We start from the raw sequence: 51,592 nt of genomic DNA on the forward strand, positions 1-51,592 counted from the left end.
ACCGGCAAACTGATCCGGAACATCGACACCCGACACCGTCGTATCTACCAGAAGATAAGGGGTGCAATCGTTATCAACAATCCATTCATACAGTGCCCTGATAATATAAGGGCGACTGCTGGTCATACTCATTGAATGACTCCAGATTTATTTCCAAACACGCAAAAAAGGGGGCTTGCCCCCTTTAGTGTATGCCAATCTCAGCGATCAGATACGCATTTCCTTCTCAACATCTGAGAGGCTTTCACGGAAAGATTCACGCTCAAACAACCGCTCAGCATAATCCGTAATCGCTTTGGCCTGCGGCGGCAATTGGATATCCATCGCCTCCAGGCGCCAGAGAATCGGTGCCACACAGCAATCAACCAGCGTAAACTCTTCACTCATAAAGAAGGGCTTCTCAGCAAAGATGGGTGCAATGCTGATCAGACTTTCACGCAATTCCTTACGCGCCTTGACTGCGGCTGCATCCTTGGTCTTGGGATCCAAAATAGTATCAGCCAGGACACACCAGTCTTTCTGGATACGATGCATCATCAGCCGGCTCTGGGCCCGAGTCACCGGATAGACCGGCAGCAGTGGCGGATGCGGGAAACGCTCATCCAGATACTCCATCATGACATTGGGCTCATAGAGCACCAGATCACGATCCAGCAAGGTCGGCAGCGTGTTGTAGGGATTGATATCAGCCAGTTCCTGAGGTCTGGAATCCGGATTAACATCCTGAATATCGACAGCGACACCCTTTTCCGCCAACACAATACGAACACGATGGCAGTAGTGATCAGCCGGGTCAGAAAAAAATGTCATTGAGGATCTTTTGGCGACTACGCCCATTGATCTACCCCCACCTGAGGTCATACATGAAACCAAAAACGCGCGCAGCCACAAGAGTGACTACGCGCCAGATAACAAATTTTACCAGATTATAGAAGTTAGTGAACGTCCTTCCAGTACTCCCGCTTCAGCAAATAAGCTACGACGAAGAAAAAGGCCAGGAATAACAGCACGTAAATACCGATTTTCTGGCGCTCCAGCTGCATCGGCTCACCACTGTAATCCAGGAAATTCACCAGATCATATATCGCCTGATCATAGGCCTCCGGGGTCATACTACCCTTATACTCGGAATCCGGCACCAGACCACATAACTTCTCACCGGTCAGCGTATCAATCTGACCCGCCGCATCACCCGCACAGGTATCAATCAAACCACCCTGCAACTCCAGCAACACATGCGGCATTGCCACATCCGGGAACACCTTGTTGTTAACACCCCAGGGGCGCTTGGGATCCAGGTAAAAGGTGCGGAGATACGTATAGAGCCAGTCAGCACCACGAACCCGAGCAACCATGGTCAGATCAGGTGGCGCTGCACCAAACCATTGCTTGGCCTCCTTTTCCACCATACCGGTTTTCATCAGGTCGCCAATCTTGGCATCCGTAAAAACCAGATTATCCAACATGAGATCATGAGGGATACCCAGGTCATCCGCCACCCGCTCATAGCGCTGGAACTGTGTTGCATGACAGCCGGCACAGTAATTCATGTAAAACTTTGCCCCCCGCTGCAGAGACGCCTTGTCACTGACATCCGTCTCAATGTGATCCAGCGGATAGCCCCCACCGCCAGCAGCGAACGCAGCCACCGGCAGCAACACAAACAGCCAAGTAATGAATATTTTTTTCATTAGCCGGTCACCCTCTCCGGTACAGTTTTAGTCTTCTCAAAACGGGTGTAAAAAGGCATCAGCAGGAAGAACGCAAAGTAGAACAGGGTTGCCACACGTGCAATATTGGTCAGCAAGCCTGTCGCTGGCTGCGTTCCCAGCCAGGTCAGCAATATATAATTGAGACCAAAGACAACGATGCAGGTCTTGCTGATCAACCCCTTATAACGCCAGGACTTCACGGGGCTCCTGTCCAACCACGGCAAGACAAACAGGATCGCAATCGCGGCCCCCATGGCAACGACGCCCAGCAGCTTATCTGGAACCGCCCGCAAAATCGCGTAGAACGCACCAAAATACCAGACAGGCGCGATATGCTCTGGCGTCTTGAGACTATTCGCCTGCTCAAAGTTGGCATGCTCAAGGAAGAACCCACCCATTTCAGGGAAGAAGAACACCACGCTACAGAACACGAAGAGGAAGACAACCACACCCACGATATCCTTGACGGTGTAGTAGGGGTGGAAAGGAATGCCATCAACCGGTATACCATCAGCATTCTTGTTTTTCTTGATTTCCACGCCATCCGGGTTATTGGAACCCACTTCGTGCAGCGCAATGATATGCATGACGACCAAGCCAAGGATAACAATTGGCAGCGCCACTACATGCAAGGCAAAGAAGCGGTTCAAGGTAATACCGGAGATCAGGTAATCACCACGAATCCACTGCTGCAGATCAGGGCCAATCACCGGAATTGCACCGAACAGGGAAATGATGACCTGCGCACCCCAGTAGGACATCTGCCCCCAAGGCAGCAGATAACCCATGAAAGCCTCAGCCATCAGCGCAAGGTAGATCGCCATACCGAAAATCCAGACCAACTCACGAGGCTTTCGGTATGACCCATACAACAGGGCGCGGAACATATGACAGTAAACCACTACAAAGAAGGCCGATGCCCCGGTGGAGTGGAGATAACGAATCAGCCAACCGTATTCCACATCTCGCATGATGTATTCAACAGAGGCGAAAGCACCTTCCGCACTCGGCACATAGCTCATGGTCAACCAGACACCGGTCAGCAGCTGATTTACCAGAACCAGAAGCGCCAGAGAACCAAAGAAATACCAGAAATTGAAATTCTTGGGTGCGTAATATTTGCTGAGATGCTCTTCCCACATCTTCGTCAGCGGAAAACGCTCATCCACCCAGGTCAGTAATTTGCTTCCCATCAGGCAGCCTCCTCATCAACACCTACAGTCAGGATGTCGTCCCCTTCAAAGGAATAAGGCGGCACTTCCAGGTTCGTTGGCGCCGGCACCCCCTTGAACACACGACCCGCCAGGTCAAACCTGGAACCATGACAGGGGCAGTAGTATCCACCCACCCAATTCGCATCAAAGTCCATTGGCTTCACTTCAGGCGTGAATTTTGGCGAACACCCCAGATGCGTGCAGAGCCCCACCAGAACCAGTATATCTTCCCGGGTGGAACGGAATTCATTCTGCGCATAACCAGGCTGCTCCGACTCCTGAGAGCTCGGATCTCTAACTTTGTCGTCTACCTTGCGGATATTATCGAGCATCTCCTGCGAACGCCGCACGACAAACACGGGTTTGCCACGCCACTCCACAATTACCTGCTGACCAGGCTCCAGCTTCGATATGTTGACTTTGACAGGTGCGCCCGCCGCCTTGGCCTTGGCGCTTGGATTCCAGGATTTGATAAACGGTGTCGCAACTCCCGCAGCCCCCACTGCACCAACTACCGAAGTAGCTGCAACCAGAAAGCGGCGCCGGCCCACATTTACGCCGTCTTGACTCATTCGGCTTTCTCCCCATCAGAGCGTTAGCTCATTTATTCTGCATGCCAGGCAAAGCGGTGGGCATATTAGTTAAACTCGGAATTACTGGCAAGCAACCGCAATTCCCCTTAGCACCCCACCAACAATCCGCAATGATATAGGGTTTACCCCTTAAATTAAATGGATGAGATCCATACTGGCGCACTTTCATGGCCTTTGCCGACAAAAAATGCCCACTTTTCAGGCATGAAAAAAAATAGCAGACATAAAAAAAGCGCCGGTCCGAAGACCAGCGCTTTTGCAGTAATCCAAAAACGAATTAACGCTTGGAGAACTGGGGACGCTTACGAGCTTTGTGCAGACCGACTTTCTTCCGTTCAACCATACGGGCATCACGGGTGACATAGCCTGCCTTACGCAGAGAAGGACGCAAAGTTTCGTCATATTCCATCAGGGCGCGGGTGATACCGTGACGGATCGCACCGGCCTGACCGTTAGCACCACCACCTTTTACGGTGATCATGATGTCGAAATTTTCCGTCATCTCAACCAGCTCAAGCGGCTGCATAACAATCATGCGGGACGTTTCACGACCAAAGTAGTCCTGAAGCGTACGACCGTTGATAGAAATGCTGCCAGTTCCCTTACGCAGGAAGACACGAGCGGTAGAGGTTTTGCGACGACCTGTGCCGTAGTTCTGAGTTACTGACATGTTGACCCCCGATTAAATAGTCAATTGCTGAGGTTGCTGTGCAGCATGCGGATGCGTGGATCCGGCATAAACTTTCAGCTTACGCTGCATATCGCGACCCAGCGGGTTACGGGGCATCATGCCTTTAACTGCCAGCTCGATGACACGTTCAGGCTTGTGAGCAATCAGCTTTTCAAAGCTCATTGACTTCAGTCCACCCGGGAAGCCGGTGTGGCGGTGGTACATCTTGTCAGATGCCTTACGACCGGTCACACGCACTTGCTCTGCGTTGATGACAACGATGTAATCGCCGGTATCAACGTGAGGAGTGTACTCAGGCTTGTGCTTACCACGCAGGCGACTGGCAATTTCTGTAGCCAAACGACCGAGCGTCAGCCCGGAAGCATCTACAACATACCAGTCGCGCTTAGCGGTTTCTGGTTTAGCGCTAAAGGTTTTCATCTATCTATCCGCCTCAATGCTCGCTAACGCGAGTTGAATTCAAACATCACGGCTGTTTAGCCAGCCCACGAACCAACGCAAGGGCTTTAAAACCACCGCGGTTCAAACATTGGGCACTCATTATGGGAAACGGGAGCGGTATTATAGCCAGATCGAACAGGAAAAAAACCCCGCTAACGGTCAATTGCGGCTATCCACCAGTTTTTTACGGCTAAAATGTCTCTCACAGCCGGAATGAACGATCGAGCCCTACCATGTCCAAGAGCGTTCTTGTGCCTGTCGCGCACAGCATCGAAGAGATAGAAGCGGTCACCATCATTGATACGCTTCGTCGAGCAGGCGCCACTGTCACGGTAGCGAGTTGCAATGCGGATAGCGCTATCAATGTGGAGGCGTCCCGGGGCGTGCGCCTGCTGGCGGACTGCCCTATCAGCGAGTGCCTTGACACCCATTACGACATCATCGCCCTGCCCGGCGGCATGCCCGGCGCCGAACACCTGAGAGACTGCCAGGCCCTGACCGATCTTCTGATCAGCCAGAAACAGATGGGGCACTGGATTGCTGCCATCTGCGCTTCGCCCGCCATTGTTCTGGCACATCATGGCCTGCTGGAAGGCATTCGGGCAACAGCCCACCCCAACTTTCAGTCACAACTCACCGGCGCCGTGGCGATCAACGAACCGCTGGTAATCGATGAAAACACCAAAATCATCACCAGCCAGGGGCCGGGCACAGCCATGTATTTTTCATTGAACCTGGCCAAAATACTCTATGGGGAAATCGTTTTCCGGGAGCTGGCCACGGCTATGGTCGCCCATTGGGCGCTCTGAAAGCACTTGCAACCGGGTTATTGGCACCGTATAAAAAATAGTAATGACAAGCCGATATATCTCACAACACGCACAAGGCAAACAACAATAAAGAGGTATCTATGGAACTTGTTTGGCTACTGACCGGCGCAATTGCCCTCTACTGGCTTGACCGTTATCAGGACAAGATCGCCGATCGTATGGCCGGGGAAGCCTTTGATCAGGTCTCAGAAACCCGCAATGGCAAAACCTATAGCGGTAAGACCGCCATTATTCATCGCAAAAAGCATATCGGGCATGTCTTCATGCCACTTTTCCCCTCTCTCGACCATGACATCAAGGCGCTGTGCCAGACAGAAGACAACCACTGGTTCTGGTATCACGCCCAGATCAAGAACATGAAACTGGTGCATACCGAAATCAATCCTGTCTCCATTGAAGCGGCACTGGAAGCCATGGACGAAGACGAAACGGGCACCTGTCGCGAAGAAAAAAGCTAATTCTCTTCCAACGGTGTCAGCCCATGCTGACACCTCATTTCCAGCCATACTTACTACGAGAGTCAAGCCATCCTCCCACTTCCTCCAGCAGCGTCTCGCGATAAAATTGACAGACCAACAACCAATGCGGATAGTTACCCGCAAGACAGCAGTAGAAATCCTAAAAACACATGACATTGCCACTTCCTCTCACGCTCCAGAAAAAGCTCAGCAAAATCCCGATGCTTCGAGCCATGGAAATCGACTATCGGCTTTATGATGGTAAACAGCTGCAACTTGCCTGCCCTCTGCCTCCCAACATCAATGACAAGGGCACCTTCTTTGGCGGCAGCATCAGCGCGCTTGCCACTATCTGCGGCTGGACCATGACCAGTCTCAAGGCCCTGGAGGTCGGCACCAACTGCGATGTCGTCATTGCAGAACAAAACCTGCAATTCCTGACACCCGCCTGCAGCGAACTGACTGCAACCTGTGAGTGCACGGTACCTGAAACCTTCAACGGCCGCCTGCAGGCAGGCCGCCGGGCGCGCCTTGACCTAACGGTGTCACTGCACTCAGATGGTGAGCGTGTTGCCAATTTCAACGGACGCTATGTCGCTGTACCCACATAGGAAACAACGGAATGGATATAACCCTGATCTTACTGGCCGCCGCCATTCTTGCGATTGCCGGCCTGACCGTATGGGCGGTCAAACTCTGGCTTGAAGTGTTTCGAAACCGTGCCAGCATCCGGAAATCCAACGAACAGCACCGACAGTTTCTTTGCTCCAGCCTGACCATACTGGCAAGAAGTCTGGTGCATGAACAGGTTAATCCAACAGAAGGCTGCATCCGGATAAAAACCATTCTGGATATGGTGGATCCTGCCCTGGGTAAAACCGAGGAATACCAGATATTCACAACGGTCTATGACGCAACCACGCACATGCCGATTGGCGAAGCACGAAAAACCATGAAACTGAGCGCACGCAACCGTCTGGATGAAGAACGCGAACGGCTGGAACAACAACACCAGGAACGCATAAAACAGGCAGCTCAAAGCCTGCTGACACAATTCAATGCAGAAAGTATCTTTAAAGAAGCATGAAACAAGCGTTCGACATCGGCCCGCTCAATCGAAACCTTACGAAAATGCACCCGGAAGCACGGGTACTGGTTCAACCGCTGCCCGACTGCCCTCAAGTACAGTTGGCTCTTCTTGACCCAACACCGATGAAGCATCGCCCATTCACAGAAGAAGAAATTAAAACCATTCAAGATTACCCGGCTTACTGGGCATTTTGCTGGGGCAGTGGTCAGGCTCTGGCGGCTCAAATACTGGACACACCAAGCCTGGTAGCGGGAAAGACGGTAATGGATTTTGGTGCAGGTTCCGGCGTCATTGCGATTGCCGCCAGCCTTGCGGGCGCCCGCGAAGTGATTGCCTGCGATATTGATCCGGATGCACTGATTGCTTGCCAAATCAACGCACACATCAATCAGGTCAGCTTCCGACTCCATGATGATCTGTTCAGCTTTGATGAGCCGCTGGACCTGTTAATCGCAGCCGACGTCCTGTACGACAGAAACAACCTGCCACTGCTGGAACAGTTTCACTCCATCGCCACCGAAGTACTGGTCGCCGACTCCCGTATCAAACAGTTTGATTTTCCGCCCTATTGCCGCTTTTCCAGCCGGGAGTGCGGCACGGTCCCCGATCTTGATGAAACCCGTGACTTCAACAACATCAACTTCTACTGTAACCGCCCTATTCGGACGGACCGCCGGGTTCCTGCCAGCCAGGAACCTCTACCGATTTAAGCAAGAACTATAGAAACGCAAAACTCTCTTCTTTCATTCGCGTCAGTGTACGCGGGCAGGCGAGCATCGTTTTTGCGTGCGCCTCAGCGCGCGGAAGAATACGGGAAAAATAGAATTCAGCCGTTTGTACCTTGGCTTTGTAAAAAGCCTGCTCACTGGTGCCTTCAGCAAGCTTACGCTGTGCCGCCACCAGCATTTGCAACCAGTAATACGCCATCACGACATAACCTGAAAACATCAAGTAGTCGACCGACGCTGCGCCCACCGCATCACGGTTGCGGGCAGCCCGGAATGCCAGACGATAACTCAGATACTGCCATCTCAGCGTTAACGCAGAAACCTTACCAACAAACGGCAAGACTTTCAGGCGAGGTACTCTGTCATCCGCCAGCACCGACTTACAATATTTGAGGATTTGTCCTGCCAGTCGATTCAGATCCTTACCCTTGGACAACAACACCTTACGCCCCAACAGATCCAGCGATTGAATCCCCGTTGTACCTTCATAAAGGGTCGATATCCGGGCATCCCGTATTATCTGCTCCATGCCATGCTCACGAATATAACCGTGCCCACCAAAGACCTGCACACCAAGGTTCGCGGCTTCAAGACCAGCCTCCGTCAGAAAGCCTTTGAGGATTGGCGTCAGCATACCCAACTCCTCATCAAGCCGGTTACGCTCAGCCTCAGTTTCAGCCGTTATCATCCGGTCAGCCAGCTTGGCGGCATCGTACAACATGGCACGACCACCCTCGGCAAACGCCTTCATGGTCAGCAGCATACGACGGACATCCGGATGAACAATCAGCGAATCCGCGACCTTGTCAGGCTGCTTGGCACCCGATAGTGAACGCATGGACAATCGCTCCCGGGCATAAGGAAGCGCCCCCTGGTAGGCCAGCTCGGCGGAAGCCAGCCCCTGTATTCCGGTGCCAATACGCGCGGTATTCATAAAGGTAAACATACACTGCAAACCTTTATTCTCAGGCCCGATCAGGTAGCCTTCCGCCTCATCAAAATTCATGACGCAGGTCGCAGAGGCCTTGATCCCCATTTTATGTTCCAGGGATCCACAGGTGACACCGTTGCGCTCCCCCAGCGAACCATCCGGATTCACCTTGAACTTGGGCACAATAAAGAGCGAAATACCCCGCGTTCCCTCAGGAGCGTCCGGAAGCCGAGCAAGCACAATGTGGATAATGTTCTCGGTAAGATCATGCTCTCCGGCAGAAATAAAAATCTTGGTACCGGACAGACGGTAAGTCTCACCGCCATTCGGTATTGCGCGGGTTTTGACCTGCCCCAGATCCGTACCGCACTGAGGCTCTGTAAGACACATAGTGCCACTCCACTCGCCGCTGGTCATGCGAGTCAACCAGGTCTGCCTCTGCGCTTCGGTGCCATGTAAAAACAAGGTGTTCATCGCCCCAAGGGTCAGGCCAGGATACATCCCCCAGGACCAGTTGGCCGTCCCGACCATTTCCGAAATCATGACTCCGAGGGACATCGGCAACCCCTGCCCGCCATACTCAGGCGGATGAGAAAGCGATTGCCAGCCACCCGCCACATATTGCTGATAGGCGGCCTTGAAGCCTTTTGGCGTTACCACCTCCCCATCCTGCCAATGACACCCTTCCTCATCACCCGAACGATTCAGTGGAGCCAGCACATTCTCGGCAAACTTCGCCCCTTCGCTGATAATCGCATCGACCAGATCAGGGGTCGCTTCTCCACCATTCGGCAACGTTTGATAATGCGCCTGCATATCCAGAACATCTTCTGCCAGAAATTTCATATCCCTGACAGGCGCCTTGTATTCAGGCATAGACCATCTCCTGATGAGAAAGTGATTAGACGCTGAGCATTTTGTCGAAAGGAGAAGGTAGTGAGATTGGCAGCAATGTCACCTGACTGTCACTTTTCAGCCAGCTTGATGACAAGGCAAAAAAAATACCACTGCCCGAAAACCGGTACGGTGGCATTTTTTCAGTGGGACAATAACTATCAGCTAACCGCTTCGCGCTTCTGCAATTCTTCAGCACGTAGATCCTTACGCAGAATCTTGCCAACAGGCGTCATAGGTAGCTCTTCACGGAACTCAATCTGCTTGGGCACCTTGTAGGCAGTCAGGTTCATGCGACAGTATTCTTTCATCTCATCCTGACTCAGAGAACTGTCACTGGGAATCACAAACAGCTTCACCGCCTCACCGGTTTTACTGTCTGGCACACCAATCACTGCGCAATTCTCAACCTTGTCATGCTGGGCTACGACATCCTCAATTTCATTGGGATAAACGTTAAAGCCTGACACCAGAACCATATCCTTGATCCGGTCCACAATGGCAACAAAACCGTCTTCGTTGATAACGCCGACATCACCGGTCTTGAGCCAGCCATCCTCATCAAAGATTTCTGCTGTCGCATCAGGGCGTTTCCAGTACCCTTTCATGACCTGTGGCCCTTTCACGCAGAGCTCACCCCGTTCACCAACGCCTGTTTCGCTGCCATCATCGGCAACCGTCTTCAACAGGGTGTTTGGTACAGGCAAACCGACCGTTCCAGTCTGTGCGAGGTCACCTGCCGGGTTCATACAGACAGCCGGCGAGCACTCTGTCAGCCCATACGCTTCAGATACCCCGCAACCGGTAAACTCTTTCCAGCGACGTCCTGTATCTGCCTGCAGGGCCGTGCCGCCCGACAGTGTCAGCTTCAATCCACTGAAATCGCACTTGGCGAATTCCGGGTGATTCAGCAGGCTGACAAACAAGGTATTCAAACCAATGAACGCCGTAAAACGCCAGGGCTTGATCATCTTGATAAACATGGCTGTGTCGCGCGGATTGGCAATGAGAATACTGTGATTCCCCAATTCGACCATCGCCATCAAATGCACGGTAAAGGCGTAGATATGGTAGAGCGGCAGGGGTGCAACGATGGTCTCCTTGCCGGCCTCATGCATGGGATTGCCAGCCTCATCCTGCTGACTCAGCATGGCCTGCGCCTGCAGCATATTAGAGATCATATTTCTATGGGTCAGCATGGCCCCTTTCGCCACACCGGTTGTGCCGCCGGTATATTGCAGAATTGCCACATCATCCGGCCGCGGCGCAGGCGGCTTCCGGTATTTTCCTGCATCCCCTTTTGCCAGCGCCTGCCGGAAACGGACGACACCAGACAGTTTATAGGGCTGAACCATCTTCTTGACGTATTTGGCCGCCACATTGATCAGCTGGCGCTTCGGCGCCGGCAGCATATCCGCAATACTGGTGACAATGAGATGTTCAACCGGTGTATCGCTGATAATCTCCTCCACCAGGTGCCCGAACACATCCATGAAGACCAGCGCGCGGGCGCCGGAATCATTGAACTGATGATGCATTTCGCGGGCGGTATACAATGGATTAGTGTTAACGATGACCAGACCCGCCTTAAGGGCGCCATAAACTGCGATGGGAAACTGTAATAGGTTCGGCATCTGGATAGCGATGCGGTCACCAGGTTTAAGATCTGTCTGGGTCTGAAGATAGGTGGCGAAACGGGTACTGTAGTCGTCGATATCCTGAAAGGTCAGGGTATGGCCGATACCGGTGAATGCAGGTCGTTGGGCATACTTACTGACGGATTCTTCAAAGACTGCCAGTATGGAACCGTACTCGTCCGGGTTGATGATATCGGGCACACCGGGTGCGCGCTTACCATGCCAGAAACTCGCTTCCATATTCTTATCACTTTTTTGTTATGTAGTTATGCGACAACCTGACATTACTGTCCCTGCCCAGACATGTCACGGCATTGACATATCTGCCAACTCCCCCGAGTTCGACAGCCATTGGTTGTCCCCTGACTCTTTGTCAGCCTGATGAATCAGACAACGACGGCCTATCATAGCCTGATTTGCGACACAGTTCATGGGTAAGTTGTTGTATTTCGTGAGTGTTGGCTAAAGAAGCCACTCTCGCGACAGGCAGCTTCCCGGGGGAGTACACCATGACACTGAACGCCACAGGGATTGCGCTTTCCCTGGTCAACCGATTCGCAGGATCGGAACTTGCCAGCCGCTACAAACTCCGAAAGCCCGCGGAACGACTGGCCTATCATGTGACACGAACGGGTTTTCGTCTGGCGACATCGGGCCAGCAAACTCTGACAAGAAAGCGTCGTACCCACTCATCAGCAGCGAGTAAAGAAAACCGTAAGCTGTTCGATCTTTCCCTCTCAGAAGAGCAACGCCTGATCGTTGAAAATGCAAAGAGGCTTGCCAGCACCCTGAGAGCACAATCCGATCAGGCTGAAATCGCACACTATCCAACCGAAACTGTAATATCAGAATCAGAGGCACTGGGACTCAATCTGTTTGTACTGCCTGAAGCCTGGGGCGGTATCAGCGCAGAGGCGCCAGCTGAAACCATGACCCTGATCACGGAGCAGCTGGCATGGGGCGACATGGGTCAGGCACTGGCACTGCTTGCGCCAACCGCCTGTCTATCCGCGATCAGCCGCTGGGGGAATGCGGCTTTGCAGGCACAATGGTTACCCCGGTTTGCTGAAGGCCATTTTCTTCCTGCAGCGATGGCTATTCATGAGAACAACGTTGATTTCTCCCCAGAGCAAACCCGCTGTACGGCAACCCGTCACCGCAAAAGCTATCGCCTTAACGGCCAAAAAACACTGGTACCATTGGCACAAACGGCAGAGTTCTTTCTTGTCAGTGCCAGGATAAACAAGAACACGCCAGCCCTGTTTCTGGTTGAACGAGACACGAAGGGCCTTCAGATTGACACTGCTCCAGCTATGGGACTGAGATCGGCTGGACTTGGAACGCTGATACTATCCAATGTACAGGTCAGCCCTGACTCCCGTCTTGATCGCAACTTTCAACTTGACGACTGGCTTTCCCGTTCCCGTATCGCAGTCTCCGCCCTCGCCTGCGGCACCTCCCAGGCAGTCGTTGATTTCACCATCCCCTACTGCAACGAGCGACAGGCATTTGGTGAGCCCATCAGCCATCGACAAGGCGTCGCCTTTCTGCTGGCAGACATGGCCACAGAACTCGACGGCATGCGTCTTATGAACTGGCGAGCCTCCAGTCGCTGTGATCATCAGCTGTCTTTTGACCGGGAAGCCTGGCTGGCTCACACCCAGTGCAGCGATAAAGGCATGCTGATTGGTACTCATGGCGTACAGCTGCTTGGCGGCCACGGTTTTGTGAAAGAGTACCCCGTCGAGCGCTGGTATCGTGATTTACGCGCCATTTCACTCCTCTCCGGTTCGGTGCTGGTATAAGGGACTCTGTATGTATCTGGAAACACCAAGAAAATTCAAAGGTCTGGTGACCCAGGCCAACCAGGTTGCAAGGGCAGTATTGCGCCCTATCTCGCGTAAATATGACAGCAGGGAACATGACTACCCCGTCGAACTCGACATGCTGGCATCCCTACTGGATGCCATGAATGATGGCGCAGACAGTGGAACTGGCGCGGGCCGCCTGAATACCGCCAAAGGCGACAGTCATACGGTAGTTAATGGCAGCAACCTCTCTACCGTGCTGGGCTTGACAGAACTCTGCTGGGGAGATGTCGGCCTGTCCCTGAGCCTTCCCAGACAAGGACTCGGAAATGCCGCTATTGCGGCTGTTGCAGACGATGAACAAATGAAAAAGTTCGGCCACCTGTGGGCAGCAATGGCCATTACTGAACCGGAGGCCGGTTCTGACTCTGCGGCTATCCGAACGACAGCAAAACAGGATGGCGACCACTACCTCATTAATGGTGAAAAGATCTACGTAACCTGTGGTGAACGGGCAGATGCGGTGGTGGTATGGGCCAGTCTTGATCCCAGCCTTGGTCGTGCAGCAATCAAATCCTTTGTCGTTGAGAAAGGCACGCCCGGCATGGAAGTCGTAAGACTGGAAAAAAAACTCGGCATCAAAGCGTCCGATACAGCGGCGATTACCTTTACCAATTGTCGTGTGCCTGCTTCACACCTGCTGGGCAATCCGCATATTGACATTCAACGGGGTTTTGGTGGTGTTATGCAAACCTTTGACAATACCCGCCCGGTTGTTGCCTCCATGGCCGTTGGCCTTGCCCGCGCTGCGCTAGAGCGCACCCGGGAATTACTCAAAGCACAAGGTATTGAACCTTCCTATAAAGGGATGCTTTATCAGCGACCAGCGCTTGAGAAGGAGCTGTTGATGATGGAAGCCGAGCTGGAATCAGCTCAGCTGTTAACGCTCCGGGCTGCCTGGATGGCTGATAATGGCCAGCCCAACTCCAAGGAAGCTTCCATGGCTAAGGCCAAGGCAGGTCGCACGGCCAATGCCATTACTCTGAAATGTTCTGAACTCTGTACGGTACGCGGCTACACCGAAGATGAGCTGCTGGAGAAATGGGCCCGAGACTCGAAAATCCTTGATATTTTTGAAGGTACCCAGCAGATTCAGCAATTGATCATTGCACGACGACTATTGAATAAATCGTCTGCAGAATTGAAGTAACAAACCATCTAATAATAACAATAATGCCAACACGCACAGTCAGCTTTGCCAACATACTTCGCTCTGCCCTCGCCCTGGCGCCAGAGCTTCCACAAATGACAACCGGTCTGGTGAAGCTGGTGTCGTTGCACCCGGAGCGGCGGTTATCCATTGGTCGATTACTGGAAAAGCAGGCGCAACGGTACGGTAAACGTCCTTTTCTTAAATACCAGGAAAAAACATGGTCATACGACGCAGCCAATCGACAGGTCAACCGCTTCAGTCATGCATTGGCACAGGCAAACATCCAGCCGGGTGACCGTGTTGCCATACTGATGGAAAACCGCCCTGAAACACTGCTGGCCACACTGGCTATCTTAAAGCTTGGCGCCATTGCGACCATGCTCAATACCAGTCAGCGAAATAATGCCTTATTGCATAGCCTCACAATTACAAAACCAACGGTGTGCATTGTCGGTGAAGAATTAACTGAAGTCTTTGATGATATTAAACACAAGCTATCCGAAACGCAGGGACAGTCCCATTTCTTTGTCAACGATAACAGCACCACCCACACACCAGACGGCTACCAAAATTTAGCTGAAGTCTCGGAGGACATGCCAGATACCAACCCTGATATTACCCGTACGCTGAAATTATCTTCTCCGGCACTGTATATTTTCACCTCCGGCACAACCGGCCTTCCCAAAGCCTCTGTAATGTCACATTTCCGCTGGTTCAAGGCCATGGCCGGCATTGGGATGATGTCTCTGCGGCTCAAACCAACAGATATTCTCTATTGCGCACTACCCCTCTATCACAACAACGCATTGACCGTTTCACTCAGTGCTGTCATGGGAAACGGGGCATCGTTAGCGATTGCTCGGAAATTCAGTGTTAATCGGTTCTGGGACGATATACGTCATTACGGTGCTACCAGCTTCTGTTATATCGGTGAATTCTGTCGCTACCTGCTTAACCATCCCACCAGACCCAATGATGCCGACAACCCAGTAAGAACCATCATCGGTAACGGGCTGCGACCCGATATCTGGGAAACCTTCAAGGAACGCTTCCGAATTCTATCTATTAGCGAGTTTTATGGCGCCAGCGAAGTCAACCTGGTGTTTACCAATGCACTCAACCTGGACAAGACAGCAGGCACCTGCCCAATGGCTTATGAGGTTGTTCGTTACGATGTTCAAAACGACTGCCCTGTTCGTACATCCAATGGTTTCATGGAAAAAGTCAATAAAGGAGAAAGCGGGCTATTGCTCACCAAAGTTACACGCCGCATGCCGTTTGATGGTTATACGGATAAAGACGCATCACAGAAAAAGCTGTATCGCGACGTTTTCCGAGCCGGTGACTGTTATATCAATACCGGCGACCTCGTTGTTCGTCAGGGCTGGCGACATATTGCCTTTTCTGACCGAATCGGGGACACCTTTCGCTGGAAAGGCGAAAATGTCGCCACATCCGAGGTTGAGGCAGCATTTACCAGTTTTTCTGCCATTGAGCATGCCGTCACATATGGCATCAGCCTGCCAGGCGCGGATGGCCGCGCCGGCATGACCGCCCTGGTAGTCTCAGAAACAGAGGAAAACCTCAACCTGGAAGCTCTGACCCAGCATGTCTGCAGACAGCTACCTGGTTATGCCATTCCACTGTTTCTCAGAATCTGCGACTCACAACAAATGACGACAACCTTCAAATACCAAAAGACCACCCTGAAAAAAGAAGGATTTGATACCAGCCAGTTCAACGATCCGGTGCTGGCATTACTGCCCGGAAATCAACACTACCAGCCCCTGAAAACCAAGGATCTGGAGCAAATTCACGCCGGAAAAGTACGCTTCTGACCTATGCCAGAAGCAAGCTGGCCCTAAACTGTCAAATAATTACACCAGCCCCGGTTAAAAATACGATAACCCATTGTTTTTTCGGGCCGCTCAGGCTATCCGGTGGAAATATCCCCCACCATCACATACGCTTTTTTTAGTAGTCAGCGTTTCAACGTTTACGCCATTTTCAGCCGCGCGCCAGGGATTGGATCATGTGCGGGCGAAAGGCCCATCAGGCATCACTTTCAATGAATATGGCGGCGCTCTGCCACTGCAGGTAATGGACAACAATTTATGGCAGACCAGGTCTGGGTTTTAAAGATTCTGTCCGGCCCCCATGTCGGCGCAGAAATCACTCTGGATGCAGGCCAGTACTCACTGGGCCGGCACGAAGAGTGCGACCTGGTGCTCACCGATAACACCCTCGCCGATTATCACCTGGAAATCTTGGTTTCAGAGGATGGCGTTGACATTCGAAACCTGGCCGAAGGTCAGGGTATCTACCTAAATGGGCTGGCACAGGAAAACCTGTTTACGCTTCAGCCCTTTGTCATCGTAACCGCTGGCAACCTGCATTTTGCCATGGCGCCAGAAGGCGCCAAATGGCCCGAACTGACCATGCCAGACCTGACGGCGCCTGCACCAGCATCTTTTACCCCCGCTGCAGAAGAAACCGCCCATTCGGATACGTTTCAGGAACAGCAGGATGGCGAAGACATTCCGGTTCTTGACGACAGGCTGTCCGACGATGAACTGACGGAGCTCGATGAGCAGCATTCATCCGGCCCGGGCCTTATGGAACGGCTGCGCGCTTTACTGCCGGAATCCGGAAAAAAAGTTGTGATTGTGGGTGCCGCAGCTGCGCTGCTGGTCGGATTTATCAGTGTTTTTTCCTGGCTATGGCAACTCACTGACCCAGCCCTGGCGGAAGCTGAAAAGCCTATCTCTCATATCCTTGAAGCGGAAAATCTGCGGGCACTGCAAAACCTTGAAGATATCACCCTTAAAACACTGCCTGACGGTTCTGTATTACTGACAGGCTATATTGTCGATGGCACGACCAAGCAAGCCTATCTGGATGCGCTCACGGAGAAGTCAGTCCTTTTCAACAACCAGATCATTGCCCTGGATGAAATGCAGGAAAATGCCATGGCGGTACTGAAAATGCACGGTTACAAGTCACTGACAGTCGCATTGGACACACTCCCGGGCACCCTGATCCTCAGGGGTTACCTGCACACCGTCAGAGATTTGACCAAAGTCCGTGAATTACTGCACCAGGAAGTGCATGGGCTGCAGACCATCATTGATCAGCTTGAATTCCAGAATACGCGCATCAAGACACTACGTTCCATGCTCAAAGAAAAGGCGCTGAGCCAGCGCATCAAGCTACTGGATCAGCCCGGCAAAGTGATTATGAAGGGACGTCTCATGGACATCTCCCAGGGTTATCACCTTAAGGAAGTCGTCCGAAACTTCCGGGAGAAGTATGGCAAGCGCCCTGAGCTGGTGATTGATGTCACCCTGCCATCCGCCGATCTGGCCACCCTGCAACCCATCATCAATATCAAGAGCGTCACCATCGGCAAGGAGCCCTTTGTGATCCTGGATAACGGTGAGAAGTACCTGAAAGGCGCCAGGCTGAAAAACGGATATATACTTGAAAGTATCACCCTGGAATATCTGACGCTTCGGCTAGGCCAGGAAAGAATAAAATACTACATAGGAGGCAACCATGGCGGAAGCTGATAACGTCTCCCTGTCGCTGACAGAGGACCGTCTCAGTACCGATACGGACGGTCAGTACAGACAGGAACTGATTGACAGCCTGAATGCAGAGGCCGCGCAGCTCAAGAGCAGTAAGCAAGGCGGGCTCTCTCCCGAAGAGTTTGAGCAGACCGATGCCCTGATCAAGGCGCTGGATGACGCCGTCAAGGTGATCGAACTGACCTGGCTCAAATACCACAAGGCCTCTGGCACACACTGAGACGGGTTTATCCACTGCGATCAGGTCAAATACGGGCACGTCAGTGGACTAGACTTGAAGAGAGGCACTGGGAACAGGGAGCGTTCTTATGTCAATTTTGAATAACGGAACTAACAGCATCAGCTTTGATCAGGCAACGGATCGTCTGTCCAACAAGCTGTCTGAATTTGAAAGCAAGCTGGAAAAATCCATGCAGGATCTTGACCCCAGTAATCTGGCCGACATGATCAAACTGCAGCAGGATGTGAATAAACTCACCATGCTCTACAGCGTAGACAGCTCGGTCGTCAAAGCCGTCAAGGATACCGCGCAGGGCATTATTCAGAAGATCAACTGATTCAGGGATTTAGGGGGAACCAGGGACATGGTCACCGTAGAAACCTTAAGACTGCTGGCCGATATCGGGTTTATGGCTACCAGCAATGGGATGTCAGCCCAAGCCAAGTCTATTTTCAAGGCCATCGGTCAAATTCGCCCCAACAGTGTCCTGCCACACATTGGCATGGCGCTGAACCATCTCAACCTGAACCAGTTTCAGGATGCGCTGGATGTTCTTGAGAAGAAAGCCCTGAAGATTGAGCCCGATAATCCCACTGTGCGCGCCTTCATCGGCATGTCGCTGATGTTGATGGGACGTAATAGCGAAAGTGAAAAATTCCTGACTCCGCTGACTGAATCTGATGATCCGCTGGCTGCTAATCTGGCGGAGAACCTGCTTCAGGAGCTCAAGCATCACGCCGACAAGAAAAGCGCACCACCCAAAGCCCCGCATTAAGCAGTATCGGGGCTTTACTGCTCTTTTTGCAGCCACTGCAACAGATTGGCCTCCAGCGGTTCCTCTACCGCTAAACTCAACAGCCAGTTCTCATAAACTCCAGCCAGTTTATCGCATGCAACCTGATCCAGGTCTTTGATGGCTTTAGCGAGTTCTGGCAATACTGGCGTTGGGAAATAATCAGCATCCAGAAGCGTATATCGGTCCGCCCTATCATTGGGTACTGTCAGCAACGCAATAGAGTCAGTTACCCGGTAAAAACAAGGGATATTCCCCCTTACCCAGTCACGCACGATGTCATCACGATGGCGCGCTACAGGCTCATTACAACCTTCAGTCTTCCCATACTCTCTGATCATCCGATCAGCCATGATCCTTGCTGTTTGATAGAGCGCGCCCAGATAAGGTTCACAGAACACATGCAACTTACTGATATCGGATATCTGCTGTCGGTGTTGATGATGTGTCAGCAGGGGGGAACAAACTGGCAATCCGGAGAGTCCTTTGAAAAAACGAACAATCTGACCTGACTGAGCCATAATCAGCTGCAGCGCCTGCCGAAAGCCTTCTGCCACAACGGATGCGTGCTGGCTGTGCTGATGGGTATCGTCGGCGATATCATCACTCTCCTCCCAGAACACACCAACCCGGGTTTTCGATAGCGACGACATTTCCAACATCACACCATTCCCATTAGCTATGTCTTCAGCAAGTCCTGCCACAACCTGATGGGAAAGACTTCGTTTTGCATCTACCAGATACGGCATCTCACCCTTAACAAGGATATTGTTATGGTGCGCATCACCCTGCCCGGTTATCAACAGGAAGGCGGACAACCACCCCATTCGCCGGTAAAGCGGCTCAGACCACTCACTGCGAGGTGTGTTGCTGTCCAGATACTCAGAATAACCATAATGGCATTCTGAATGACGCAACGTTTCCACTTTAGCGATATGTTGCAAGCAACCGATAACTGGCTCACCAGCCCATTGATTCAATAACTCGGCCAGACTCAGCGCTTCATTTTCCTGGTGACGGTTCACCAACCGGGCTTCGATACGAAGGTCTCTTGGCTTGTATAGAATTGAGCCACCATTGCTGAAACTGACGAGTGTCGTTCCCTGAAAGCCCTGATCGGTTAACGGATCAAGGCCTGTAATCCGTATACCGTCCTGATTATCTGAGACTACGAATGTTTCAATCAGCGACTGACTGTCGTTATTCAATCGTCGCAAGACCGCTTTAATTGCCTGAAGATCCGCAACCAGTCCTGCTTTTAACTGCCGCCCCCACATCGGAAAATGATCCAAAAGCGCCTGTACCGACCATTGGCAGGGATCCATCGTAATGACCGATTTCGAACAGAGGGCCTTAAGCTGATTCAACTGCTCACATAGATGAACAACGAGGGGTGCCATCAGCGTTGGTATGACCTCATCGATCTGCCACTGATCAACATTGAGCATATTCTCTAACAGCGGATGTAAATAACGATTAATAACAGGCTGTATGAGTCCCGATGTCCATTCATCAGGGTATTCTGTTGTTTGCAGAATCTGCCAAATGGTATTTTGTGCAAAGGAATCCGTCGTTTTTCCGGCATCTGCTAGCTGCACATAACGTCTCGGCTCAATAACCGGACCCTTGGCCGTTTGCGTCAATAAGTGATGCTTCAAGCCCCAAAGGATATTGAAAATAACCAGTGGCCTGGCCAAGGCAATGTGAGCACACAGCTGATCGACCCGTGCACCCAACAGCGCACCTTCCAGCACAGCCGTCTGAAGCTGTGCATCCACAAGATGATTAATACCATCAAAGCAAATGGCAGCTTCAGACCCCATCAGAACCCTGCGTCCACGCGGCAGGGTTTCAACAACCACAGAATCGTCCAGCATGCTCGACGAATAATGACCAAATACAGACGTCATTGGTAAACCGGGATAACGGCCGGAAGGTTGAAAAGTCATACTATCAGCCAACTGCCCCAGCCTCTCCACCAGCGCCATATAGCAACTGACCGACACCGACCAGGAAAACTGCTCCTCAACTCGACGTTGTCCAGCGGCACCAACCTGCTCTCTCTGATTCTTATCAGCCACCAGATTAATCAAAACCTGTGACAACGCTGCCACATCAACCGCCACGGCCTGTGCCGACGCCAGAAGGTTCCGTTCCGGTTCATAGTAAGCCGTCGGGGTAACCAGTGCATCGATATCGCCCCAGCTCGTGGGAATGAGATAACCGGAATGCCCATGGTCAACCAGATCCCGATAGCCATCCCAGTCAGATAACACCACGGGCAAACCGGTAGCCATGGCTTCCAGCGGTGCCAGACCAAACGTTTCCTGGGGATTATCTGCCAGCGAAACAAAGATATCCGCCGCCGCGTATATGGTGCTGCGTTCGTCAGGTGCCATCTCAAAGTTGAAGAGCACCCGATCCTCTATCACCAACTGCCCTGCTGTCCGCGCCAGTGACACCACATAATCATCACTGGCCGATGACTGGCCACAGATATACAACACAATATCCTGAAGGTGCTGGAGTGCTTCATCATTCACAACCTCACTCAGCGCGAGAATCAATGGATGAAGATCCATTTTGTTTCCGGCATCAATCCTGCCAAGGTACAGAATGATAGTGGCATCTTCAGGCAGCTCTAGCGTTTGTCTCGCCAGTGTTTTATTGATGGGGGGAAAGTCCGACGACTCAACGCCCAAAGGCAAATATTCAATGCGGCAATGATCTCTGATCGCTATTCCATGGCGATCATCCAGCTGTTGCTGAACATTGCTCATCAGCTTTTCCATTGCCTGCTGTGCGGCATCACTGGCACACAGCAGGGCATCACAGGCTTTCTGAGGGGACAGGCAGAGGTTTCGTGTGGTCGACAGAGAAACATCCTGACACAAAGAATGGACCCGACCCGTCACCGGGAATAGCCGCGACGCATAGGCCTCCCTCAATTCCAGCAACGGGGCAATATAATGATCGCCACTATGAAACACCGAATAATCATATTCGGACAAACACATCGGCAGCAGATGCAATGGGAAAACCTGGATTACGGCGTCCAGCCCATTGAGAAGCAGGTATTGCGACCAATAGGCATCTACATCAGGGCAGTCATCCGCCACAACAAACAAATGAAATTCAGAAAATTCGCTGTATCTCACCAGCGCCTGAATAAAACCGACATTCGCCACCCGCAAACCGTTCTGATATCCCTCTCCTCCTGATTCAGCCGGAGAAAGGAGGGTGGCAAACCGCATCATCGCTTTAGTCATGCCAGTTAAGGCATCATCATGGGGTTAACACCACTGCTACCGCCAGGCTCATTAATAATATCCCGCACATACAGGAAACAACTGCCAAAACTCTCCAGGGCTTCCTGGAACTGATCCAGTTGTAGTCCAGACTCCTGCAGACGCCGATGGAGCCAGTAATGGTCATCGTCTTCATTAATGCTGAGACAGGCCCGCTGGGCGCGTATCAAGGGCAGATTTTTTTCTGCAAGCTTCATTGCCAGCTCTCGCCGCCTGTCATCCCCTTCAGGCAGCGCCGCAAGCTGCGACTCAAGATAGATACGTCCCGCCCGGGTATAACAGAGGACATCGAATCCATTCATTTTCAGGGTATAACGTCCCTCTTCCGGCGCGATCGGATCCAGCTGGTTAACCCGGGTTAACTCATCCATCAATGTTGTCAGACTCATGGCTCGACCATCCCTGTCACTGGCTGATGCTGTGGCAATAAATTCGTGTTATTTACAACAGTCTAGCAAGCGTCCGTTATTCAGCCTCCAGACATAAAAAAACCGATCCTCAAGGATCGGTTTTCTCGTTCCTAACACACAACAATGTCAGGCGAACTGCCTCACTCCGTTGGGCACAATATCTGCCGAGAGTTTTTTAAAGCAGAGCACTAAAAGGACGAATGCAGCCAGTGATGTCATAAAGCCCACCGTCATGGAATCGGTCAATCCCATCGTCAGATAGCCAAAGAATGCCACCAGCGCGACACCACCACTGTAAGGCAACTGGGTCATAACGTGATCAATGTGATGACAGGATGCCCCTGTGGAAGAGAGGATAGTGGTATCAGATATTGGCGAGCAGTGATCACCAAAGACCGCACCAGCCAGGACAGCAGACATAATCGGCAACAACTGGGCGATATCAGTACCGGCGGCCATATCACCGGCAATGGGCAGCATGATACCAAAAGTACCCCAGCTGGTGCCGGTCGCAAAGGCCATGATGCCTGAGATCACGAACAGCAACGCCGGGATCATGGACGCATCAATGGAACCGCTCACCAACCCTGCAAGATACTTCCCGGTATCCAGGTTACTGATGACATCAATCAACACCCAGGCCAGCACCAGAATATAAATGGCATCCAGCATGGACTTGGCGCCATCGACAAAGGCCTCTGTCACCATGCCTGACGGCAGGCGGTGGCGTAACAGCATCAGGATGGATACCAGCAGGCCGACGCTACCGCCCATCACCAACGACGTTGCCACATCAGTATGCTCAAAGGCGCCCAGTACGGTAAAGCTCTGCCCGGCTTCAGCCTGAGCCTGGGCGCCGGTCCACAGGATCGAAAACACCGTGGCAATCACCAGCACGATGATGGGCATCACCAGATCACCTACATGCCCCTTGTCACACTCGGTGATTTCAATCGCACCGGGCGGTTCCCCCTTCGACGGATCATACAGCTGACCTTCCTGCGCCAGCAGTTCATGCCGCTTCATTGGGCCGACATTGAGATCCATCCAGGCAGCCAGAACAACCAACGCCAGCGCAAAAATGGCGTACAGGTTCATCGGCACCATGGAGATAAAAGCGGCAAACGGGGTAATCTCGGTCACACCGTGGGTCAACATGACTGAGCCAATCAAGGCAATGATGTACGCACCCCAGCTGGAAATCGGTGTAATGACACAGACCGGCGCGGCGGTGGAGTCCAGCAGGTAAGCCAGTTTGGCCCGGGAAATCCGGTGCCGGTCCGACAGCGGCCGGCTGATATTTCCCACGGCCAGACTGTTAAAGTAATCATCAATAAAAATGATGATACCGAGCATAACAGTCAGCAACTGAGAACCTTTGCGGGTCTGTATGCGCTTACGCGCCCATTCCCCAAATGCACGTGTGCCACCGGCCAGCGTAATCAGGCTGGTCATGACACCAAGAATGATCAGAAACAGCAGAATAAACACATTCCACTTGTTCAAGCCATCATCCCAGAATACTTTCAGAAAGGCGGTAGAGAGGTATTTCAAAAACAAGGCAGGATCAAAACTGGTCAGCAGCAGGGCGCCGCAAACAATACCGGCCGCCAATGACAGCAACACCTTGCGGGTGATCACTGCCAGACCAATGGCGACGGCAGGCGCCGCCAGAGAAAGGGACGAAAACTCGAAACTCGCTAATTCCATAACTTCTGATCTCTTAAGCAGGTACAACTGTAGTCCAAAACAGTCACCCTGGTGATAGACGATCAGGAGCGCGATTGATGCTGCAAAAAGGCCTGCACCCAAAAAGTCAGTACATTCACTTTTCCCACAGCGGTAGCACTCCACGGACCCGGCATCCATCCGCTCTCATCGCGACAAGCAGACGATGACGGATTACACCTGATGGCATGTGTACCGCAGACCATTGCCTGCAGAATACACCGTGACAGTGTGGCGTCTCTTAAACGACACACCAGCCGATAGCGCTGACTCGCTTGACCGGCTTCGGCGGTGTTTCCTTTCGCAGGAGATCTCGGGCGTCACCCTACTTCCTGTTACTCTTAAGCACCGCGCCTCTACCAAGAGGAAGACCCCCGCAGTATGCCCCACAGAAAACTTCGCGACAACGAAACACGTACATTCCACCTGCTTTTGTCAGGAATACTTACTCACCTGCTCAGCAGCGCTTGTACACGCCTTCGCACCCCAAAAAAAACCGTCATAATGACGGTTTTTCATCAGCAGTTTAAATAGGGATTCTTCACACGCTTTTAGTAACGTAGATTGTTTTATTATTTATATTCAATCAGTTACTCACAAACCAAAATATCTGCACCTAGTACGACATCCTGTGTGCGCGTTTTCTCTACGTCTAAGCTGCCTGACAATACATCACGCTTTGTCAGTCGTTGTTGATCCTATACCGTTAGCTAGTAACGTTTTAGCCTGTTTGCTTCAACGAGTGCATCAAATCTAGCTATCCAACCAGAAGATGATTTTTTCTGACTGTCGTGCCCCTTACTCATTCAGAAATGGGTAATTTAAGTCTTCTCGCAGGATTACCCAATACCGTTAATCCATCTCGCACACCAGAGAGAACCACCGCACCAGAACCGACTGTAGCCCCACTGCCAACCTTCAAGCCTTGCCTAATCGTCGAATTGGTCCCCAGCAATACGTGTGAGCCAATTTCTGAGAAACCACCAACCTGAACACCAGGATTAACTTGATTGAACCCCTTAAAAATACAGTCATGTCCAACACCAACCATAAAGTTGAGATAAACATGATCACCAAACAAGACATTTGATCCCACCGTACAGTTCGGCGAAATAATCAGTCCTTTCCTCGAAGCCTCAACATTGCTTCCTACCACCGCACTGGCATGGATCAAGTTAGGAAAAGAGAAACCTTTAGATTCAAACTTTTTATCTATCATTTCCTTATCATCTGGACTACCAATCGCAATCACACACTGATCGGTTCCAACTATCGATGGATTAATATCCCCTTCAAAAAAAATGCCAGGTAAATTGTATTTTTCATACTCTTCCTTATTCGTTGAAGTAAAACCCACTATCTCTACCTGGCTAGAGAAAAACGCGGTAAATTCACGCGCCAATCCACCAGTCCCAACAACGAAAATCTTCTCCATAGTTACGCCCTCTTAAACCTATGCCCAACACTCACTGAGCTGACCTTCAGTCGCTGGGGCACCATATGATTTGATAAGACAGACGCTAAATAAGATTTCAATTTGCCTTTATCCAGATCGAAATCAGGCTTCGGTTGCACCGTCAGTTCGACATGCTGGCCAGTAATCGGATTAGGTTTTCCCTCAGCTTTCGCCAACTCAACGCCGTCGAACTGTAATGCGACTCGCTCAACGTCAGAAGCCATGAACTTAAGTCCACCTACGTTTATCACCTCGGATGTTCGTCCAGTGACTTTGTAGTAACCGCTCTTTTCTTCTACGATATCTTTCGTGTTGTACCAGCCTTCAGCATCAAAAGGACTTGGTGCGTTTAGATACCCAAGCATTCTTGTTGAGGAGCGTATCTCCAAGACGTCATCCTCCACACGCGTCTCAACGCCTTCTCCTCCCACTTTCATAAACAAGCTGTTTCTTGCCTCGCTTTTCACCCTGACGATCCCAAGTTCAGACATCCCAAAGGTTTGCCTAAAATCGACGTCTGGCAAAACATCGCATAGTGCATCAAGCGTTGGCTGATCCATACGCTCGGTACCGTAGGTAATGATTTTCAGTGAGGGTGGAACGTGATCGGGTATTAGCCCACTCATTAACATCATTCGAAGAAAAGTGGGTGTTGTGGGCAACACCTCAACATCATGACGCTCACACGTCACTAGCACCTCTTCAACACTACGGGATTTCGGAGCAATAACCGTTCCCTTATTAAACAGCGTATGCAGTAATGTATTGAGACCGCCAATATGATCAAACAGCAAAAAATTTATGGTACGTAACGTCTGACGAGGTGTTTCGAATCGTCTTAGAAAGAACGTCAAATCGTGTAGAATGGCTTTTGGGCGCCCAGTTGTTCCAGTTGAAAAAAGGACAAGACCAGCATGATTCTTTTCTCTCAGCTGCTCGATTAACTCGTGCTTATTCTCATTTTTTAAGCGTTTAACGCTATCACCCTCGACAACCACATCGACCAATGCTGACTCAAAAAAGTAGTCGTGCTGCGGTCGCGTATCGGTTGTCAGAGGCACTAAAATGACATTCTTATCAATCAGGTAAAGTAGTGTAGATATAGATTGAGGATCAAAATCACCAATAAGCGCAACCACTTCGCCAGACTTTATTTTGTCTAAATCCACCCTCGCTTGTGACGCAATATCAGAGAACCTCAACTCGCCCTCAGAATGGATAAGAAAGGGATAATCCGTATCAGTCCATCGTGCTTTCAGCTTCGCTATCAAATCCATTACACGCCTCCAACATTAAGTGTTTGCCCACTTAAGGATGACGCTTTTTCATCAATTAACAGTTCAACAAGGTCGCAAACATCATCTTTCTGAAATTGTCTTTGTATTACTTGTTGGGAGGTTATCTTCTCTATCTGAGTATCTGTAATGCCACGCAATAGATCGGTACGTATCGGACCTGGAGCAATGCAATTCACTCTAACGTTAAAATCAGCGACTTCACGGGCAAAGGTTCGAGAAAAAGCCTCAACGCCCGCCTTTGATGCTGCGTAAACGGACTCTCCCTTCAACGCTAACGCTACAGCAATCGTTGAGAAATTGATAAAAGACCCTTGCCTTTGTCGCAACAGAATCGGTGCAAAAAGCTGACAACAGTAAATAGTGCCCACAAGATTTGTTTGTATCAGTCGTTGAACTGTTGATTCATCGGTCGTGACAGCCATATTCATCGACGCCACCCCGGCAGCATTCACCATAGCAGTAACGGGTTCGCCGAACTTTTTAACCGTACGAGCAGCGTTTTTAACTGAAGCGTAATCACTGACGTCGCATTCAATCCCTTCAAAACTCAATCCATTGGTAGAACGAGCCAATCCAATCACTCGCTCACCACGCTCGATCAATCTAGTGCAAACAGCCTCACCGAGCCCCCGACTAGCCCCAGTTACCAAGATCACAGTTTACCCTCCGACTGATTTGCAAATTCTTCTGCAAGACTCTCAACCGTTCTGAACATACTGCGCGATTTAGACATTGCAGCCTCAGATGTCCAATCAAATTCAAATCCGAGTTCATCTGCAAAGTCTTCAAGAGCAAGACAGACTTCCACGAGTTTCATTGAATCAAGAAGGGATGCTCCACCGATCAACTGCATGCTGTCTGATACTTCCGACTTTCCCTCTAATGCAGTTGCAATAGCTTCCCTGACAATCTTTTTAGCTCCATCTATATTCATTTTCATCCCTGCCTTCTGCCAAAGCACCTTTCAGCATCTCAGTTGTGAAGCTAAACAGTTTCCACAGCACTTTCACGTTCTTCAATGCTACACGCTTATTAGCTTCAACCATCTATTGCTCAAGCGGCCCCATTTCGTCTTTTAATTCGTCCCTGCATCCATGCTAACGTCTCCTTACATATTCCCTCTACCTCAATACTTATACTAAACATCAGTCGATCAAAAACCCAGTACACTTAGATGACGCACCAGCTGACGGCGCTGACTCGCTGAATCCGCTTTGGCGGTATTTCCTTTCACTGGTGATCTCGGGGCAAGATCACTCCTGAGATTCTTAAACAGCACACTTCTACCAGAAGGAAGCTCTCGCCATATACCCCACAGAAAACTTCGCGACAGCGAAACACGTATATTTCACCGATTTTATGAATGGCACTGACACCGCAACCAATCATGCTTGCGGGTAGCAGAATGGTAAGTATGGCATTTAGAAATGAAAAGAAGATGAAGGTAGGAAGGTAACCGCTTGCGCCATGTCACCAACCCTTGCCAGCAAAGACAGGATTCAGAGTAACAGGCGCTCACGGTGTCAACGGAGACTATAACGGCGTATCACGTGTCCGTCAGTGCTCTTTCTTTTCCAGCTTGGAAATCAGGAAACAGGCAACAACCGCCGTGGCCGCAAAACCACCGAGAAAGATCAGGGGCATTGCAGAGTAGCCCAGAATATTCCAGATAATCGCTTCCAGTGTGCTCATGGGTAAACTCCTTAGTGTTATCCGGCTTACTGCCAGCCTTCAATGCCGCTCATATCCGGCAATTCATGGGCAATACCCTTGTGGCAGTCAATACAGGTTTTCTCACCTGACGCCAACGCAGAGCTGTGCATTTTCATGGAACGCTGCCCCTGCTCAGAGAAATCCATATACTCAAAGTTATGGCAGTTACGACACTCCTGGGAATCATTGCCTTTCATCCTGGCCCATTCTCGGGTTGCCATTTCCAGCCGGTGAGCCTCGAATTTCTCACGGGTGTCAATCTTGCCCGTCATCTTGCCCCAAAGTTCCTTGCTGGCCTGAATTTTCCGGACAATCTTGGGTCCCCACTCTTTGGGCACGTGACAGTCCGGACAGCTGGCGCGCACGCCGGAGCGATTGCTGTAATGGATGGTTTCCTTGTACTCCTCGTACACGTTGTTCTTCATCTCGTGACAACCGATGCAGAACTCCTCCTGGTTGGTCATCTCCAGACCGGTATTGAAACCACCCCAGAAAACAATGCCGGCGACAAAGCCAAAGGCCAGGATGGCCCAGAGAGCAATGGCGGCGGGCCGGGTCAGAATGCGCCAGTAGCGCGTTATCACTGCAGGTATTTTCATGTGTCAGCCTTCCGTCCGGATCTTATTCGTTGTTCAAGGTGTCAACAGACTTGAAGCGGTTCTTGATCAGGGGTTTGGCATCTGCCTGTGTCACATGGCACTGGGTACAGAAATACCGGAGCGGTGAAACATCCGCCAACTGTTTACTGTCACGGGTTTCAAAGTGGGTAATACTGATCTTGGTGGCCCCGGTCTGCTTGTAGTTCTTCCAGCTATGGCAGCTCAGGCATTTATTGCTGTTCTTGTCGATCCGGTAACCGCGGATCTGATGAGGAATAAGGGGAGGCTGCAGCACATAATCCCTCGCAATCGTCTCCTGGTCCCGGTGTATTTTTTTCATCGGTTCCGCCGGCGGCACCACATCCAGCTCAGGGGCACCACGCAGCGAGTGCACATCTTCAGCGTGGACCGTTCCTGTAACGCCCAGAATAGAGAGCAGGCCGGCAAGCAGCACGGCACGGAGTCCATTCTTTTTTTCATTCAATACGTTATGCATTAGTGCTTCTCCGCCTGTCGGGAAAATCGTGTTCTGAATTCAAAAACGTCCCTGGCACAGACGTCGATACAACGTCCGCACCGGGTGCAATCGGTTGCGATCAGCTCGGGGCCGATGCCTTTAGCCTCACCTTTCAGTGCCGGAGGCAAGATCTGTGCTTCCGGGCATACGGCATAACAGTCCATGCAATCATCACACTGCTGTCGCCGTGTCGCCGAAACACGCAGGGGACTTATGCGCCCCAGTTGGGCATAGAAAGCCCCCAAAGGACACAGGTGACCACACCAGCCATGCCGTGTGACCAGCAGATCCAGCAGAAAAACAGCCATCACCAGGAACCACCCCGTCCCCATGCCGAACAGCAGTCCACGGCTAAGCTGTGAAACAGGATTGATCCATTCCCAGGCGATCATCCCCGTCGCCACAGGCGTCAGCAATACTGTCCCCAGCAGCCAGAGACGCGCTTTGCGGGATAACTTGTGACTGGTTCGAATCCCCAGTTTCCGGCGCAGGCTGGCAGCAGCATCGGTGATCATATTGACCGGGCACACCCAGCTGCAAAAAACCCGCCCCCCTGCCAGGGTATAAAACCCGGCCACAATGGCGGCCCCTGCCAACGCTGTCCATTCCGGCAAATGCCCACTGAACAGGCTTTGCAGCACGGCCAGCGGATCCGCCAGAGGTACCGTGTCCAATACCATGCTGGCGCTCAGGTTTCCTTTCAGCCACCAGACACCGACCAGGGGTCCCAGAAGAAAGAGTCCCATGATCGTCAGCTGCGACAACCGGCGTAACAGCAACCACTGATGCGCTTTCAGCCAACCTTTTACGACAATGGCTTCCTTACCCGGCCAGGTATTCATAAGCCACCTCCCGGCAACCGATCCGGCAGGTCCAGCGCCTCAGGAATGAGCGATTCGCCGGCCTTATCCTTCTCCTCCCAACCCAGCCGATAGTGATTCCCTGCTTCACCCAGCGCCAGCTCCCGTGGCAGCACCTTGATAGCCGCAGTATCCAGCACACAGGCTTTTTCACACTGGCCACAACCGGTGCAAATGTCCGGGTTAACGACGGGTTCAAAGACCGCGTGCCGACCGGTTCGACTGTTACGTGAAACCACCAGCAAGATGGCTTCATCCAACAGCGGGCAGACACGGTAACAGACATCGCAACGAAGCCCCTGCAGGTTGAGACAGTTCTGGCGATCAATCAGGACAGCCAGTCCCATCCGTGCTTCATTGATATCGGTCAGCGCAGGATCCAGCGCCCCACTGGGACAGGCCGGTACACAGGGAATGTCATCACACATCAGGCAGGGGTTTTCCCGGGCCTCGAAGTAAGGCGTCCCCGTCACCGCGGGATCTGAAAAAGTCGCCAGCGTCAGGATGTCCCAGGGACACGCCTCAACGCACAACCCACAGCGCAGGCAAGCCCCCAGGAAGTCCGGCTCCGGCAAGGCGCCGGGTGGCCGCAAGGCCTGTGCGCCCTGACTGCGACCGGGGCTGACCAGCAACGTCAAACCCAGCCCCGCGATCCCAGCGGCGCAGGCAGCCTGCGCGGTTCCCGCCAGGAACCGGCGCCGACTCAACGTGCGTCGCTGGACATCCGCGTGATGACTGTCCGGGTCGCGGGGTGCGCCTGTCATGGTGTCAGGCCTTCATGACCTTGACCGCACACTTCTTATAATCCGTTTCCTTGGAAAGCGGATCCGTCGCATCCAGTGTCAGCTTGTTGACCAGCTGGGCTGCGTCGAAGAAGGGGATGAAGATCAACCCTTTCGGCGGACGATTTCGACCACGGGTTTCTACCCGGGAACGCATCTCACCCCGCCGTGACACCACCTTGACCTCCATGCCCCGGCGTAGTCCACGCTGCTGCGCGTCATCCGGGTGCATGAAGACAACGGCATCCGGGAAAGCACGGTACAGCTCAGGCACCCGTCGCGTCATGGTGCCTGAATGCCAGTGCTCCAGTACCCGCCCGGTCGACAGCCAGAGATCGTATTCATCATCCGGGATTTCTGCCGGCGGCTCATAAGGAAGAGCAAAGATCCAGGCCTTGCCATCGGGCTTACCATAGAAGCGCACCTCTTCCCCTTTTTTCACATAGGCGTCATAGCCTTCACGGAAGCGCCAGAGGGTTTCCTTGCCATCCACCACCGGCCAGCGCAGACCGCGGGCCTTGTGGTACATCTCAAACGGCGCCAGGTCATGTGCCTTGCCGCGACCAAAGATGGCATATTCTTCAAAAAGCCCTTTCTGGGCATAAAAGCCAAAGTGCTTCGCTTCATCGTTATCCCGTTCCGGATGGATCTCATCCAGCGGATACCGATTCACCTGGCCATTGGCATAAAGGATGTCAAACAGGGTTTTTCCGCGGTACTCCGGCTTTTTGGCCAGGAGTTCTTCCGGCCAGACCTCTTCCACCTTGAAGCGCTTGGAAAATTCCATCAGCTGCCAGAGATCGGATTTAGCCTCACCCGGTGCCTTCACCTGCTGATACCAGAACTGGGTCCGGCGCTCTGCATTACCATAGGCGCCCTCCTTTTCCACCCACATGGCGGTTGGAAGGATCAGATCCCCCGCCTGGGCCGTCACGGTTGGATAGGGGTCGGATACCACCACAAAGTTGTCCGGATTACGGTAACCGGGATACCCCTCTTCATTCATGTTGGGGGCCGTCTGCATGTTGTTGTTGCACATGACCCAGTAGGCATTGAGCTTGCCGTCTTTCAGCATTCGGTTCTGCAGAACGGCGTGATAACCAACCTTGGACGGAATCGTGCCTTCCGGCAGCTTCCAGATATGCTCCGCCTTATCCCGATGTTCCTTTTTCTTGACCACCATGTCGGCAGGCAGACGGTGGGCAAAGGTCCCAACCTCACGGGCGGTACCGCAAGCAGATGGCTGACCCGTGAGAGAGAACGGGCTGTTGCCGGGTTCGGAAATCTTTCCGGTCAACAAGTGGATGTTGTAGATGATGTTGTTCATCCAGACACCACGGGTGTGCTGGTTGACCCCCATGGTCCACAGGGACATCACCTTGCGGTTCGGATCGGCATAGAGCTCTGCCAATGCCAGCAGGTCTTTTTCAGACACACCGGAAAGCTCTGCCGTCTTCTCGACCGTGTATTCACTGACGAACTTGGCAAAGGCATTGAAGTCAATCGGCTTTGAGGCTCCCTTGCCAGCATTTTTCGCTTTCTGCTCCAGCGGATGCTCAGGGCGCAGGCCGTAGCCAATATCGGTCACACCTTCCCGGAAGTTAACGTGTTTACCGATAAAGTCCTTATTAACCTTGTTGTTCTGGATAATGTAATTACAAATAAAGTTACCGATGGCGAGATCCGCCTGCGGCTTGAAGATGATCGAATAATCCGCCAACTCACAGGAACGGTGCTTGAAGGTCGACATTACCGCGACCTTGACGTGTTCAGCACTCAACGCACGATCCGTCAGACGTGACCAGAGGATCGGATGCATTTCCGCCATGTTGGAGCCCCAGAGCACAAAGGCATCGGCATGCTCAAGGTCGTCATAGCAACCCATGGGTTCATCGATTCCAAACGTCCGCATGAAGCCGCCGACCGCCGAGGCCATGCAATGGCGGGCATTAGGGTCGATATTATTGGTACGGAACCCGGCTTTCATCAGCTTGGAGGCAGCATACCCCTCCCAGACTGTCCACTGCCCTGAGCCAAACATCCCGACAGCGTCTGGCCCCTTGGCCTTCAGCGTGGCCTTGAACTTCTCCGCCATAATGTCGAAGGCAGCATCCCAGGAGATCGGCGTAAATTCCCCTTCCTTGTCATACTTACCGTCCGTCATTCGCAGCAGCGGTGTGGTCAGGCGATCTGAGCCGTACATGATCTTGGGCAGGAAATAGCCCTTGATGCAGTTCAACCCTTTGTTGACTGGCGCATCCGGATCCCCCTGGGAAGCGACCATGCGGCCATTCTTAACGCCAACCAATACACTACAACCTGTGCCGCAGAAGCGGCAGGGTGCCTTATCCCAGCGGATATCCGTCTCACTGCTTCGGGTGATCAGGTTGGTTGCTCCCGCAGGCATGGCGACACCGGCTGCCGCCGCTGTCGCCGCCACGGCGCTGCTCTTGATAAAATCCCTTCGATTCTGCTTCATGGCTATGCCTGCTCCGTATGGGTATAAATCAGGGCGGTGGATACAACGCCAGCCGTTAACCGGACACGTTCAATACCCTCAATCATGGTGCGTTCACCGGGCTCTTCTTCCACCGTAACAATCAGCTTGCCGGACGCCTCAGCGATATGAACCTCGACGCCCTGCAACTGGCTCAACCGATCCATCACATCGCTGCGATTGTCCGGGCGGGTGTGTACCAGAAGGCCACTGATGCTGTAACCGGCAATGGCTTCGGAAACATCATGGTTTTTCATATCGATCTGTCCTTATTCATTACTCAGCTCCTGTCATCGGCCGGATCGCGATGGCATTGACCGGACAGGCGCCCTGACAGGCGCCACAACCGGTACAGGCTTGCTCATCAACCTGCGGACTGGAGATGCCACCAAGAACCGGGCGAAAGGCAATGGCTTCCGGTTCACACTGTTCACCGCAGGTTCGGCATACCGTCCGGTTATGGGCCAGACAACGCTGACTGATCTCTGGCGCCAGTTGCCAGGGCGCACTGTCCGCTGAACGCAGTAACGCGCCGGGCTCGCAGACATCCACGCATTCGGCGCAGAAGGTGCATTCACCCTGGTTAAAATCAATTTCGGGAAAACGGCCTGAACCAGGCTTGATAATCTGTTCCGGACAGGTACGGATGCAATCGCCGCAACGGGTGCAGAGGTCAAGAAAATTGTCTTCGGTAACTGCCCATGGTGGGCGTAAGGTTTCGTGCTCAGCACCAAACCGCCCCCTGAGAAGCCACCGTCGTTTAGAATTAATAATATCTGACCTCAATAGTATTTATTTTTATATGGGTATTAGATTGTTACGGCTAAACCTACGCAAACTTTTGACCTATATCAATAATCCTCCAGTTTTCGGCTATTTAACCCGCATTTTGTAAAGATTCCGTCTGATTCCTGACCTGTTCTGATGAGCAGGCTTCACCTTTTGATCTTCCTTGTTTGAATGTTCAAAAAACTAATGTGATTCAATGAAGGGTCAGGGCTTTCTTTGAATCAAATAAGTCCAGATTTCAACCCCGTAGCCCCATACAAAAAACCCCGCCTGAACAGGCGGGGTTTATCTATATGTTGACAGATTCAGAACCGAAAAAGCTTACACTGAGCTCTATTTATCGATTATTCCCACTCAATGGTTGCCGGTGGCTTGCTGGAGATATCGTAGGTTACCCGAGAGATACCGGGAATCTCATTGATGATCCGACCAGATACTCGCTCAAGGAAGTCATATGGCAGATGCGCCCAGCGCGCAGTCATGAAATCAATCGTTTCCACCGCCCGCAGTGCAACCACGTACTCATAGCGACGGGCATCGCCCACAACACCTACCGATTTAACTGGCAAGAAGACCGCAAAGGCCTGGCTCACCTTGTGATAGAGATCGGCTTTATGCAGCTCTTCAATGAAGATTGCATCTGCCTTACGCAACGTATCCGCATACTCTTTTTTCACTTCACCCAGGATGCGCACACCCAGACCCGGTCCCGGGAAAGGATGACGGTAAACCATGTCATAAGGCAGACCCAGCTCAAGACCAATCTTGCGGACTTCATCCTTGAACAACTCGCGAAGAGGTTCCACCAGCGACATTTTCATATCTTCCGGCAGGCCACCCACATTGTGGTGAGACTTGATCACATGCGCCTTGCCGGTCTTGCTGGCGGCTGACTCAATGACATCAGGATAGATCGTGCCCTGGGCAAGAAACTCAATGCCATCCAGACGGTTGGACTCTTCATCAAACACGTCGATGAAAGTATTACCGATAATCTTGCGCTTCTGCTCCGGATCGGCCTCGCCTTTCAAGTTGTTCAGGAAGCGATCACCGGCCTCTGCTCGAATGACACGCACACCCATGTTCTCAGCAAACATCGCCATGACCTGGTCGCCTTCATTCAAGCGCAGCAAGCCATTATCAACAAAAACACAAATCAGTTGCTCGCCAATCGCCTTATGCAGCAGTGCTGCCACGACACTGGAATCGACACCGCCGGACAGACCCAGCAACACACGCTTGTCTCCCACCTGTTCGCGGACTCGAGCAACAGCATCCTCAATGATACGCGCGGGTGTCCAGAGCTTTTCACAGCCGGCAATATCGATCACAAAGCGCTCAAGAATACGACCGCCCTGTTTGGTATGAGTGACTTCAGGGTGGAACTGAAGACCATAAAAGTGACGACTGTCATCTGCCATCGCGGCAATCGGACAGGACTCAGTGGACGCCATCAGAACAAAGCCTTCCGGCATAGCGGAAACCTTGTCGCCGTGACTCATCCAGACATCCAGACTCAGTGTGCCATCATCCGCCACATGGTCTTCAATACCGGTCAGAAGACCGCTGCCATGCTTGATATTGACGCCTGCGTAACCAAATTCACGCAGGTCAGAGCAAGACACCTTGCCACCGAGCTGCTCCGCCATGGTCTGCATGCCATAGCAGATACCCAGTACCGGCACACCCATTTCAAAGACAACGGACGGCGCCCGCGGGGTATCTTCTGCCGTTACACTTTCAGGTCCACCAGAAAGGATGATGGCCTTAGGCGCAAACTCGCGAATGGCCTGCGCATCCATATCAAAGGCATGAATTTCGGAATAAACGCCAATCTCACGAACGCGACGGGCAATCAGCTGGGTATACTGGGACCCAAAGTCCAGTATCAGGATTTTTTGTGAGTGAATATCAACGGACATGAGAACTCCTGTGCACACCTGCCGTATTCGTCATCAGCAAGTTCTTATTGTGATGACCTCATTACGCCGGAAAGGTTTCCCGACCAGTCACCACAAGGCTAAATAGGTATCACTGCTGGCATGGCAACCATCACCCTGCCAGCATCTATGACCAGACGCTGTGATCAGCGTACCCGGTAGTTAGGGGCTTCCTTGGTAATGGTCACATCGTGGACATGGGATTCGCTCATGCCAGCATTGGTGACCCGGACAAATTCAGGCTGTGTCCGCATGGTGTCGATATCGATGGAACCGGTATAGCCCATGGCCGCACGCAGGCCACCCACCAACTGGTGGACAATAGCGCTGAGTGTACCCTTGTAAGGAACACGGCCTTCGATACCTTCCGGCACCAGTTTTTCAACGCCGGCGTTAGCATCCTGGAAGTAACGGTCGCTGGAACCCTGCGCCTGGGCCATGGCCCCCATGGAGCCCATACCACGGTAGGACTTATAACTACGGCCCTGGTACAGAATGATTTCACCCGGCGCCTCATCGGTACCGGCCAGCATGCTGCCAACCATGATGACATGGGCGCCAGCGACAACGGCTTTGGCAACATCACCGGAATAGCGGATACCACCATCGGCAATAACCGGTACATCGGTATCTTTCAACGCTTCAACCACATTGGCCACTGCAGAAATCTGCGGCACGCCAATACCGGTTACGATACGGGTGGTGCAGATTGAACCCGGGCCGATGCCCACTTTCACACCATCGGCACCCGCTTCAGCCAGCGCTTTGGCAGCTTCAGCAGTGGCAATATTGCCACCAATCACCTGCAGGCTCGGGTAGGTTTCCTTCACCCAACGCACCCGGTCAATCACACCCCGTGAGTGGCCGTGTGCTGTATCAACAACGATGACATCGACACCCGCCGCAACCAGCGCTGCGACACGGTCAGGGGTTTCCGGGCCAGTGCCAACGGCTGCACCGACACGCAGCTGACCGTGCTCATCCTTGCAGGCATTGGGGTAATCCTGAGCCTTGCGGATATCCTTGACGGTCATCATGCCCACCAGCTTGCCCTGCTCGCTCACTACCAGCACCTTTTCAATACGGTGCTTTTGCAGCAACTTACGGGCTTCTTCCTGGCTGGTGCCTTCAACGACAGTCACTAGACGCTCACGGGGCGTCATGATATCGGCCACGTTCTTGGTCAGATCTTCTTCAAAACGAACATCACGGCTGGTCACGATACCCACCAGGTCACCGTTGTCCATAACCGGCACGCCGGAGATGTCATACTGGCGGTAAAGTTCCAGCAAATCACGAACGGTGGCACGGGTATCGATGGTGATGGGATCCTTTACCACACCACTTTCATGCTTTTTGACCTTGCGAACTTCAGCTGCCTGTTGCTCTATGGTCATGTTTTTGTGGATAATACCCAGTCCGCCTTCCTGTGCCATGGCAATGGCCAGGCGCGCCTCGGTGACCGTATCCATCGCTGAGGAGATCAACGGGATATTAAGTTCGATACCCTTGGTGATCCGCGTCTTAAGAGACACGTCTCTGGGCAGAACTTCGGAATAGCCGGGAACGAGAAGAACATCATCAAAAGTGAGAGCTTCCTGAGCAATACGCAACATGTTTGCCTTCCGAATCAAGATATAGCCGGATGAAAAGGGGGTCAGGCGGTTCCCTTCCGGAGTAGAACCGCATCTGCCAGAAAGGTAAATTCCATCAATTATAACTGCGCCCCATAGCGCCAACAATTCTTATATTTTTCAAAAAAATAAAGGATAATAGGAGGGTTTGTGTGCCCAGATTATGCGGGCAGCCTGTTGACTTGCCGGAAGGACCTGCCCATGGATCGTTTCCCCCCTCCCGCTTCCGCCGCTTCCGGCACCAGCCAGCGCAACGTCATCAGCGTTTCTGAACTCAACCGTCAGGCCAAACGACTGCTGGAAATCAGCTTTCCTTCCATCTGGATTGAAGGCGAAATCTCTAATTTTGTACGCCCCGCATCCGGCCACTGGTATTTCACACTGAAAGATCCTTCAGCCCAGGTGCGGGCAGCCATGTTTCGCAACAGCAACCAACGGATTCGCTTTCTACCCAGGGAAGGCCTGCAGGTGCTGGTGCGTGCACGGGTCAGCCTGTATGAGGGGCGCGGGGATTACCAGCTGATCGTCGATCATATGGAAGAGGCCGGGGAAGGCGCGCTGCGTCGCGCCTTTGAAGAACTGAAAAACAAACTGGCGCAGGAAGGGCTGTTCGATGACAGCCGGAAACAACCACTTCCCAGTATGCCCAAACATGTCGGCGTTATCACTTCGCCGACTGGCGCCGCCATTCGTGACATCCTGACAATTCTCAAGCGCCGCTTTCCCGCTACACGCATCACTATCATCCCTACTGCCGTTCAGGGCAACGAAGCTGCAGGGCAAATCGTACGCGCACTTCAGCTGGCCGAAAACGTCGCAGGTATTGATTCGCTGATTGTCGGACGGGGCGGCGGTTCCCTGGAGGATCTCTGGCCCTTTAACGAGGAGGTGGTTGCCAGGGCCATTGCGGCCTGCCCAATCCCTGTTGTCAGCGCCGTTGGCCATGAGATTGATTTCACCATCGCAGACTTTGTGGCAGACCACCGCGCACCCACCCCTTCAGCAGCCGCTGAAATCCTGAGCCAGAACCAGGAAGACTGGCGACAAACATTGCGCATTTACCAGAGAAAACTGACCTCACTCATCGGCACCCGCCTCCATCTGCAGCAGCAAGCTCTGAATGCCCTGAAAAACCGTCTGCGCCACCCTGGCCAGAAACTTCAGGAACACAGTCAGCGACTGGATGATCTGTCAATTCGCCTGCAACACGCCATGCGGCATCAACTGCTAACGCGACATAATGCTCTTATCTCCGCAGACAAGCACCTGCGGCAGGCTTCGCCACTGCACTTCGTGCAACAGCTTAAACTCCAAAACCGTCATTTCGATCTGCGCCTGAATGCCAGCATGCAAAGCCTGCTGTCCCGACTAAAACAAGATATGGCACACTTGACAGGCCAACTGGAAACCCTCAGCCCATTAGCCACTCTATCTCGCGGATATGCCATGGCCCAGACGCCTGACGGAAAGATTATCCGAAAAAGCCAAACCGTTGCCGAAGGTGACAATATCAAGGTAAGTCTTTCCGAAGGACATCTGGTTTGCTCAGTCACTGAAACCCACTAAATACGCTTCATATAAAAAAGGAGGGTTTCCCCTCCTTTTTTATTTAGCGTTTCTTTTTCTTCTTTTTCTCGATTTTCTTGATGTGCTGCACCAGACGCTGCTTCTTCTTGATCTGGCGTTCATTCAGCTTGTTCTTACGACCGGCAAACGGATTCTCGCTGGTCTTGAACTCAATACGTACTGGAGTACCCATGATATTGAGGACACGACGGTAGGTGTTTTCGAGGTAACGCCTATAGGACAAGGGAACATCACCTGTCTGGTTACCATGAATGACCAATGTCGGCGGATTGGTCCCGCCAAGGTGGCAATACCGCAGCTTGATCCGGTGTCCACGCACCAGTGGTGGCTGATGGCTGGCCACCGCATCTTCCAGAGTACGGGTCAGCTGGTTGGTTGACCAACGCGAGGTTGCCGCCTCATACGCTTCTTCAACAGATTCATACAAATGCCCAACACCAGTACCATGCTTGGCAGAGATAAAATGTATTCGGGCAAAGTTGATGAATGACAGACGACGCTCCAGCTCGGTCTTCACCTGCTGACGCTCATCCTGTGTCATACCATCCCATTTATTCAGGGCAATCACCAGTGCGCGACCACTATCCAGCACGAAGCCCAGCAGGTGCAGATCCTGATCCACGATCCCTTCCCGGGCATCCAGCACCAGAATCACAACATTGGCGTCTTCCATCGCCTGTAGCGTCTTGATGACAGAGAATTTCTCAACACCTTCAGACACCCTGCCTCGGCGTCGAACACCGGCGGTATCAATCAGGGTATAACGCTTTTCAAAACGTTCGTAAGGAATATAAACACTGTCACGGGTCGTACCGGCCTGATCATAAACAACCACCCGGTCTTCACCTAACATCCGGTTGACCAGTGTGGACTTACCCACATTGGGACGGCCCACCACAGCCATCTTGATGCCTTTTTCGGAATCAACGTCTTCTTCAACAACCTTGGAATCCGGAAACTCATGCAGAGCCTCTTCGATGAGCGTACGAACACCACGCCCATGAGCAGCGGCAATCGGGCGCGGATCACCCAGGCCCAGGCCATAGAATTCGCTGGCCGCAGAATCCGGGTCAACCGTATCCACCTTGTTCATCACGAGCCAGGCTGACTTACCCTGACGGCGCAGGTGATCAGCAATCATCTCATCGGCTGAAGTCAAACCGGCACGAGCATCAACAATAAAGAAGACCGCATCCGCTTCATCAATCGCCGCGAGCGACTGACTGGCCATAGCCGCGTCAATGCCTTCCTCGTCACCGCTGATACCGCCGGTATCAATCACGATATACGCTCTGTCGCCCTGGCGCCCTTCACCGTATTTCCGGTCCCGGGTCAATCCTTCATAGTCAGCCACAATCGCATCGCGAGAACGCGTCAGCCGGTTAAATAGCGTGGATTTCCCCACATTGGGTCGCCCGACAAGGGCAATCACAGGAAGCATAAGTCTGTTCCGAATACTACAAATACTGAAATAGCAAACGGCTGCCCTCGGGCAGCCGTACATTAACGATCAATCGCGGCATGTTCTGACTATGGCATCGGGTGAGATATCAGCGGATTTGCAAGGCTGACAACTCTCCACCATTTCCGTAGACATAAATCATGTCCCCGGCTACCACGGGCTTGGCCCGGATACCGGATGAATCAATTTTCTTGCGACCCAGCAGCTGGCCATCCAACTGGGATACCACGTGCAGGTAACCCTCGTAATCACCCACCAGAACGTAACTGCTCCATGTGGCAGGACCACTCAGCTGGCGACGCTCAAGGTCTTTCTGACTCCAGATAACACTACCGGTCCGCTGATCAACCGCTGACAGGATGCTCTTGTCATCAGACAGGTACAGGTTGCCAAACCCTTCAGCCAAACCCTGGAAACTGGAGGCTTCTCGCGCCCAACGGATGCGTCCGCTATCTGGATCCAGCGCAACCACATTGCCCTGATAACTGACCATGTAGAGTGCGCCACCGGTCATCACCGGAGTACCATCCACATCAACCATTCGCTCAAGTTCAGAGCTGCCCTGGGGCACCGCCACACGGCCTTCCCAGACCAGCGAACCGTTGCCCGCCCGGTAAGCCCGCGCCTCGCCATTGGCAAAGCCGGCGAAAACGGTACCATCAACCACCAAAGGCGAGCTGCTGCCACGCAGAGTCAACAACGGCTGCAGTGTATCTTGCTGCCACAGCTTGCTGCCATCTTCAGCCGAAAAGCCCGTCAGCTTGTCATCAATGGTCTGTACGACGACAATCCGTCCATCTGTTGCAGGTGCACCCAGCACTTCACTGGTGACCGGCGCCCGCCAGATCTCTGAACCATCATCCTGCTTCAGGGCAATAACATGCCCATCCAGCGTTCCCACCAGAACCAGCCCGTCCGCAGCGGTCACTCCGCCACCCACCGAGGTTTCCAGCGCCTGCCGCCACAAAACCTTGCCATTGTCGCTTCGCAAGGCCATGACCAGACCTTCGGCATCCGCCACATAGAGCGTATCGCCATCAACCGCTGGCTCCAGTTTCAGCCAGGCTTTACCCTGACCATCACCAATGCTGCGACTCCAGACCTCATCCACTTTCACTTCGGCCTTGATATCCGGCAATGGATTCGGCGCCAGCGTCTCCTCATCCTTGGAAAACATGCTACAGGCAGACAGCCCTATGGTAGCCCCAACGAGCAACAGTGCCTTTAGATTGGCGACAGGATTGCGTTTCACTTGCTTATTTCCTTCCGCTCGGCAAGATCATCCAGTTTCATTTGTGCAAGAGGGCGCTGTGTGCCCGCGACACCAGCAGCATCAACCGCCGACTGATAAGCCTCTCTTGCCTCATCTTTACGCCCCAGAGCCAACAGCACATCGCCCCGAACTTCACCGTAGGTCGCTTTGAATGCGCCGGGCTGCGTAATCTGATCCAGCAGTTCCAAGGCTTCAGTCTGCTTCTCTTGACCACCTTGGGCAAGCAGTACCTGCGCCATACGCAGCCGCGCAACAATCTCAATCTCACGCCCGGGCTTTTGCAGTAGCAACCACTCCAGTTCGTTGGCGGCCGAGTCCAGATCGCCATCAACCACCGCGTTGCGCGCTTTAAACAGTGCCGTAAACTGAGCATAGACGGAACTTTCGAAGTCTGTCTGCAGGGTCTTGCTCAGATGCTCGAAAGTGGCTTTCTGCTCATCCGTCAACGGCTGCCCCTGTCCGGCCACAACAATATCCAGCAATTCCTGATAAAGCGCTGATGCTGTCTGCGCCTGTTCTTTCTGATGATTCTGCCATGCCCTGTAGCCATACACAGAACCCAGAGACACTACCAGACCCAGCAATATGGCAGAACCATAGTTCTTCCAGAACGCCTTGATAGCGTCCAGCTGTTCCTCTTCTGTCCTTAAACTATCCACACTCTACTCCCGGTATTCGCAACCCTACACAGCCAGCAGCGCGAGAACATCTTCCGGAGTACAGGCTTCCTGCGCCTTTTCCTCGCGGAGGTACTTCACCGTGACCAGCCCTTTTTCTGCTTCATCTTCGCCTACGATCAACGCCAGCGCTGCACCGGATTTGTCAGCCCGCTTCATCTGGCTCTTCAGACTGCCGCCACCACAACTCATTAACACCCGGGGCCGGGACTGGCTGGCACGCAGCTGCTCAGCCACCGTCATGGCATAGGGCAGCACATTGCCCAGGGGAATGATAATCGCGTCGACAGGAGCGTGCACAGTGTCAGGCACCAGATTCAGGGTTTCCAGCAACAGAACCAAGCGCTCAATACCCATGGCAAAACCACAGGCAGGAACGGTTTTACCTCCCAGCTGCTCGACCAAGCCGTCATAACGGCCACCACCACAGACGGTGCCCTGGGAGCCCAATGCATCGGTCACCCATTCAAAGACCGTCTTGTTGTAGTAGTCCAGCCCACGAACCAGCTTCTGGTTAACCACATACTCGATGCCAGCACGGTCAAGGATAGCCCGCAACTGTTCAAACTGAACACGGGACTCCTCATCCAGATAATCATGCAGCAGCGGCGCACCTTCCAGAACACGACGGGTACTTTCATCCTTGGAATCCAGTACACGCAGCGGGTTCGTTGTCATACGACGTTTGCTGTCCTCATCCAACACCTCTTCGTGGGCTTTCAGATAATCAACTAACCCATCACGATAGCGCGCACGCGCCTCAGCACTACCCAGCGTATTCAGTTCCAGGCTTACCTTGTCAGCCAGCCCCAGGTCACGCCAGAGCGCAGCGGTCATGAGAATCAGCTCGGCATCAATGTCCGGCCCTGCCATGCCATAGGTTTCCACACTGACCTGATGGAACTGACGGTAACGGCCTTTCTGGGGCTTTTCATAGCGAAACATGGGCCCCATGGTCCACAGGCGCTGAATCTGGTTATAAAACAGACCGTGCTGGATACCGGCACGTACGCAGCCCGCCGTGGCTTCAGGCCGCAGGGTCAGGCTTTCATCATTGCGATCAGAAAAGGTATACATTTCCTTTTCGACCACATCGGTATGCTCACCGATACCCCGGGCAAACAGGCTGGTGAATTCGACCACAGGAACCCGCAGTTCCTGGTAGCCATAACGTCCGAGCAAACCGCGAACCGTATCCTCCAGATAGCGCCATACCGGCGTCTGTTCCGGAAGAATATCATTCATGCCGCGAATGGCCTGCAGCTGTTTAGCCAATGTGACTGTCCTTCTTTACTGCTTCGATCAAACAAACAACCTCTGAAGCCAGGCTGATCAGCCCAGCTTCAACCGTCCCACCTTCTTTCCAGAGACGGGCTTATCCAGTGTGACCGGTTTACCGTTGAAATATACACTCTGAACGGCGGATACATCGCCGAAAAGAATACTGACAGGCCCTTTTTCGGCCCTCATATCCAGCTCCGAGTCCGCCCGTTTCAGGTCAGCAAAGAGCACTTTATTGTCCGCCCCCTTGACCTGAACCCAGCAGTCGGCACGAAACCGAATGACCAGACGATGATCATCAGAAGCGACGACCTCTTCATCAGCCACTTTTTTTGCCTGCTCTGGTGCTGAAGCTATCAGGACCGATGGTTCAGGTTGAGCAACCTCAACCACGTCATCATCCGACGCAGTCTCTACCACTGCAGGCTCAGCCTCTAACATCGCAGGCGCAGAATCCTGCCCTGAAGTTTCACCGACAGCGGGTGAATCTTCACTGGGAAACAACTCTTGCTCAGGCGTCGGCACAGGCGCTGATTCTGACTCAGCCACAGGTATTTGTATGTCACCCGCCTGATTGCCTTGCCACCAGTAAATACCACCAGCAACTACACCCAGCAAAACCAACGAAAGCGCCGTAAACATGATTCGTCCACGGCGGTTGTGTCGGTGAGACACCGCATCATACGCTGACTTTTTACCGATCTCACCGCGAGACACGCCATCCATTGAGAACCGGGCGAGCACATCCTCTTCATCCAGCCCCAGCAGTCTGGCGTACCCTTTCAGATAGCCTTTGATAAACGTCTCACCGGGCAGCACCTCATAGTGCCCGGATTCCAGCGCACGAACAAAATCCACAGAAATCTTTAACGCTTCAGCAGCTTCACGGACATCAAGCCCTTTCCCTTCACGGGACTGCCTCAGCAAATCCCCCAGGCTCTCACGGACATCTTCCGTTTCGATGACAGGAGAGTCAGAAGGTTCCCGGTTATTATTATCGCTGTTAGTCATTATAACGACGCCTGTATTCTCGGTACTCATCTGAGCCGGGATAAAGCTTGCTCAAGGTCGACGCATACTGAACGGCAAGCGGCATTTGATCAACTGCACGCGCTACCCTTATCCCCAGCCAGAGACTGTCAGGGGTCTGCTGCCCGAAAGCATCAAACTGCTGGTAATGTTTGAACGCCTCGGGGTAATAACCCTCTGAGAAATAAATTCTGGCCAACTCCAGGCTTGAACCTGACAGGTTAGGCTGTAGCCGCAGCGCCCGACTGAAGCGCTCCTTGGCCTCGGCTTTCTCGCCCTGCTTCAGGGCCACAAAACCAAGATTCTCAAAGGCCCGACTGCGGTTATCATAGTAGATATCCCGGGTCACCTCTTCAAACGCTTCCTCTGCCTCATCATAACGACCTGTCTCAAACAGCAGAGTACCGTAATTGTTACGGATACCGGAGTCTTCGCTGTTCAAATCGAGCGATTTTTCAAAGTTTCTCTCAGCCAACGCATATTCGCCCTGCTTCTGATAGACCACACCTAATACACCATAGGCGCGGGATGAACGGCTGTTGCGCTCAAGAATCTTTTCCAGGCGGGAAATCGCCTTCTGGGGATAACCATGGGTGAGAAAACCGTAGGCAATCTCAAGGTTCTTCTGCTCATAATTGTCGTCATCCGACGATGTATCAGACGAAGTGGTCACACACCCGGCCAATGGCAGGAGCACCACAACACAGACACATAACCGGAGAAGTACCTTACTCAGATTGTCCTTTCGGTCTCTCATGCATATCCCGTCAGGAAGCCATGCCCATCACCTTGACCGGCTCAGCTCCACTGTTTTGCTGTTGTTGATCCCGATACCGGGCGCTGCGACGGGTACGATCCTGGACCTGGCCCACTAACTGCCCGCAGGCCGCGTCGATATCGTCACCGCGCGTCTTGCGAACTGTGGTATTGAAGCCTTTTTCCAGCAACATCACCTGGAAACGCCGTATCGCATTATTACTTGGACGTTCGTAACCCGAACCGGGGAATGGATTAAAGGGTATCAGGTTAATTTTGCAGGGTACATCCCTGAGCAGGGCGATCATCTGCTCAGCATGTTCCGGCTGATCATTGATGCCTTTGAGCAGGGTATATTCAATAGTGACGACCCGGTTTTTATCAGACAACGTGGACATATAGTCGTGAATCGCCGCCAGCAGTTCTTTCAGGGGATACTTCTTGTTGATGGGTACCAGCTCATTACGCAAGGCATCATTCGGCGCATGCAGTGATACCGCCAGGGAGACATCCGTCAAACCAACCATGCGATGCATGGCCGGCACCACACCGGAAGTACTGAGGGTCACCCGACGCTTGGACAAACCATATCCCAGGTCATCCATCATCAGATTCATGGAATCCATGACATTATCGAAGTTGAGCAGGGGCTCGCCCATGCCCATCATCACCACATTGGTAATGGCGCGATCACTCCTGGCCGGCACATTGTTAAAGGACTTCGCCGCCAGCCACACCTGGCCGATAATTTCAGCCACGGTCAGGTCAGAGTTAAAGCCTTGTTTACCGGTAGAGCAGAAACTGCAATCCAGCGCACAGCCCGCCTGGGAAGAGACACAGAGCGTGCCTCGCTTGCCGTCCGGAATATACACGGTCTCGACACAACTGCCGCTGGCCACACGCACGACCCACTTGCGCGTACCATCCGCAGAAAAGTCGCAGGACACCACTTCCGGACCACGAATCTCAGCACAGACCTTGAGACGTTCTCTCAAGGCCTTGCTGACATTGCTCATCTCGTCGAAGTTATCGACCCCGAAATGATGGATCCACTTCATCACCTGCTGGGCGCGGAATTTTTTCTCACCAATACTGATGAAAAATTCCTCCAGTTTGGACTGGGTCAGACCCAACAGGTTAGTTTTTACAGTTTCAGCCGTCATTCAACAGGCGCTCCGGGGACAACAACAATCAAACCACTCAACGTGTGCGTGGGCAGATCTCTTCACCAGGGAAGAAATAGCTGACTTCTCGCTCCGCTGACACAGGAGAATCCGACCCATGGACGGCATTCTCATCAATCGTACTGGCGAAATCGGCACGGATAGTGCCGGGCGCCGCTTCTTTCGGGTTGGTCGCACCCATCAGTTCACGATGGGCCAAAACCGCATTTTCGCCTTCCAGGACAGACACCACGACCGGACCAGAGGTCATGAACGCAACCAGATCACCAAAGAAAGGGCGCTCCTTATGCTCGGCATAGAAGCCTTCCGCCTGCGTGCGACTCAGGTGCACCATCTTGGCACCGATGATCTTAAGCCCAGCCTTCTCAAAACGGCTGTAGATTTCGCCGATGACATTCTTGGCAACGGCGTCCGGCTTGATAATGGACAGTGTACGTTCAATAGCCATGGTAGGTTCTCCCGATTGACTTCCCGATGACAAAAAGCCAGACATCAGCCCGGCTTTTGGGTGTTATTCTTGTCAGCTGACAGCGCGGAAAATCCGCCACTATCCGCCACTTGGTCGCGCGATTCTAACCGAAGCATCCGGTATTTGCGAGCAAGCACACCCCAGCTCCGCCAACGGGAAGCCCTTCAGGAAGTTACTCCCAGGGGAAAAAGACCCAGGTATCCTGACTCACATCGGAGAGATAGGTATCAGCCAGATCCTTGCCGGCAGGCTTGGCATAGATAGCCGCCACATGGGCCTTAGGCAGCAGTTCGCGGACCATCCGGATGGTTTTACCGGTATCCACCAGGTCATCGATGACCAGCCAGCCTTCACCCTCATTCTCCAGCTCAACACCCTTGAGCAGGTTCAGCTCCCCCTGGGCCTTGCCGTCATAGCTGACAATGCAGACTGTCTCGACATGGACGATATCCAGCTCACGGGACAACACCGCCGCCGGCGCCAGACCACCACGGGTAATCGCCAGCAATCCTTTCCAGGGCTGCGCCTTCAGCTTTTCAGCCAGGGCTTTCGTATCAGCATGAAAGTCCGACCAGCTGATGTGCATTTCCTGATGATAACCGTGTTCACTCATTGCGGTAGACCCTTGTAACCACCAAAACCACAACAGCCGGACCGAGAACCAAGCACGCCCGAATGCCCGTGGCGAAAAAAACGGCGATTCTAGGGATTCAGGAGGAAGGAGTCCATGAGGAATGTCCGTCAGTTCAAATACTGATCCAAACAATAAAGAGGGGTAAACCTGACAACATAGAAGAGAAATATCAATAGCCAGACCCAACCTGAGCCTTACCAGCCTCAGGAAAACAACTAACAAAGAAAGTTATGCTGACAGCAAAAATTTTTCGCTGTCATTAAACAAGATACTCAAAAGATAATACTGAAAATATTGTCAACACTCTTCACGTATCACGATGACTGCACTACTGGCACTGCTATTTGTCTACTGGGTCGCCTACGAACTGACTCGCACCCCCTAACAGGCACATTCAGTCCAACACTTGCTTAATGTCTTCCTCGCTAAATACATCAGCGAGTACTCCTGACGACAAACTGCCCACTGAGCCAGCCCCTTCTTCTGACTCAGTCTCAGAACCAGAATGGGTTTGGATCATTAACTCACTACAATCAGGCTCCGGAAACACAACCTCAGGACAAACAAGCCCACATAATGCAGTAACATTAGTAACCTGTGACTGGTTACGGCGTAACGCATTAGCAACCTCAGTGAGCGTTGATTTATAGCTCTCAGCAGAATTTGCTACAGACTCTAACGTACAAACTAACTGCCCTGAAAAAGCCTCATGCTCTTCTCGTGAAACTTCATCCTTCTTCTTAATTGATCCAAATAGCTTTAAAGCACTAGTGGCTCCCGCCCAGAGCCCGCCTAGAGGCAAAATCTTTCTACAGTGCTCTAACGTTTCCACTCCGCCTTTAAGCTCAACCAATCCCTGGGACAAAGGCACACTCTGCATATCCCAAGCTTTATGCTTGATATCATCATGCAGATTTTCTCCATATTCACTACCTTGCCAACCTTTGCGAAGTAATGTATCTACAGACTGGACAATCGAATGCAAACTGGATAATCGATCATTAACCTTTTTATGCAAGCCACTAACCTCTGCTACAGAAGCAGCACTCTCCTTATCCAAAGCAATACCGATATCATATAGTGCTGCCCGTGCCGTTAGCGAAACCTTATTTTGCCTCTCATGTAATAAATGAATAATTGAAGGGCGTGCAGAAGGAAAAATCGCTAAAAGCAAAGATCTCAGACATTGTCTAACCACCTTATTCTTATCCTTATTATGAAATATCCCCTGAACATGAAAAGCGCTCTTAATCGATCGATCATATTTCTTGCTATTACGAACACCTATCAAGGCAGAACCTTCGCTCACAGGCACCAGATATCCGGAGCACTCTCCCTTAGCGGCACCTTCAACAAAATCAATCAACTTCCTATAGCAGTCAGGCGCCGTTCCAGAATCAGGAAATGAAATCATCAAAACACCTCAGAAATAAACAACAACAATTGATACCAGCTAAATCTCCGTCGTTTCAACAGTCTCATGCTGATTATCACTACTGCCCGATGATCCATCTTCCACTTCAACAACAACTTTATATGCGTGAAAATTCTTCTCAAACCCCTCAACAGTGTCACATAGAGAATGCATATCCCTCCTCAGCCCCTCCAACTTCGAGAATTCATCAACCATACCAGCCAATTTCATGCACAACTTATTATCTTTAACACCTCCCCGGGTACTTTCACAACTCCCTCTCACCTTACTAATCATTGCACTCAATTTATCATGCCCAGACAAAAGCTCCATCCGTTCTTTCAACATCTTTTCAAAACCTGCAAAAATTTCCCTATCTCGCTCGGGACATTTCTTTGCAAACCCCCCATCTCGAAGCTCCGTATAATATTTAGCAACGCGCTCTATCCTAGGAGAAATACGCTGCTCATAAAACTTCTCAATATCCATCAATTTAAACCCCATATCACCCGAACCCAAATAGCCTTGCATCCTATCAAAGGGGGCATCAACATAAGCAACTGCCATGCAGGCAGTAATATCGTATTTATTTTCGTCTTCATGTAAGAGATTGTTAATCGATGCTCTTGAAGCAGTTCCTTCAGGGAAAAACTTAACCAACAATTCCTTCAAATGTTTTCTAACGACTTCATTTTTTTTGTTATCCTTCTCAGATTCAGAAGACATACTTGCCGACGCATCACCCACTCCTGATTTTGAACGCGATAAACCCCGCCCCACTTTTTTTTTGGAAACTGCCCACACCTTATAAGTCCCGCCCGGCTCTTTATCCCCCAACAGGATCCGGCTACCTGGACTTGTCTCACAAGCTTCTACAGCAACCTGCCTGAAATCTTGCAACTCTTTAATATAACCTGAAATTTCGGCCTTTTTTGCACCATCCATACAACTCACCTATGACAACCTAAAACAAAGCACCATCTTTTTACATAACTTCAAAACTTACTAATAACAAGAATCAAAGCACCTAGAAAATTTATAAATCAATTACTGATGGACTGCTATCACTTCTAGCCTCCCGACCACTCCACGAACTATCACTCTCAAGCGATTCTTCCTTATGCATATCCCTATGTAATTTTTCAATTCTTTCAGAGAGCTCCGAAATCTGCTCAGCAACCTTATCGACCTCACCCTCAAATTCGGAAATACTCTCCCGCAATTCAAACGGCAACAAAAAATGATCACCTTTCAATATACGTTTCACCGTTTTCCCAAAAAATCTAGCATCAAATTTTTTAACAAATTCCTGCATACCTAAATATTTTCCTGATTACCACCTAACATAAGCCATTCTCCCGTCTAAACTTACGACACTGGTTTTCCTTGGGTTAGGAGACGTGTCATGGCCAGGAACAAAATCCAGTTTCAGAAAGGCATGAGCCTTGTGGAATT

51 protein-coding genes and 1 riboswitch (1 of these 52 only partly in view) are annotated in these 51,592 nt (G+C 52.1%); of the genes, 13 read left to right on the top strand and 38 right to left on the bottom strand.

Annotation, left to right across the window (positions count from 1 at the left end):
* The 7 genes from KHS78_RS02170 to rplM form a co-directional block, all read right to left on the bottom strand.
* A protein-coding gene (locus KHS78_RS02170) for a ClpXP protease specificity-enhancing factor (RefSeq protein ID WP_246505990.1) crosses the window boundary here: on the bottom strand, window positions 1-132 show its start. Its footprint begins 306 nt before the window's first position; the window shows 132 of its 438 coding nt (coding positions 1-132); the start codon lies at window positions 130-132; its stop codon lies beyond the left edge, outside the window.
* 75 nt (window positions 133-207) lie between these two features.
* Window positions 208-837 carry a glutathione S-transferase N-terminal domain-containing protein gene (locus KHS78_RS02175; RefSeq protein WP_211824676.1) on the bottom strand — a complete coding sequence of 210 codons (630 nt, stop codon included), beginning with the start codon at window positions 835-837 and terminating at the stop codon, window positions 208-210.
* A 98-nt stretch (window positions 838-935) separates the two neighbouring features.
* Window positions 936-1,691 carry a cytochrome c1 gene (locus KHS78_RS02180; protein ID WP_211824678.1) on the bottom strand — a complete coding sequence of 252 codons (756 nt, stop codon included), beginning with the start codon at window positions 1,689-1,691 and terminating at the stop codon, window positions 936-938.
* A complete protein-coding gene (locus tag KHS78_RS02185; RefSeq protein WP_211824680.1) occupies window positions 1,691-2,905 on the bottom strand; it encodes a cytochrome b in 1,215 nt (404 codons plus the stop codon). The genes KHS78_RS02180 and KHS78_RS02185 overlap by 1 nt, the downstream gene beginning before the upstream one ends.
* Window positions 2,905-3,498 (bottom strand): ubiquinol-cytochrome c reductase iron-sulfur subunit, encoded by a 594-nt coding sequence (petA, locus tag KHS78_RS02190; RefSeq protein ID WP_211824682.1) that lies wholly within the window; start codon window positions 3,496-3,498, stop codon window positions 2,905-2,907. Before petA ends, KHS78_RS02185 begins: the two co-directional genes overlap by 1 nt.
* 298 nt (window positions 3,499-3,796) lie before the next feature.
* Complete coding sequence (gene rpsI / locus KHS78_RS02195; protein WP_211824684.1) at window positions 3,797-4,189, bottom strand: 30S ribosomal protein S9; 393 nt, start codon at window positions 4,187-4,189, stop codon at window positions 3,797-3,799.
* A gap of 12 nt (window positions 4,190-4,201) precedes the next feature.
* Window positions 4,202-4,630: a 50S ribosomal protein L13 gene (gene rplM / locus KHS78_RS02200; RefSeq protein WP_211824686.1), complete on the bottom strand. Its 429-nt coding sequence runs from the start codon at window positions 4,628-4,630 to the stop codon at window positions 4,202-4,204.
* 254 nt (window positions 4,631-4,884) lie between these two features.
* Here rplM and KHS78_RS02205 point away from each other — a divergent pair, with 254 nt between their 5' ends.
* The 5 genes from KHS78_RS02205 (at window position 4,885) to KHS78_RS02225 (ending at window position 7,739) form a co-directional block, all read left to right on the top strand.
* Window positions 4,885-5,460, top strand: coding sequence for a DJ-1 family glyoxalase III (locus KHS78_RS02205; protein WP_211824687.1), 576 nt, complete (start codon window positions 4,885-4,887; stop codon window positions 5,458-5,460).
* 101 nt (window positions 5,461-5,561) lie between these two features.
* Window positions 5,562-5,939 (top strand): hypothetical protein, encoded by a 378-nt coding sequence (locus KHS78_RS02210; protein ID WP_211824688.1) that lies wholly within the window; start codon window positions 5,562-5,564, stop codon window positions 5,937-5,939.
* A 170-nt stretch (window positions 5,940-6,109) separates the two neighbouring features.
* Window positions 6,110-6,550, top strand: coding sequence for a YiiD C-terminal domain-containing protein (locus tag KHS78_RS02215; protein WP_211824689.1), 441 nt, complete (start codon window positions 6,110-6,112; stop codon window positions 6,548-6,550).
* A gap of 11 nt (window positions 6,551-6,561) precedes the next feature.
* Entirely contained in the window at window positions 6,562-7,026 is a 465-nt protein-coding gene (locus KHS78_RS02220; RefSeq protein ID WP_211824690.1) for a DUF2489 domain-containing protein, read from the top strand.
* Window positions 7,023-7,739, top strand: coding sequence for a class I SAM-dependent methyltransferase (locus KHS78_RS02225; protein WP_211824691.1), 717 nt, complete (start codon window positions 7,023-7,025; stop codon window positions 7,737-7,739). Before KHS78_RS02220 ends, KHS78_RS02225 begins: the two co-directional genes overlap by 4 nt.
* A gap of 7 nt (window positions 7,740-7,746) precedes the next feature.
* Here the strand turns inward: KHS78_RS02225 and KHS78_RS02230 are convergent, their stop codons facing one another.
* On the bottom strand, window positions 7,747-9,564 hold the full coding sequence (locus KHS78_RS02230) for an acyl-CoA dehydrogenase C-terminal domain-containing protein (protein WP_211824693.1): 1,818 nt from the start codon (window positions 9,562-9,564) through the stop codon (window positions 7,747-7,749).
* Window positions 9,565-9,743: 179 nt separating this feature from the next.
* Window positions 9,744-11,459 carry an AMP-binding protein gene (locus tag KHS78_RS02235; protein ID WP_211824695.1) on the bottom strand — a complete coding sequence of 572 codons (1,716 nt, stop codon included), beginning with the start codon at window positions 11,457-11,459 and terminating at the stop codon, window positions 9,744-9,746.
* 269 nt (window positions 11,460-11,728) lie between these two features.
* On the opposite strand from KHS78_RS02235, the gene KHS78_RS02240 reads away from it, so the two are divergent.
* The 7 genes from KHS78_RS02240 to KHS78_RS02270 all read left to right on the top strand — a co-directional run bounded on the left by KHS78_RS02240 (window position 11,729) and on the right by KHS78_RS02270 (window position 18,822).
* A complete protein-coding gene (locus KHS78_RS02240; RefSeq protein ID WP_211824697.1) occupies window positions 11,729-13,024 on the top strand; it encodes an acyl-CoA dehydrogenase family protein in 1,296 nt (431 codons plus the stop codon).
* A 10-nt stretch (window positions 13,025-13,034) separates the two neighbouring features.
* Window positions 13,035-14,237 carry an acyl-CoA dehydrogenase family protein gene (locus KHS78_RS02245; RefSeq protein ID WP_211824699.1) on the top strand — a complete coding sequence of 401 codons (1,203 nt, stop codon included), beginning with the start codon at window positions 13,035-13,037 and terminating at the stop codon, window positions 14,235-14,237.
* Between the two features lie 23 nt (window positions 14,238-14,260).
* Entirely contained in the window at window positions 14,261-16,078 is a 1,818-nt protein-coding gene (locus tag KHS78_RS02250) for a long-chain-acyl-CoA synthetase (protein ID WP_211824701.1), read from the top strand.
* Between the two features lie 276 nt (window positions 16,079-16,354).
* Window positions 16,355-17,809: a type III secretion system inner membrane ring subunit SctD gene (gene sctD / locus KHS78_RS02255; protein ID WP_211824703.1), complete on the top strand. Its 1,455-nt coding sequence runs from the start codon at window positions 16,355-16,357 to the stop codon at window positions 17,807-17,809.
* Entirely contained in the window at window positions 17,796-18,047 is a 252-nt protein-coding gene (locus tag KHS78_RS02260; RefSeq protein ID WP_211824706.1) for an EscE/YscE/SsaE family type III secretion system needle protein co-chaperone, read from the top strand. The genes sctD and KHS78_RS02260 overlap by 14 nt, the downstream gene beginning before the upstream one ends.
* An 88-nt stretch (window positions 18,048-18,135) precedes the next feature.
* Window positions 18,136-18,384 carry an EscF/YscF/HrpA family type III secretion system needle major subunit gene (locus KHS78_RS02265; RefSeq protein WP_211824708.1) on the top strand — a complete coding sequence of 83 codons (249 nt, stop codon included), beginning with the start codon at window positions 18,136-18,138 and terminating at the stop codon, window positions 18,382-18,384.
* Window positions 18,385-18,411: 27 nt separating this feature from the next.
* A complete protein-coding gene (locus KHS78_RS02270) occupies window positions 18,412-18,822 on the top strand; it encodes a tetratricopeptide repeat protein (protein ID WP_211824710.1) in 411 nt (136 codons plus the stop codon).
* 14 nt (window positions 18,823-18,836) lie between these two features.
* Here KHS78_RS02270 and KHS78_RS02275 read toward each other — a convergent pair whose 3' ends face one another.
* The 17 genes from KHS78_RS02275 to guaB all read right to left on the bottom strand — a co-directional run bounded on the left by KHS78_RS02275 (window position 18,837) and on the right by guaB (window position 38,353).
* Window positions 18,837-22,109 carry a glycosyltransferase gene (locus KHS78_RS02275; protein ID WP_211824712.1) on the bottom strand — a complete coding sequence of 1,091 codons (3,273 nt, stop codon included), beginning with the start codon at window positions 22,107-22,109 and terminating at the stop codon, window positions 18,837-18,839.
* A 5-nt stretch (window positions 22,110-22,114) separates the two neighbouring features.
* A complete protein-coding gene (locus KHS78_RS02280) occupies window positions 22,115-22,537 on the bottom strand; it encodes a CesT family type III secretion system chaperone (RefSeq protein WP_211824714.1) in 423 nt (140 codons plus the stop codon).
* 147 nt (window positions 22,538-22,684) lie between these two features.
* Window positions 22,685-24,268: a Na+/H+ antiporter NhaC family protein gene (locus tag KHS78_RS02285; protein WP_211824716.1), complete on the bottom strand. Its 1,584-nt coding sequence runs from the start codon at window positions 24,266-24,268 to the stop codon at window positions 22,685-22,687.
* A gap of 125 nt (window positions 24,269-24,393) precedes the next feature.
* A riboswitch (Lysine riboswitch) is annotated at window positions 24,394-24,653 on the bottom strand.
* Window positions 24,654-25,088: 435 nt separating this feature from the next.
* On the bottom strand, window positions 25,089-25,721 hold the full coding sequence (locus tag KHS78_RS02290) for an acetyltransferase (protein ID WP_211824718.1): 633 nt from the start codon (window positions 25,719-25,721) through the stop codon (window positions 25,089-25,091).
* Between the two features lie 2 nt (window positions 25,722-25,723).
* A complete protein-coding gene (locus KHS78_RS02295; RefSeq protein WP_211824720.1) occupies window positions 25,724-27,019 on the bottom strand; it encodes an ANL family adenylate-forming protein in 1,296 nt (431 codons plus the stop codon).
* Window positions 27,019-27,696 (bottom strand): SDR family NAD(P)-dependent oxidoreductase, encoded by a 678-nt coding sequence (locus KHS78_RS02300; protein WP_343216857.1) that lies wholly within the window; start codon window positions 27,694-27,696, stop codon window positions 27,019-27,021. Before KHS78_RS02300 ends, KHS78_RS02295 begins: the two co-directional genes overlap by 1 nt.
* A complete protein-coding gene (locus KHS78_RS02305; RefSeq protein ID WP_211824724.1) occupies window positions 27,693-27,980 on the bottom strand; it encodes a hypothetical protein in 288 nt (95 codons plus the stop codon). Before KHS78_RS02305 ends, KHS78_RS02300 begins: the two co-directional genes overlap by 4 nt.
* 617 nt (window positions 27,981-28,597) lie before the next feature.
* Complete coding sequence (locus KHS78_RS02310; RefSeq protein WP_211824726.1) at window positions 28,598-28,732, bottom strand: TIGR02808 family protein; 135 nt, start codon at window positions 28,730-28,732, stop codon at window positions 28,598-28,600.
* A 26-nt stretch (window positions 28,733-28,758) separates the two neighbouring features.
* Window positions 28,759-29,352: a NapC/NirT family cytochrome c gene (locus KHS78_RS02315; protein ID WP_211824728.1), complete on the bottom strand. Its 594-nt coding sequence runs from the start codon at window positions 29,350-29,352 to the stop codon at window positions 28,759-28,761.
* 22 nt (window positions 29,353-29,374) lie between these two features.
* Window positions 29,375-29,848, bottom strand: coding sequence for a nitrate reductase cytochrome c-type subunit (locus tag KHS78_RS02320; RefSeq protein ID WP_211824729.1), 474 nt, complete (start codon window positions 29,846-29,848; stop codon window positions 29,375-29,377).
* Window positions 29,848-30,711 (bottom strand): quinol dehydrogenase ferredoxin subunit NapH, encoded by an 864-nt coding sequence (napH, locus tag KHS78_RS02325; protein ID WP_211824730.1) that lies wholly within the window; start codon window positions 30,709-30,711, stop codon window positions 29,848-29,850. Before napH ends, KHS78_RS02320 begins: the two co-directional genes overlap by 1 nt.
* Window positions 30,708-31,493 carry a ferredoxin-type protein NapG gene (napG, locus tag KHS78_RS02330; RefSeq protein WP_211824732.1) on the bottom strand — a complete coding sequence of 262 codons (786 nt, stop codon included), beginning with the start codon at window positions 31,491-31,493 and terminating at the stop codon, window positions 30,708-30,710. Before napG ends, napH begins: the two co-directional genes overlap by 4 nt.
* 4 nt (window positions 31,494-31,497) lie before the next feature.
* Window positions 31,498-33,990: a nitrate reductase catalytic subunit NapA gene (napA, locus tag KHS78_RS02335; protein ID WP_211824733.1), complete on the bottom strand. Its 2,493-nt coding sequence runs from the start codon at window positions 33,988-33,990 to the stop codon at window positions 31,498-31,500.
* A 2-nt stretch (window positions 33,991-33,992) separates the two neighbouring features.
* Window positions 33,993-34,265, bottom strand: coding sequence for a chaperone NapD (locus tag KHS78_RS02340; protein WP_211824734.1), 273 nt, complete (start codon window positions 34,263-34,265; stop codon window positions 33,993-33,995).
* A gap of 19 nt (window positions 34,266-34,284) precedes the next feature.
* Window positions 34,285-34,794: a ferredoxin-type protein NapF gene (napF, locus tag KHS78_RS02345; RefSeq protein WP_211824735.1), complete on the bottom strand. Its 510-nt coding sequence runs from the start codon at window positions 34,792-34,794 to the stop codon at window positions 34,285-34,287.
* 347 nt (window positions 34,795-35,141) lie between these two features.
* On the bottom strand, window positions 35,142-36,719 hold the full coding sequence (guaA, locus tag KHS78_RS02350) for a glutamine-hydrolyzing GMP synthase (RefSeq protein WP_211824736.1): 1,578 nt from the start codon (window positions 36,717-36,719) through the stop codon (window positions 35,142-35,144).
* Between the two features lie 164 nt (window positions 36,720-36,883).
* Window positions 36,884-38,353: an IMP dehydrogenase gene (gene guaB / locus KHS78_RS02355; protein WP_211824737.1), complete on the bottom strand. Its 1,470-nt coding sequence runs from the start codon at window positions 38,351-38,353 to the stop codon at window positions 36,884-36,886.
* A gap of 219 nt (window positions 38,354-38,572) precedes the next feature.
* Between guaB and xseA the strand changes: the two genes are divergently transcribed.
* Window positions 38,573-39,937 (top strand): exodeoxyribonuclease VII large subunit, encoded by a 1,365-nt coding sequence (xseA, locus tag KHS78_RS02360; protein WP_211824738.1) that lies wholly within the window; start codon window positions 38,573-38,575, stop codon window positions 39,935-39,937.
* A 43-nt stretch (window positions 39,938-39,980) separates the two neighbouring features.
* Here the strand turns inward: xseA and der are convergent, their stop codons facing one another.
* The 12 genes from der to KHS78_RS02420 all read right to left on the bottom strand — a co-directional run bounded on the left by der (window position 39,981) and on the right by KHS78_RS02420 (window position 51,452).
* On the bottom strand, window positions 39,981-41,399 hold the full coding sequence (gene der, locus KHS78_RS02365) for a ribosome biogenesis GTPase Der (RefSeq protein WP_211824740.1): 1,419 nt from the start codon (window positions 41,397-41,399) through the stop codon (window positions 39,981-39,983).
* 109 nt (window positions 41,400-41,508) lie between these two features.
* On the bottom strand, window positions 41,509-42,672 hold the full coding sequence (gene bamB / locus KHS78_RS02370) for an outer membrane protein assembly factor BamB (protein ID WP_211824743.1): 1,164 nt from the start codon (window positions 42,670-42,672) through the stop codon (window positions 41,509-41,511).
* Window positions 42,669-43,352: a YfgM family protein gene (locus tag KHS78_RS02375; protein ID WP_211824745.1), complete on the bottom strand. Its 684-nt coding sequence runs from the start codon at window positions 43,350-43,352 to the stop codon at window positions 42,669-42,671. The genes bamB and KHS78_RS02375 overlap by 4 nt, the downstream gene beginning before the upstream one ends.
* 24 nt (window positions 43,353-43,376) lie before the next feature.
* Window positions 43,377-44,645 carry a histidine--tRNA ligase gene (hisS, locus tag KHS78_RS02380; protein WP_211824746.1) on the bottom strand — a complete coding sequence of 423 codons (1,269 nt, stop codon included), beginning with the start codon at window positions 44,643-44,645 and terminating at the stop codon, window positions 43,377-43,379.
* A 57-nt stretch (window positions 44,646-44,702) separates the two neighbouring features.
* Window positions 44,703-45,662 carry a RodZ domain-containing protein gene (locus KHS78_RS02385; protein ID WP_211824747.1) on the bottom strand — a complete coding sequence of 320 codons (960 nt, stop codon included), beginning with the start codon at window positions 45,660-45,662 and terminating at the stop codon, window positions 44,703-44,705.
* The gene (gene pilW, locus KHS78_RS02390; protein ID WP_211824748.1) at window positions 45,655-46,437 is read right to left on the bottom strand and encodes a type IV pilus biogenesis/stability protein PilW; all 783 of its coding nucleotides are present in this window, start codon (window positions 46,435-46,437) and stop codon (window positions 45,655-45,657) included. Before pilW ends, KHS78_RS02385 begins: the two co-directional genes overlap by 8 nt.
* A gap of 10 nt (window positions 46,438-46,447) precedes the next feature.
* A complete protein-coding gene (gene rlmN, locus KHS78_RS02395; RefSeq protein WP_211824749.1) occupies window positions 46,448-47,599 on the bottom strand; it encodes a dual-specificity RNA methyltransferase RlmN in 1,152 nt (383 codons plus the stop codon).
* A gap of 37 nt (window positions 47,600-47,636) precedes the next feature.
* Entirely contained in the window at window positions 47,637-48,068 is a 432-nt protein-coding gene (ndk, locus tag KHS78_RS02400) for a nucleoside-diphosphate kinase (RefSeq protein ID WP_211824750.1), read from the bottom strand.
* A 193-nt stretch (window positions 48,069-48,261) separates the two neighbouring features.
* Entirely contained in the window at window positions 48,262-48,702 is a 441-nt protein-coding gene (gene gpt, locus KHS78_RS02405) for a xanthine phosphoribosyltransferase (protein WP_211824751.1), read from the bottom strand.
* Between the two features lie 415 nt (window positions 48,703-49,117).
* On the bottom strand, window positions 49,118-50,137 hold the full coding sequence (locus KHS78_RS02410; protein ID WP_211824753.1) for a hypothetical protein: 1,020 nt from the start codon (window positions 50,135-50,137) through the stop codon (window positions 49,118-49,120).
* Window positions 50,138-50,176: 39 nt separating this feature from the next.
* Window positions 50,177-51,082: a hypothetical protein gene (locus KHS78_RS02415; RefSeq protein WP_211824755.1), complete on the bottom strand. Its 906-nt coding sequence runs from the start codon at window positions 51,080-51,082 to the stop codon at window positions 50,177-50,179.
* 91 nt (window positions 51,083-51,173) lie between these two features.
* Window positions 51,174-51,452, bottom strand: coding sequence for a hypothetical protein (locus tag KHS78_RS02420; RefSeq protein WP_211824757.1), 279 nt, complete (start codon window positions 51,450-51,452; stop codon window positions 51,174-51,176).
* Window positions 51,453-51,592 lie beyond the last annotated feature (140 nt).

Origin of the sequence: Kistimonas asteriae, from assembly GCF_018263925.1 — a bacterium.
In the GTDB taxonomy this organism is placed as follows: Bacteria; Pseudomonadota; Gammaproteobacteria; order Pseudomonadales; family Endozoicomonadaceae; genus Kistimonas; species Kistimonas asteriae.

Coding starts and splice junctions, on each gene's coding strand:
- napA (WP_211824733.1), bottom strand. CDS start 33,990: ATGAAGCAGAATCGAAGGGATTTTATCAAGAGCAGCGCCGTGGCGGCG.
- napG (WP_211824732.1), bottom strand. CDS start 31,493: ATGACAGGCGCACCCCGCGACCCGGACAGTCATCACGCGGATGTCCAG.
- rplM (WP_211824686.1), bottom strand. CDS start 4,630: ATGAAAACCTTTAGCGCTAAACCAGAAACCGCTAAGCGCGACTGGTAT.
- KHS78_RS02180 (WP_211824678.1), bottom strand. CDS start 1,691: ATGAAAAAAATATTCATTACTTGGCTGTTTGTGTTGCTGCCGGTGGCT.
- der (WP_211824740.1), bottom strand. CDS start 41,399: ATGCTTCCTGTGATTGCCCTTGTCGGGCGACCCAATGTGGGGAAATCC.
- KHS78_RS02290 (WP_211824718.1), bottom strand. CDS start 25,721: ATGGAGAAGATTTTCGTTGTTGGGACTGGTGGATTGGCGCGTGAATTT.
- KHS78_RS02240 (WP_211824697.1), top strand. CDS start 11,729: ATGACACTGAACGCCACAGGGATTGCGCTTTCCCTGGTCAACCGATTC.
- rpsI (WP_211824684.1), bottom strand. CDS start 4,189: ATGTCAGTAACTCAGAACTACGGCACAGGTCGTCGCAAAACCTCTACC.
- KHS78_RS02420 (WP_211824757.1), bottom strand. CDS start 51,452: ATGCAGGAATTTGTTAAAAAATTTGATGCTAGATTTTTTGGGAAAACG.
- KHS78_RS02385 (WP_211824747.1), bottom strand. CDS start 45,662: ATGACTAACAGCGATAATAATAACCGGGAACCTTCTGACTCTCCTGTC.
- sctD (WP_211824703.1), top strand. CDS start 16,355: ATGGCAGACCAGGTCTGGGTTTTAAAGATTCTGTCCGGCCCCCATGTC.
- KHS78_RS02285 (WP_211824716.1), bottom strand. CDS start 24,268: ATGGAATTAGCGAGTTTCGAGTTTTCGTCCCTTTCTCTGGCGGCGCCT.
- KHS78_RS02275 (WP_211824712.1), bottom strand. CDS start 22,109: ATGACTAAAGCGATGATGCGGTTTGCCACCCTCCTTTCTCCGGCTGAA.
- KHS78_RS02315 (WP_211824728.1), bottom strand. CDS start 29,352: ATGAAAATACCTGCAGTGATAACGCGCTACTGGCGCATTCTGACCCGG.
- KHS78_RS02320 (WP_211824729.1), bottom strand. CDS start 29,848: ATGCATAACGTATTGAATGAAAAAAAGAATGGACTCCGTGCCGTGCTG.
- KHS78_RS02340 (WP_211824734.1), bottom strand. CDS start 34,265: ATGAAAAACCATGATGTTTCCGAAGCCATTGCCGGTTACAGCATCAGT.
- KHS78_RS02250 (WP_211824701.1), top strand. CDS start 14,261: ATGCCAACACGCACAGTCAGCTTTGCCAACATACTTCGCTCTGCCCTC.
- KHS78_RS02410 (WP_211824753.1), bottom strand. CDS start 50,137: ATGATTTCATTTCCTGATTCTGGAACGGCGCCTGACTGCTATAGGAAG.
- KHS78_RS02215 (WP_211824689.1), top strand. CDS start 6,110: ATGACATTGCCACTTCCTCTCACGCTCCAGAAAAAGCTCAGCAAAATC.
- KHS78_RS02185 (WP_211824680.1), bottom strand. CDS start 2,905: ATGGGAAGCAAATTACTGACCTGGGTGGATGAGCGTTTTCCGCTGACG.
- gpt (WP_211824751.1), bottom strand. CDS start 48,702: ATGAGTGAACACGGTTATCATCAGGAAATGCACATCAGCTGGTCGGAC.
- KHS78_RS02260 (WP_211824706.1), top strand. CDS start 17,796: ATGGCGGAAGCTGATAACGTCTCCCTGTCGCTGACAGAGGACCGTCTC.
- KHS78_RS02295 (WP_211824720.1), bottom strand. CDS start 27,019: ATGGATTTGATAGCGAAGCTGAAAGCACGATGGACTGATACGGATTAT.
- KHS78_RS02225 (WP_211824691.1), top strand. CDS start 7,023: ATGAAACAAGCGTTCGACATCGGCCCGCTCAATCGAAACCTTACGAAA.
- ndk (WP_211824750.1), bottom strand. CDS start 48,068: ATGGCTATTGAACGTACACTGTCCATTATCAAGCCGGACGCCGTTGCC.
- guaA (WP_211824736.1), bottom strand. CDS start 36,719: ATGTCCGTTGATATTCACTCACAAAAAATCCTGATACTGGACTTTGGG.
- KHS78_RS02175 (WP_211824676.1), bottom strand. CDS start 837: ATGGGCGTAGTCGCCAAAAGATCCTCAATGACATTTTTTTCTGACCCG.
- KHS78_RS02310 (WP_211824726.1), bottom strand. CDS start 28,732: ATGAGCACACTGGAAGCGATTATCTGGAATATTCTGGGCTACTCTGCA.
- KHS78_RS02235 (WP_211824695.1), bottom strand. CDS start 11,459: ATGGAAGCGAGTTTCTGGCATGGTAAGCGCGCACCCGGTGTGCCCGAT.
- KHS78_RS02245 (WP_211824699.1), top strand. CDS start 13,035: ATGTATCTGGAAACACCAAGAAAATTCAAAGGTCTGGTGACCCAGGCC.
- petA (WP_211824682.1), bottom strand. CDS start 3,498: ATGAGTCAAGACGGCGTAAATGTGGGCCGGCGCCGCTTTCTGGTTGCA.
- KHS78_RS02280 (WP_211824714.1), bottom strand. CDS start 22,537: ATGAGTCTGACAACATTGATGGATGAGTTAACCCGGGTTAACCAGCTG.
- KHS78_RS02220 (WP_211824690.1), top strand. CDS start 6,562: ATGGATATAACCCTGATCTTACTGGCCGCCGCCATTCTTGCGATTGCC.
- rlmN (WP_211824749.1), bottom strand. CDS start 47,599: ATGACGGCTGAAACTGTAAAAACTAACCTGTTGGGTCTGACCCAGTCC.
- napH (WP_211824730.1), bottom strand. CDS start 30,711: ATGAATACCTGGCCGGGTAAGGAAGCCATTGTCGTAAAAGGTTGGCTG.
- guaB (WP_211824737.1), bottom strand. CDS start 38,353: ATGTTGCGTATTGCTCAGGAAGCTCTCACTTTTGATGATGTTCTTCTC.
- KHS78_RS02270 (WP_211824710.1), top strand. CDS start 18,412: ATGGTCACCGTAGAAACCTTAAGACTGCTGGCCGATATCGGGTTTATG.
- KHS78_RS02210 (WP_211824688.1), top strand. CDS start 5,562: ATGGAACTTGTTTGGCTACTGACCGGCGCAATTGCCCTCTACTGGCTT.
- KHS78_RS02415 (WP_211824755.1), bottom strand. CDS start 51,082: ATGGATGGTGCAAAAAAGGCCGAAATTTCAGGTTATATTAAAGAGTTG.
- KHS78_RS02305 (WP_211824724.1), bottom strand. CDS start 27,980: ATGAAAATGAATATAGATGGAGCTAAAAAGATTGTCAGGGAAGCTATT.
- KHS78_RS02205 (WP_211824687.1), top strand. CDS start 4,885: ATGTCCAAGAGCGTTCTTGTGCCTGTCGCGCACAGCATCGAAGAGATA.
- xseA (WP_211824738.1), top strand. CDS start 38,573: ATGGATCGTTTCCCCCCTCCCGCTTCCGCCGCTTCCGGCACCAGCCAG.
- KHS78_RS02265 (WP_211824708.1), top strand. CDS start 18,136: ATGTCAATTTTGAATAACGGAACTAACAGCATCAGCTTTGATCAGGCA.
- pilW (WP_211824748.1), bottom strand. CDS start 46,437: ATGAGAGACCGAAAGGACAATCTGAGTAAGGTACTTCTCCGGTTATGT.
- KHS78_RS02230 (WP_211824693.1), bottom strand. CDS start 9,564: ATGCCTGAATACAAGGCGCCTGTCAGGGATATGAAATTTCTGGCAGAA.